Origin of the sequence: Xanthomonas sp. WHRI 6106, assembly GCF_040202405.1 — a bacterium.
Classification (GTDB): Bacteria; Pseudomonadota; Gammaproteobacteria; order Xanthomonadales; family Xanthomonadaceae; genus Xanthomonas; species Xanthomonas cannabis.
The window spans coordinates 137,970-193,608 of sequence record NZ_JBEGFC010000009.1; the positions used below are offsets into that span (position 1 = coordinate 137,970).

Annotated in this window: 53 protein-coding genes (2 of these 53 only partly in view); 29 read left to right on the plus strand and 24 right to left on the minus strand. The window is 66.9% G+C overall.

The window, feature by feature from the left end:
• From ABQZ09_RS14080 to ABQZ09_RS14105, 6 genes are all read left to right on the plus strand, one after another.
• Positions 1–475, plus strand: partial view of an NAD(P)H-hydrate dehydratase gene (locus tag ABQZ09_RS14080; protein ID WP_349777175.1) — the 3' end only. The gene continues 1,013 nt to the left of window position 1, outside the view; 475 of the gene's 1,488 nt are visible here — the last part of the coding sequence; its start codon lies off the left edge, out of view; it ends in the stop codon at positions 473–475.
• On the plus strand, positions 472–972 hold the full coding sequence (tsaE, locus tag ABQZ09_RS14085; RefSeq protein WP_349777176.1) for a tRNA (adenosine(37)-N6)-threonylcarbamoyltransferase complex ATPase subunit type 1 TsaE: 501 nt from the start codon (positions 472–474) through the stop codon (positions 970–972). Before ABQZ09_RS14080 ends, tsaE begins: the two co-directional genes overlap by 4 nt.
• Positions 973–1,042: 70 nt before the next feature.
• Positions 1,043–2,704 (plus strand): N-acetylmuramoyl-L-alanine amidase, encoded by a 1,662-nt coding sequence (locus ABQZ09_RS14090; RefSeq protein ID WP_349777177.1) that lies wholly within the window; start codon positions 1,043–1,045, stop codon positions 2,702–2,704.
• Positions 2,705–2,842: 138 nt separating this feature from the next.
• Entirely contained in the window at positions 2,843–4,702 is a 1,860-nt protein-coding gene (gene mutL / locus ABQZ09_RS14095; RefSeq protein WP_349777178.1) for a DNA mismatch repair endonuclease MutL, read from the plus strand.
• Positions 4,702–5,637 (plus strand): DUF1684 domain-containing protein, encoded by a 936-nt coding sequence (locus ABQZ09_RS14100; RefSeq protein WP_349777179.1) that lies wholly within the window; start codon positions 4,702–4,704, stop codon positions 5,635–5,637. The genes mutL and ABQZ09_RS14100 overlap by 1 nt, the downstream gene beginning before the upstream one ends.
• 33 nt (positions 5,638–5,670) lie before the next feature.
• Positions 5,671–6,618 carry a TraB/GumN family protein gene (locus tag ABQZ09_RS14105; RefSeq protein ID WP_503019145.1) on the plus strand — a complete coding sequence of 316 codons (948 nt, stop codon included), beginning with the start codon at positions 5,671–5,673 and terminating at the stop codon, positions 6,616–6,618.
• A 184-nt stretch (positions 6,619–6,802) separates the two neighbouring features.
• Here ABQZ09_RS14105 and phaR read toward each other — a convergent pair whose 3' ends face one another.
• The 3 genes from phaR to gluQRS all read right to left on the minus strand — a co-directional run bounded on the left by phaR (position 6,803) and on the right by gluQRS (position 9,251).
• Positions 6,803–7,378, minus strand: coding sequence for a polyhydroxyalkanoate synthesis repressor PhaR (gene phaR, locus ABQZ09_RS14110; RefSeq protein ID WP_039410688.1), 576 nt, complete (start codon positions 7,376–7,378; stop codon positions 6,803–6,805).
• A 159-nt stretch (positions 7,379–7,537) separates the two neighbouring features.
• Positions 7,538–8,278: a beta-ketoacyl-ACP reductase gene (locus ABQZ09_RS14115; protein WP_039410690.1), complete on the minus strand. Its 741-nt coding sequence runs from the start codon at positions 8,276–8,278 to the stop codon at positions 7,538–7,540.
• A gap of 73 nt (positions 8,279–8,351) precedes the next feature.
• Positions 8,352–9,251 (minus strand): tRNA glutamyl-Q(34) synthetase GluQRS, encoded by a 900-nt coding sequence (gene gluQRS, locus ABQZ09_RS14120; RefSeq protein ID WP_349777181.1) that lies wholly within the window; start codon positions 9,249–9,251, stop codon positions 8,352–8,354.
• 97 nt (positions 9,252–9,348) lie between these two features.
• On the opposite strand from gluQRS, the gene htpX reads away from it, so the two are divergent.
• A complete protein-coding gene (gene htpX, locus ABQZ09_RS14125; RefSeq protein ID WP_184554676.1) occupies positions 9,349–10,227 on the plus strand; it encodes a protease HtpX in 879 nt (292 codons plus the stop codon).
• Between the two features lie 220 nt (positions 10,228–10,447).
• On the opposite strand, the gene ABQZ09_RS14130 is transcribed toward htpX, so the two are convergent.
• The 4 genes from ABQZ09_RS14130 to ABQZ09_RS14145 all read right to left on the minus strand — a co-directional run bounded on the left by ABQZ09_RS14130 (position 10,448) and on the right by ABQZ09_RS14145 (position 15,013).
• Positions 10,448–12,517, minus strand: coding sequence for an EAL domain-containing protein (locus ABQZ09_RS14130; RefSeq protein WP_349777182.1), 2,070 nt, complete (start codon positions 12,515–12,517; stop codon positions 10,448–10,450).
• 227 nt (positions 12,518–12,744) lie between these two features.
• Complete coding sequence (locus tag ABQZ09_RS14135) at positions 12,745–13,926, minus strand: BaiN/RdsA family NAD(P)/FAD-dependent oxidoreductase (protein WP_228314630.1); 1,182 nt, start codon at positions 13,924–13,926, stop codon at positions 12,745–12,747.
• Positions 13,923–14,471: a YaeQ family protein gene (locus ABQZ09_RS14140; RefSeq protein ID WP_349777183.1), complete on the minus strand. Its 549-nt coding sequence runs from the start codon at positions 14,469–14,471 to the stop codon at positions 13,923–13,925. The genes ABQZ09_RS14135 and ABQZ09_RS14140 overlap by 4 nt, the downstream gene beginning before the upstream one ends.
• A gap of 56 nt (positions 14,472–14,527) precedes the next feature.
• Positions 14,528–15,013: a YaiI/YqxD family protein gene (locus tag ABQZ09_RS14145; protein ID WP_349777184.1), complete on the minus strand. Its 486-nt coding sequence runs from the start codon at positions 15,011–15,013 to the stop codon at positions 14,528–14,530.
• Positions 15,014–15,280: 267 nt separating this feature from the next.
• Here ABQZ09_RS14145 and ABQZ09_RS14150 point away from each other — a divergent pair, with 267 nt between their 5' ends.
• From ABQZ09_RS14150 to ABQZ09_RS14160, 3 genes are all read left to right on the plus strand, one after another.
• Complete coding sequence (locus ABQZ09_RS14150) at positions 15,281–15,490, plus strand: cold-shock protein (protein ID WP_006451993.1); 210 nt, start codon at positions 15,281–15,283, stop codon at positions 15,488–15,490.
• A 142-nt stretch (positions 15,491–15,632) separates the two neighbouring features.
• Positions 15,633–15,788, plus strand: coding sequence for a hypothetical protein (locus ABQZ09_RS14155; RefSeq protein WP_349777185.1), 156 nt, complete (start codon positions 15,633–15,635; stop codon positions 15,786–15,788).
• A gap of 74 nt (positions 15,789–15,862) precedes the next feature.
• Positions 15,863–16,561: a glutathione S-transferase gene (locus tag ABQZ09_RS14160; protein WP_349777186.1), complete on the plus strand. Its 699-nt coding sequence runs from the start codon at positions 15,863–15,865 to the stop codon at positions 16,559–16,561.
• A 100-nt stretch (positions 16,562–16,661) separates the two neighbouring features.
• On the opposite strand, the gene ABQZ09_RS14165 is transcribed toward ABQZ09_RS14160, so the two are convergent.
• Entirely contained in the window at positions 16,662–17,537 is an 876-nt protein-coding gene (locus ABQZ09_RS14165) for an alpha/beta hydrolase (RefSeq protein WP_349777187.1), read from the minus strand.
• A gap of 263 nt (positions 17,538–17,800) precedes the next feature.
• Here ABQZ09_RS14165 and ABQZ09_RS14170 point away from each other — a divergent pair, with 263 nt between their 5' ends.
• Positions 17,801–19,357, plus strand: coding sequence for a protein adenylyltransferase SelO (locus ABQZ09_RS14170; RefSeq protein ID WP_349777188.1), 1,557 nt, complete (start codon positions 17,801–17,803; stop codon positions 19,355–19,357).
• Positions 19,358–19,451: 94 nt separating this feature from the next.
• Positions 19,452–20,012, plus strand: a complete 561-nt coding sequence (locus ABQZ09_RS14175) for an adenine phosphoribosyltransferase (RefSeq protein WP_349777189.1) — start codon at positions 19,452–19,454, stop codon at positions 20,010–20,012.
• 298 nt (positions 20,013–20,310) lie between these two features.
• On the opposite strand, the gene dbpA is transcribed toward ABQZ09_RS14175, so the two are convergent.
• A complete protein-coding gene (gene dbpA / locus ABQZ09_RS14180) occupies positions 20,311–21,687 on the minus strand; it encodes an ATP-dependent RNA helicase DbpA (protein ID WP_039407655.1) in 1,377 nt (458 codons plus the stop codon).
• Between the two features lie 110 nt (positions 21,688–21,797).
• Between dbpA and ABQZ09_RS14185 the strand changes: the two genes are divergently transcribed.
• Positions 21,798–23,687 carry an ATP-binding cassette domain-containing protein gene (locus ABQZ09_RS14185; protein ID WP_349777190.1) on the plus strand — a complete coding sequence of 630 codons (1,890 nt, stop codon included), beginning with the start codon at positions 21,798–21,800 and terminating at the stop codon, positions 23,685–23,687.
• Between the two features lie 176 nt (positions 23,688–23,863).
• On the opposite strand, the gene ABQZ09_RS14190 is transcribed toward ABQZ09_RS14185, so the two are convergent.
• Together ABQZ09_RS14190 and ABQZ09_RS14195 are read right to left on the minus strand one after the other, a co-directional pair.
• The gene (locus tag ABQZ09_RS14190) at positions 23,864–24,289 is read right to left on the minus strand and encodes a barstar family protein (RefSeq protein ID WP_349777191.1); all 426 of its coding nucleotides are present in this window, start codon (positions 24,287–24,289) and stop codon (positions 23,864–23,866) included.
• A complete protein-coding gene (locus ABQZ09_RS14195; RefSeq protein WP_349777192.1) occupies positions 24,286–24,726 on the minus strand; it encodes a ribonuclease in 441 nt (146 codons plus the stop codon). The genes ABQZ09_RS14190 and ABQZ09_RS14195 overlap by 4 nt, the downstream gene beginning before the upstream one ends.
• Positions 24,727–24,986: 260 nt before the next feature.
• Here ABQZ09_RS14195 and ABQZ09_RS14200 point away from each other — a divergent pair, with 260 nt between their 5' ends.
• Complete coding sequence (locus ABQZ09_RS14200) at positions 24,987–25,598, plus strand: superoxide dismutase (protein ID WP_228314636.1); 612 nt, start codon at positions 24,987–24,989, stop codon at positions 25,596–25,598.
• Positions 25,599–26,096: 498 nt separating this feature from the next.
• On the opposite strand, the gene ABQZ09_RS14205 is transcribed toward ABQZ09_RS14200, so the two are convergent.
• Positions 26,097–26,930 carry an inositol monophosphatase family protein gene (locus tag ABQZ09_RS14205; RefSeq protein WP_005913068.1) on the minus strand — a complete coding sequence of 278 codons (834 nt, stop codon included), beginning with the start codon at positions 26,928–26,930 and terminating at the stop codon, positions 26,097–26,099.
• A 116-nt stretch (positions 26,931–27,046) separates the two neighbouring features.
• Between ABQZ09_RS14205 and ABQZ09_RS14210 the strand changes: the two genes are divergently transcribed.
• From ABQZ09_RS14210 to ABQZ09_RS14220, 3 genes are read left to right on the plus strand one after another with little or no spacing between them, the layout of a single operon-like run.
• Positions 27,047–27,811 (plus strand): RNA methyltransferase, encoded by a 765-nt coding sequence (locus ABQZ09_RS14210; RefSeq protein ID WP_184554642.1) that lies wholly within the window; start codon positions 27,047–27,049, stop codon positions 27,809–27,811.
• A 51-nt stretch (positions 27,812–27,862) separates the two neighbouring features.
• On the plus strand, positions 27,863–28,792 hold the full coding sequence (locus ABQZ09_RS14215; protein ID WP_349777193.1) for a phosphate/phosphite/phosphonate ABC transporter substrate-binding protein: 930 nt from the start codon (positions 27,863–27,865) through the stop codon (positions 28,790–28,792).
• A complete protein-coding gene (locus tag ABQZ09_RS14220; RefSeq protein ID WP_039564098.1) occupies positions 28,789–30,906 on the plus strand; it encodes a putative bifunctional diguanylate cyclase/phosphodiesterase in 2,118 nt (705 codons plus the stop codon). Before ABQZ09_RS14215 ends, ABQZ09_RS14220 begins: the two co-directional genes overlap by 4 nt.
• Positions 30,907–31,024: 118 nt before the next feature.
• Here ABQZ09_RS14220 and epmB read toward each other — a convergent pair whose 3' ends face one another.
• A complete protein-coding gene (gene epmB, locus ABQZ09_RS14225) occupies positions 31,025–32,053 on the minus strand; it encodes an EF-P beta-lysylation protein EpmB (protein ID WP_349777194.1) in 1,029 nt (342 codons plus the stop codon).
• Between the two features lie 101 nt (positions 32,054–32,154).
• On the opposite strand from epmB, the gene efp reads away from it, so the two are divergent.
• From efp to ABQZ09_RS14255, 6 genes are all read left to right on the plus strand, one after another.
• Positions 32,155–32,721 carry an elongation factor P gene (gene efp, locus ABQZ09_RS14230; RefSeq protein WP_039407624.1) on the plus strand — a complete coding sequence of 189 codons (567 nt, stop codon included), beginning with the start codon at positions 32,155–32,157 and terminating at the stop codon, positions 32,719–32,721.
• A 4-nt stretch (positions 32,722–32,725) separates the two neighbouring features.
• On the plus strand, positions 32,726–33,574 hold the full coding sequence (locus ABQZ09_RS14235) for a PA3715 family protein (protein WP_052210312.1): 849 nt from the start codon (positions 32,726–32,728) through the stop codon (positions 33,572–33,574).
• Between the two features lie 18 nt (positions 33,575–33,592).
• Positions 33,593–34,930 (plus strand): TRZ/ATZ family hydrolase, encoded by a 1,338-nt coding sequence (locus ABQZ09_RS14240; RefSeq protein ID WP_047697848.1) that lies wholly within the window; start codon positions 33,593–33,595, stop codon positions 34,928–34,930.
• Positions 34,931–34,959: 29 nt separating this feature from the next.
• Entirely contained in the window at positions 34,960–35,679 is a 720-nt protein-coding gene (gene ubiG, locus ABQZ09_RS14245; protein WP_039407691.1) for a bifunctional 2-polyprenyl-6-hydroxyphenol methylase/3-demethylubiquinol 3-O-methyltransferase UbiG, read from the plus strand.
• A gap of 116 nt (positions 35,680–35,795) precedes the next feature.
• On the plus strand, positions 35,796–36,461 hold the full coding sequence (locus ABQZ09_RS14250; RefSeq protein WP_349777195.1) for a phosphoglycolate phosphatase: 666 nt from the start codon (positions 35,796–35,798) through the stop codon (positions 36,459–36,461).
• 29 nt (positions 36,462–36,490) lie between these two features.
• Positions 36,491–37,180 (plus strand): isoprenoid biosynthesis enzyme family protein, encoded by a 690-nt coding sequence (locus ABQZ09_RS14255; RefSeq protein WP_349777196.1) that lies wholly within the window; start codon positions 36,491–36,493, stop codon positions 37,178–37,180.
• A gap of 66 nt (positions 37,181–37,246) precedes the next feature.
• Here ABQZ09_RS14255 and ABQZ09_RS14260 read toward each other — a convergent pair whose 3' ends face one another.
• Positions 37,247–38,914, minus strand: a complete 1,668-nt coding sequence (locus tag ABQZ09_RS14260) for a glycoside hydrolase family 28 protein (protein WP_349777197.1) — start codon at positions 38,912–38,914, stop codon at positions 37,247–37,249.
• Positions 38,915–39,288: 374 nt separating this feature from the next.
• Entirely contained in the window at positions 39,289–40,428 is a 1,140-nt protein-coding gene (locus ABQZ09_RS14265; RefSeq protein WP_349777218.1) for a putative acyl-CoA thioester hydrolase, read from the minus strand.
• Positions 40,429–40,828: 400 nt separating this feature from the next.
• On the opposite strand from ABQZ09_RS14265, the gene ABQZ09_RS14270 reads away from it, so the two are divergent.
• The 3 genes from ABQZ09_RS14270 to ABQZ09_RS14280 all read left to right on the plus strand — a co-directional run bounded on the left by ABQZ09_RS14270 (position 40,829) and on the right by ABQZ09_RS14280 (position 42,699).
• Positions 40,829–41,317, plus strand: coding sequence for a pyridoxamine 5'-phosphate oxidase family protein (locus tag ABQZ09_RS14270; protein ID WP_039407610.1), 489 nt, complete (start codon positions 40,829–40,831; stop codon positions 41,315–41,317).
• Between the two features lie 116 nt (positions 41,318–41,433).
• Positions 41,434–42,315: an MBL fold metallo-hydrolase gene (locus tag ABQZ09_RS14275; RefSeq protein ID WP_349777198.1), complete on the plus strand. Its 882-nt coding sequence runs from the start codon at positions 41,434–41,436 to the stop codon at positions 42,313–42,315.
• A 93-nt stretch (positions 42,316–42,408) separates the two neighbouring features.
• Positions 42,409–42,699: a hypothetical protein gene (locus tag ABQZ09_RS14280; protein WP_039407608.1), complete on the plus strand. Its 291-nt coding sequence runs from the start codon at positions 42,409–42,411 to the stop codon at positions 42,697–42,699.
• A gap of 52 nt (positions 42,700–42,751) precedes the next feature.
• Here ABQZ09_RS14280 and eutC read toward each other — a convergent pair whose 3' ends face one another.
• The 6 genes from eutC to yidD all read right to left on the minus strand — a co-directional run bounded on the left by eutC (position 42,752) and on the right by yidD (position 49,840).
• Positions 42,752–43,570, minus strand: coding sequence for an ethanolamine ammonia-lyase subunit EutC (eutC, locus tag ABQZ09_RS14285; protein WP_228314642.1), 819 nt, complete (start codon positions 43,568–43,570; stop codon positions 42,752–42,754).
• Positions 43,567–44,979: an ethanolamine ammonia-lyase subunit EutB gene (locus ABQZ09_RS14290; RefSeq protein ID WP_349777199.1), complete on the minus strand. Its 1,413-nt coding sequence runs from the start codon at positions 44,977–44,979 to the stop codon at positions 43,567–43,569. Before ABQZ09_RS14290 ends, eutC begins: the two co-directional genes overlap by 4 nt.
• Positions 44,976–46,340, minus strand: coding sequence for an ethanolamine permease (eat, locus tag ABQZ09_RS14295; protein WP_349777200.1), 1,365 nt, complete (start codon positions 46,338–46,340; stop codon positions 44,976–44,978). The genes ABQZ09_RS14290 and eat overlap by 4 nt, the downstream gene beginning before the upstream one ends.
• Before the next feature lie 1,018 nt (positions 46,341–47,358).
• Positions 47,359–48,201 (minus strand): M23 family metallopeptidase, encoded by an 843-nt coding sequence (locus tag ABQZ09_RS14300; RefSeq protein WP_184554606.1) that lies wholly within the window; start codon positions 48,199–48,201, stop codon positions 47,359–47,361.
• Positions 48,201–49,550, minus strand: coding sequence for a dihydroorotase (locus ABQZ09_RS14305; protein WP_039407595.1), 1,350 nt, complete (start codon positions 49,548–49,550; stop codon positions 48,201–48,203). Before ABQZ09_RS14305 ends, ABQZ09_RS14300 begins: the two co-directional genes overlap by 1 nt.
• Complete coding sequence (yidD, locus tag ABQZ09_RS14310) at positions 49,547–49,840, minus strand: membrane protein insertion efficiency factor YidD (RefSeq protein ID WP_039407592.1); 294 nt, start codon at positions 49,838–49,840, stop codon at positions 49,547–49,549. The genes ABQZ09_RS14305 and yidD overlap by 4 nt, the downstream gene beginning before the upstream one ends.
• A gap of 84 nt (positions 49,841–49,924) precedes the next feature.
• On the opposite strand from yidD, the gene dksA reads away from it, so the two are divergent.
• A complete protein-coding gene (gene dksA, locus ABQZ09_RS14315) occupies positions 49,925–50,947 on the plus strand; it encodes an RNA polymerase-binding protein DksA (RefSeq protein ID WP_349777201.1) in 1,023 nt (340 codons plus the stop codon).
• A gap of 77 nt (positions 50,948–51,024) precedes the next feature.
• The gene (locus tag ABQZ09_RS14320) at positions 51,025–51,408 is read left to right on the plus strand and encodes a S41 family peptidase (RefSeq protein WP_349777202.1); all 384 of its coding nucleotides are present in this window, start codon (positions 51,025–51,027) and stop codon (positions 51,406–51,408) included.
• Positions 51,409–51,529: 121 nt separating this feature from the next.
• Here ABQZ09_RS14320 and ABQZ09_RS14325 read toward each other — a convergent pair whose 3' ends face one another.
• The 3 genes from ABQZ09_RS14325 to cysS all read right to left on the minus strand — a co-directional run bounded on the left by ABQZ09_RS14325 (position 51,530) and on the right by cysS (position 55,086).
• On the minus strand, positions 51,530–52,780 hold the full coding sequence (locus ABQZ09_RS14325) for an MFS transporter (RefSeq protein ID WP_039407586.1): 1,251 nt from the start codon (positions 52,778–52,780) through the stop codon (positions 51,530–51,532).
• Entirely contained in the window at positions 52,777–53,214 is a 438-nt protein-coding gene (locus tag ABQZ09_RS14330) for a SufE family protein (protein ID WP_349777203.1), read from the minus strand. The genes ABQZ09_RS14325 and ABQZ09_RS14330 overlap by 4 nt, the downstream gene beginning before the upstream one ends.
• Before the next feature lie 456 nt (positions 53,215–53,670).
• The gene (gene cysS, locus ABQZ09_RS14335) at positions 53,671–55,086 is read right to left on the minus strand and encodes a cysteine--tRNA ligase (RefSeq protein WP_349777204.1); all 1,416 of its coding nucleotides are present in this window, start codon (positions 55,084–55,086) and stop codon (positions 53,671–53,673) included.
• A gap of 178 nt (positions 55,087–55,264) precedes the next feature.
• On the opposite strand from cysS, the gene ABQZ09_RS14340 reads away from it, so the two are divergent.
• Positions 55,265–55,639, plus strand: the 5' portion of a protein-coding gene (locus ABQZ09_RS14340; protein ID WP_039414234.1) for a hypothetical protein. Its footprint extends 120 nt past the window's final position; only the first 375 of its 495 coding nucleotides appear in the window; the start codon lies at positions 55,265–55,267; its stop codon lies off the right edge, out of view.

A 55,639-nucleotide genomic window follows, 5' to 3' on the forward strand; every position in this document is an offset into this window, starting at 1 on the left:
CAGCGCCGTCGTCATCGATGCCGATGGCCTGAACCTGTTGGCGTTGAATCCGGTGCCCACGCGCGGCCCGCGGTTGCTGACCCCGCATCCCGGCGAAGCCGGGAGATTGCTGGGGCTGTCCACCGCGCAGGTGCAGCGCGACCGCCTGACCGCCGCTGCCGCGTTGGCCCAGCGCTTCGACGCGGTGGTGGTACTCAAGGGCGCCGGCAGCGTGGTGGCGGCCCCGCACGCGGTGCCGCGCATCATCGACGCCGGCAACCCGGGCATGGCCGTCGGTGGCATGGGCGACCTGTTGACCGGCGTGATCGCCGCCTTGCTGGGGCAGGGCTGGGCGGCCCTGGATGCCGCCAGCCTGGGCGCCTTGCTGCATGCCTGCGCCGGCGACGCGGCGGCGCGCGACGGCGAACGCGGCCTGTTACCCACCGACCTGCTGCCGCAGCTGCGTCGCCTTGCCAATGCCGGAGCCACTGCATGACGCCTCTTGCTGCCTACCTGATCGATGCCGAGGCCACCGAGACGCTGGGCCGCGCCATGGCGGCAGTCCGGCCCGCCAACGCGATGGTCCAGCTGCATGGCGACCTGGGCGCGGGCAAGTCCACGCTGGCGCGCGCGCTGCTGCGGGCGCTCGGTGTCAGCGGGCCGATCCGCAGCCCGACCTATACCCTGATCGAACGCTATCCGCTGGGCCCCGGCGACGAAGCCTGGCACCTGGACCTGTACCGCATCGGGCAGGCCGGCGAGCTGGATTTCCTTGGCCTGGACGAAGGCAGCGCCAGCCTGTGGCTGGTGGAATGGCCGGAGCGGGGCGCAGGTGCCCTGCCGGCGGTGGACCTGGATGTGGAACTGGCTGTCGATGGCGATGGCCGACGTGTTCGTCTGTTGGGCCGCAGCCAGACCGGGCGCGACTGGCTGGCGCGCCTCGCCAATCAGGCCGAGTTGCAGGCGCTTTTTGTCAGCCCACAGGAAGAATGAACGCCAGGTTACGGATTATTAAGGGAAATCACCTTGCAATTCACTCGTTTGGGTGATTGAATCCAGCGCCATGACACCGGGGATCCGCCAGTTCTGTCGTGCCGCCCTGACCGCCAGCCTCAGCCTGGCGGTTTTTGCTGCGTGGGCCGGCGAAATCAAGGGCGTCGGCGTCAGCACCGGCGCCACTGGCACCCGTGCAGAGATCCAGTTGGCCGGCAGCGGCGGCTTCAAGACCTTGTCCCTGGCCAACCCCAATCGGTTGGTGGTGGACTTCCCGGATTCGGCCGCGGCGCGTGGGCTCAAGCTGCCCCCGGCCGCCGGCCTGGTGACCTCCGTGCGCACCGGGCAACCGGTGCCAGGCACGTTCCGGGTGGTTTTCGAGCTGTCCAGCGCGGTCACTGCGCTGAAACCGCAAATGCAAACGCTCGGCAGTGCCTCGACCCTGGTGATCGAATGGCCCGGCGATCCAGCACCTCCCTCCTCCGTTGCCAGCGCACCAGTACCTGCCGCGGCACCGCCGCCACGCGTCGTCGATGCACAGGCAGAAGCGGCGCGTGCCACCGCAGCGCTGGCCGCATCCGCGCAACGTGCATCTGCGACACCACCTCCGCCGCCGGCCCCGGTCGTGGTGCCTGCTTCGGCGATGCCGACCGTCACGCAGGCAGCAGTGCCGACCACGGTCGCCACCGGGGTGCCGACGCCGCGTCCCGGAACCGCTGCTGCGGCCGCGCCGACGACGGCCGGCAGCACCCAACCCAATCGCGTCGTTGCGGGCCCGGGCACGCCGGTGCCAGGTGCGCCCACAACGGCCGGTGCCTCCGCGGCCGCCATCCTCAATGGTGGCGGCGCGCCGATGGCTGCTGCGGGCGCAGGTCCAGCCGCGGCAATGCCGGGCGCGGCCACCAACGACGACCTGCCGCCGCGTCCGGTGCTGCCCAGTGAGGCATCGCGGGTCAAGATGGCGCCCGGCATGCGGCCGTTGATCGTCGCCATCGACCCCGGCCACGGTGGCCAGGATCCCGGCGCCATGGGCCCCACCGGCAAGCGCGAGAAAGACGTGACCCTGGCGGTCGGCCGCGAGCTGGCCCGCCAGATCAATGCCACGCCCGGCATGAAAGCGTACCTGACCCGTGACACCGATGTGTTCATCCCGCTGCCGATGCGCGCGCAGAAGGCACGCGCCGCCAAGGCGGACATCTTCATTTCGATCCACGCCGATGCGGCCGAAAACCGCAGCGCCACCGGATCGTCGGTGTACGTGTTGTCCACCAAGGGCGCCTCCTCGCAGCGCGCGCGCTGGCTGGCCGACAAGGAAAATGCCGCTGACCTGGTCGGTGGCGTGCGTCTGCAGCAGACCGAAAGCACGCTGGCCAACGTGTTGCTGGACCTGGCCCAGAGCGGGCACATGAAAGCCTCCGAAGATGCCGCCGGGCACGTGCTCGGTGGGCTCAAGCGCATCGGCAACAACCACAAGCCGCAGCTGGAGCGGGCCAATTTCGCGGTGCTGCGCACCTCGGATATGCCGGCCATGCTGGTGGAAACCGCGTTCATCTCCAATCCGGACGAAGAGCGTCGCCTGATCGACCCGGCCTACCAGCGCAAGATCGCCGCTGCGGTGCTGGACGGTATCGATACGTTCTTTACGCGCCAGCCGCCGCCGGGCACCTTGTTCGCCGCGCGCGCGCAGGCCGAAGCGGATGCCGTCGGCACCGTGGCCGGCGGCAGCCGCTGACCCGCTCGGCTATTATTCGGCCCTGAATCCCGAGATGTCGGTGCCTGTGCGCCGGCTGGTCGCCGTGCCGAGGTCTGTCTTGTCCGTGTCACCCCCGCTGTACTGCATGCCGCGCGTCGTGCGCCGGAGTGCGCGCTGATGGCGATCCGCCAGCTGCCCGAGATCCTGATCAACCAGATCGCTGCCGGCGAGGTCGTCGAGCGACCCGCCTCCGTGGTCAAGGAGCTGGTCGAAAACGCGCTAGACGCCGGCGCCACCCGGGTGGACATCGAGCTGGAAGAAGGCGGCGTGCGCCTGATCCGCATATGCGACAACGGTGGCGGCATCACGCCCGACGAGCTGCCGCTGGCAGTCTCGCGGCATGCCACCAGCAAGATCGCCTCGCTCGACGATCTGGAAACCGTGGCCACGCTCGGTTTTCGCGGCGAGGCCTTGCCCTCGATCGCCTCGGTCAGCCGCTTCACCCTGATCTCGCGTCGCGCCGATGCCGAGCACGGCTCGGCGCTGCAGATCGACGGCGGCCGGCTGGGCGAGGTGACCCCGCACGCACACGCGCCCGGCACCACGGTCGAGGTGCGCGAGCTGTTCTTCAACGTGCCGGCCCGCCGCAAGTTCCTGCGTGCCGAACGTACCGAGCTCGGGCACATCGAAGAATGGCTGCGCTCGTTGGCGCTGGCGCGCCCGGATGTGGAATTGCGCGTGTCGCACAATGGCAAGCCGTCGCGTCGCTACAAGCCGGGTGACTTGTATTCGGACGCACGCCTTGGCGAAACGCTGGGCGAGGATTTTGCGCGCCAGGCGCTGCGCGTGGATCACAGCGGCGCCGGCCTGCGCCTGCACGGCTGGGTGGCGCAACCGCATTACTCGCGTGCCAGCACCGACCAGCAATATCTCTACGTCAATGGCCGCTCGGTACGCGATCGCAGCGTGGCGCACGCGGTCAAGATGGCCTATGGCGATGTGCTGTTCCATGGCCGCCAGCCCGCCTACGTGCTGTTCCTGGAACTGGACCCGGCGCGGGTGGACGTCAACGTGCATCCGGCCAAGCACGAGGTGCGCTTCCGCGAAGCGCGGCTGATCCACGACTTCGTCTACCGCACGTTGCAGGATGCGTTGGCGCAGACGCGTGCCGGTACCACGCCCAACAGCATCGGCAGCGACGCTCCTGCGGCGGACGCCGTGGGTGCGATGGGAGCGGGTTTCAGTGGCGGCGCGAGCTACGGCGGCGGTGGCGGCGGCTCCGGACGCTATGCCAACTGGACGCCCTCGCAGACGCCGTTGGGCTTGCGCGTGGATGAGGCGCGCGCGGCCTACAGTGCGCTGTATGCGCCGCCGCCCGGCAGTGCGCAGCATGCTGCACAGCTGCCACAGCTCTCCGGCACCGGCCTGCCGGTCACCGCCGAAGACAGCGGGGTGCCGCCGCTTGGCTACGCCGTGGCGCAGTTGCACGGCATCTACATCCTGTCCGAAAACGCCGAAGGCCTGATCGTGGTGGATATGCACGCCGCGCACGAGCGCATCGGCTACGAACGGCTCAAGAACGCGCACGACAGCATCGGCCTGCATGCGCAGCCGCTGCTGGTGCCCATCACGCTGGCGGTGGGCGAGCGCGAGGCCGATACCGCCGAGCGAGAAGCCGATACCCTGGCCAGCCTGGGCTTTGAGATCACCCGTGCCGGCCCGCAATCGCTGCACGTACGCAGCATTCCCGCGTTGCTCGCCAACGCCGAGCCGGAGGCGCTGCTGCGCGATGTGCTCGGCGATCTGCGCGAACATGGGCAAAGCCGGCGCATCGCCAGTGCGCGCGACGAACTTCTCTCCACCATGGCCTGCCACGGCGCCGTGCGCGCCAACCGTCGCCTCACCGTGCCAGAAATGAACGCGTTGCTGCGCGATATGGAAGCCACCGAGCGCTCGGGCCAATGCAACCATGGCCGACCCACCTGGGCTCGGTTTACGCTGAGCGATATCGATCGTTGGTTTCTCAGGGGACGTTGATGGCAGTGCACGGGGGGAGGGGCTGGCTGCTCGGCATGCTGGTGGTCGCAACGCTGGCCGGCTGTGGGCGCGACAGCGCACCGCCGCAGGCGCCGGTGGCGCTGGACAAGACGTTTCTGGCCGATACCGCCGCCTGGCGCGAAGCGCGGCTGAAAGAGCTGCGCGCACCCGATGGCTGGACCAGCCTGGTCGGCCTGCACTGGCTCTCGCTGAAGGCGCACTACATCGGCAGCAGCGCAGACAGTGGGATCAAACTCGCGGTCGGCCCGCCGAAGATGGGCATGGTGTCTAGCGAGGGCGGTGTGGTGTGGTTCGTGCCCGAGCGCGGCGCGGCCCTCAGCGTGGACGGCAAGCCGCTGACCGGCAGGATCCGCTTCCAGTCCGATCGCGATGCGCGGCCGACGCTGATCCAGTTCGACGAGGGCAAGGGCGTGCTCGGCCTGATCCATCGCGGCGACCGCTATGCATTGCGCGTCAAGCATGCCCACGCGCCCTCGCGCACCCACTTCGCCGGGCTGGACTACTGGCCGGTGGATCCGGCATGGCGCATCGCCGCGCGCTACGTACCCAACGATGTCGGCAAGACCATCCCCATCGTGGACATCGTCGGCATCAGCAGCGAACAGCCCAATGCAGGGGCGATCGAGTTCGAGCGCGACGGCAAGACCTATCGGCTGGAAACGATCGGCGAGCCGGGGCGACCCCTGTTCGTGGTGTTCGCCGACCGCACCAGCGGCCACGGCAGCTATCCGGCCGGGCGTTTTCTGGACCTGGACGTGCCCGACGCCTCCGGACACGTAGTGGTCGACTTCAATCGCGCCTACAACCCGCCGTGTGCGTTTACCCCGTTCGCCACCTGCCCCTTGCCGCCACCGGAAAACCGGATCGACCTGGCGGTGTCGGCCGGCGAAAAGGCCTACAAGGTGCCGCACTGACGTGATGAGGGGGAATCGGTAATGGTCAACGCAATGAAAGTGCTGGCTGCCTGGGGCCGCAGCGCGATGCTCGGCCTGGCACTGTGGAGCGGGGCGGTTGCGCCGGTCTGCGCACGTGCGGCCAACAAGGTACCCGCCAATCCGCCGGTGCCGCTGCTATGGAAGGTCGATGGCAAGGGCGGCACGCTCTATCTGCTCGGCTCCTTCCATGTGCTCAAGCCCAGCGATTACCCGCTGTCGCCGGACGTGATGCAGGCATTTGCCAAGGCAGACCGGCTGGTCTTCGAGTTGCCGCCATCGGACGCGCAATCGCCGCAGCTGGCCAGCCGCATGTTGCAGGTGGCGCGCCGCAGCGACGGACGGACCCTGCAGGACGTGCTGGATGCCAGGACCTGGCAGGCGCTCGGCAGCTACGCACGCACGCACGGCATGTCGGTCGACGCATTGCAGCCGCTCAAGCCCTGGTTTGTCGCGCTCTCGATCAGCATGGCCGAGATGGCCCGCCAGGGCATGGACCCGAATGCCGGCCTGGACCATTACCTGATGCAGCAGGCGCAAGCCAGGGGCAAGCCGGCCGAAGGGCTGGAGCGCGCCGAAGAGCAGATCGCGTTGCTCGACGCGATGTCGCCAACCGAGCAGCATCAGTTGCTGGAAGAGTCGCTAGACGAAGCCGCGACCACCGATCAGCTGCGCCAGCTGCACGCGGCCTGGCGCAGGGGTGATGTGCAGACGCTGTCCACGCAGATGGCCGACGACTTGCGCCGCCAGTATCCGGCGCTGTATCAGGACATCAATGTCGAGCGCAATGCGCGCTGGGTGCCGCGGCTGGAAAAGCAGCTGGGCAAGGGTAGCGGCACCACGCTGGTGGTGGTCGGTGCGTTGCACCTGCTCGGTAACGACGGGGTCGTGGAGCGCCTGCGCGCGCGCGGCTATCGCGTGGAGCGGATCTGTTCGGCCTGCGCGCAACCGTCGGGCCGCTGACGGATCGTGTCCGGCGCAGACGCGCGCGGGCCCGATGGGTGCGACACCAAGCGTCAGTCAGTGGCGAACACTGCTGGAACACTCGGTGCGTCCAGGGTGCAGAAAGCTCGGACTAGCGGCCATGCCTGCCTGAGAATGGAGCAGCAGGTGGATTCGCTGCTGCTCCCGGATGCCACCGTGCGCGTCAACCGCGGTTGCGGGCCTTGCCGGTGGTGCCGGTATGGCTGCCGGAGGTGCCGTGCGTGCCGGTGCCCATTGGGCCGCTGCCCATGCTGCCGGCGCCGGGCGGGGTCGGCGGGGTGCCCGGGCCGCCCGGGCGGCCGAAGCCGGCGCCGAAGTTGCGCTGGAACTCCTGCCACAACTCCAGGTTGCGCTCGGTCAGCTGGTTCATCATCGCCCAGGGGGTCTGCCCGAGCAGGTTGCCCATCTGCTGGCGGAACTGCTGCTGCTGGTCCAGGAACACCTGCATGCTGCGCTCCAGGTAGTTGCCCATGAAGCCCTGCAGCGAATCCCCGTAGAAGCGGATGATCTGGCTCAGCAACTGGGTGGAAAGCATCGGCTCGCCGTCCTGTTCCTGGTCGGCAATGATCTGTAGCAGGACGGCACGACTCAAATCTTCGCCGCTCTTGGCATCGCGGACTTCGAACTCCTCGCCGTCGATGATCAACTGGCGCACATCTTCGATGGTGATGTAGCTGGAAATTTCCGTGTCGTAGAGACGGCGATTGGGATACTTCTTGATGATGCGAAGTCCGGCCATGGAACGTTCACTCACACTGATAGTGCGCGCAGGATGGCGCAGCGCAGCAGCGGTTGCAACAGCCAAACAGCCTTATTTGCTTAAGCGGACACATTAAAAATGTTGCGCAGCATGGTTTTTGAGGTAAATCCATGCTGCACCGCAAAGTTGCAGCAAACGTTACCAGCCCATGTGGTGGCCACCGTTGATGTCCAGATTGGACCCGGTGATCCAGGCAGCCTCTTCGGCGACCAGGAACGCTACTGCATAGGCGATCTCTTCCGGGCGCCCCAGCCGGCCGGTGGGGATATCGGCCACGATCTTGGCGCGCACTTCCTCCGGAACCGCCATCACCATGTCGGTGGCCACATAGCCGGGCGAGACCGTGTTGACGGTCACCCCGAAGGCGGCGTTCTCGCGCGCCAGCGAAATGGTGAAGCCATGCATGCCGGCCTTGGCCGCGGCGTAGTTGGCCTGGCCGTACTGGCCCTTGAGACCATTGATGGAGCTGATCTGGATCACCCGGCCCCAGCCCCGCTTGCGCATGCCTTCGATCACCGGGCGGGTGACGTTGAACACCGAATTGAGGTTGGTGTTGATGACGTCATGCCACTGTTCGGCGGTCATGCGGTGGAAGGTGGTATCGCGGGTGATGCCGGCGTTGTTGACCAGCACCTCGATGGGCCCCAGTGACGCTTCGACGTCTTCGACCAGCGCGCGTGCATGTTCGGACGAGGCGACGTCGCCGCGGAACAAGGCCACCGCGTAGCCCTGCGCCTGCATGCGTTGCTGCCAGTCGCGCGCCTTGTCCTCGTTACGGAAGTTGCTGGCGACCCGGTGACCCTGGTCGGCCAGGCGCTTGCAGATGGCGGTACCGATACCGCCGGTGCCGCCGGTGACCAATGCGACGCGAGATGTCATGACGACTCCAATGAGCAGGTGAGGCCGAGGCGATCGGGGCGCAGGTGCCCGGTGCCGGTGCTGGGTCGCAATTCTAGTCACGCGCGGGCTGCGATGCGCGCCCATCGGTGCCCAGGGTTGCGCTCTGCGGCAGTCGCTCCGGCGAAAAATGCTGCACGGCATGTCGCAGCACCGTGTCGACGCTGCCGTGCTGCGGCAGCGCGGCCGGCAGCTGGCCCAGCGCGCGCCAGGCCGCATGCAGCGCCGGCAGCGGGTCGGTGTCGTCCAGTGCGGGCGCGGCGTGCGATTTGGACAGCTTGCGGCCGTCGGCGTCCAGGATCAGCGGCAGATGCAGGTAGCGCGGTTGCGGCAGGCCCAGGGCGCGCTGCAGCAGGATCTGGCGTGGCGTGGAATCGAGCAGGTCGGCGCCGCGTACGACATCGGTCACGGCCTGCGCGGCGTCGTCCACCACCACGGCCAACTGGTAGGCCCAATAGCCATCGGCGCGGCGCAGCACCACATCGCCGACTTCGGCATAGACGTCCTGCACCACGCGGCCCTGCAGTCCGTCGTCGAAGCCGACCGGCGGCTGCGCCGGCACCCGCAGACGCACCGCGCGGCGCGCGCCCAGCGGGGCGACGCACGCATGGTGGAGACCGCCCATGGCGGCCAGATCGGCGCGGCTGCAGCTGCACTCGAAGGCCAGCCCGGCCTGCATCAGCGCACTCAGCGCAGCGGTGTAGTGTGCATCGCGCGCGGATTGCCGGATCACCGGCAGGTCCGACACCAGGCCGAAGGCGCTCAACGTGCGCAATTGCCGCTCGGACGCGCCCGGCTCGGCGCGCGGCGGGTCGATGTCCTCGATGCGCACGCACCACTGGCCGCCGGCATGGCGGGCAAGCAGCCAGCTGCCGAAGGCTGCCAGCAGGGAGCCGAAATGCAGCGGGCCGGTCGGGGAGGGCGCAAAACGGCCGCGATAGGGAAGTGGGCGCATGGGAGGCTGAATCGTCGGTCAGGAGCTTGCTTGATTTCAAGCCGCAGCGTCCGCAAATCCGCAGCAGTTCACCCCGCATGAGTGGAGCCATCGCGCCATGTTCAACCGCATTTTCCTGTTCCTGCTGACCAACTTTGCGGTGCTGATGCTCGCTGGCATCGTCATGTCGGTGCTGGGCGTCAATCCCGCGCAAATGAGTGGATTGTTGGTGATGGCTGCCGTCTTCGGTTTCGGTGGCTCGTTCATCTCGTTGCTGCTGTCCAAGTTCATGGCCAAGCGCAGTACTGGTGCGCAGGTGATCACCGAAGCGCGCACGCCCACCGAGCGCTGGTTGCTGGAGACGGTGCGGCGTCAGGCGCAGGCCGCCGGCATCGGCATGCCGGAAGTGGCGGTCTACGACGGACCGGAAATCAATGCCTTCGCCACCGGCGCCAACCGCAACAATGCCCTGGTGGCGGTGTCCACGGGACTGCTGCAGAACATGAGCCAGGATGAGGCCGAAGCGGTGCTGGGCCATGAGATCGCGCACGTCGCCAACGGCGACATGGTGACCATGGCGCTACTGCAGGGCGTGCTGAACACCTTCGTGATCGTGCTGGCACGCGTCGTCGGCGGCATCATCGACAGCGCGATGTCGGGCAACCGCGAGAGTGGCCGAGGCTTTGCGTACTACATCATCGTGTTCGCGCTGGAGATGGTTTTCGGCCTGTTCGCAACCATGATCGCGATGTGGTTCTCGCGGCGCCGCGAATTCCGCGCCGACGCCGGTGGTGCGCAGCTGGCCGGGCGCAGCAAGATGATCGCCGCGCTGGAGCGCCTGTCGCTCAACCACGGCCAGAACACCTTGCCCTCGCAGGTGCAGGCCTTCGGGATTTCCGGAGGCGTGGGCGATGGGCTGCGTCGCCTGTTCCTGAGCCACCCGCCGCTGACCGAGCGTATCGCCGCGCTGCGGGCGGCCAATGGCACGGCGATGTAAGAGCGGTACCAGGATCGCGGCGGGCGCTGAGCTATGTGGAAGGCGCTGCAGCCGGGACTGGCTCCGATAGATGGAGCGGTAGCGCCAATCTCCATGCCCACCGAACCGGTCCGCTGCATGGCCTGGCCAGCCAGCGACCCACTCGGGATCATTGCCAAAGACAACAAAAGGCCCGCGCATTGCGGGCCTCGTTGTGCTGCGTTGCCGGCTTTCGGTTGGCTCAGCCGAACTCGTAGTTCATCAGCGGCCCGGTCGGTGCCACGAAGTCGCCCTGCACGTAGTCCACGCCGGCACTGAAGAAGCTGCTCATCGATTGCGCATCGGCCACGAACTCGGCCACGGTCAGGATGCCGGCCGGCTGCGCCCGCGAGGTGATCTCGCGAATCTTTTCCTGGCTGTCGCGCGCCGAGGCGACGTCGCTGGTGATGCCGCGATCCAGCTTGAGGAAGGCCGGCTGGAAGTGGGCCAGTAGCTGGAACGAATCCAGGCCCGAGCCGAACTGCTCCAGCCCGACCTTGCAGCCCATGGCCGACACTGCCGCCAGAAACTGCTGGGCATTGCGCAGATGGGTGAACACCTTCGATTCAGGGGTCTGCAGCCACAGCCGTTCGCCGGGCACGCCATAGACCGCCAGCTGTTCGCGAATGATGTCGACCATCTGCGGGTCCGAGAACGAGTTCGGCCCGATCCGGACCAGCAAATGCGTCTTGTACCCGGCGCGTTGCCGTTCGCCCAGTTGCCGGATCGCACGCGCGACCACCCAGCGATCGATTTCGGTGATCAGGTCGTGCTCTTCGGCGATCGCCATGAAGGCGTTCGGCGACATCATCTCGCCATTGCGCTCCAGCCGCAGGAAGGCCTGGTACAGCTCCAGCGGCTCGCCCTGCAGGTTGAGCACCGGCTGGTAATGCAGCAGGAAGCCATCGCCCACCAGCGCCTCGCGCAGCTGCTCGACCCAGCGTTCGATGCGTTCTTCCTCGGCGCGGTCGGAGGCGGCCGGGTCGTAGATGCTTGCCGCATTTCCACCGAGCTCGGCCGTGGTGCGCACGGCCTCGGTGCCGCGATTGAGTACCTGGCCGATGCTGGCGATCTTTTCGCCGATCTGCACGCCGCCGATGCTGACCGTGACCGTGGCCGAGCGCGAGCCAACGCTGAAGACATGCTGCGCAAACGCATCGCGCACGGCTTCGGCAACGGCGTGGGTGCGGGCGTAGTTGCCGTCCATCAGCAGGGCAAAACTGTGCTCGCCGAAACGTGCGGCCACCACGCTGTCATCCACCACGCCGGCCACGTGCGCGGCCATGGCGGCGATCAAGGCGTCGGCCGAATCCAGGCCGATCTCCGGCAGGATGCGCGCGTAATGATCCGGCTCGATCAACAGGAAGCCGGACTGGCCTTCGCTGCGACCGGCCTGTGCCACGGCCTGTTCCAGCGCCACCATGAAGGTGGGGCGGTTGAGCAGGCCGGTGACCTGGTCGCGCTGGCGCAGGTCCTCGACCTCGCGTGCCAGTTCCGGATCGAACTCCTCGCGGCGCCGGAACACCACCTGGATGCACGGCTCGCCTTCATAGGTGGCGGTGGCGAATTCCATCGTCGCCGGGAAGGTGTCGCCTTCCAGCCGGCGTGCGTCCACCTTATACTGCGCCGGCGGCGGTTCGCCCTTGGCCATCGCCTTGAGCAACTGCTTGAAGTCGTCCACGTACTGCGCGGCGATCATGTCCAGCAGCGAGACGCCTTCGACATCCTCGAACGACTCGAAGCCGAACATTTCCAGATACGCCTCGTTGGCGCGGATATGCATGCCTTCGTGCACGTAGGCGATGGGGTCGCGCGAGGAGGCGATCAACGCATCGCAACGGCGCTCGGTTTCGCGCATCTGCGCCTCGATGCGGCGCAGCCCGCGGCGTGCCTGCAGGTCGTCCCACTCCGCGCGCACCAACGCCAGCAGGTGTTCGGGACGATGGCGCAGCGCAATCGCGCGCACGCCGTGCGAAGCGGCCTCGACCAGGGTGTTCTCTTCGATCCGATCGGCCAGCAGGATGATCGGGATGTCCTTGCCGCTGCCGGCGATCTGCGCCTGCAGCGCGCTCATGGGCACCTGTTGCGCCTGCCCCTGCAGCGCCAGATCGATCTGGCCCGACAGCATGCTGGCCAGTTCCTCCTGGGTTTGCGGTCGCGACGGGCGCACTGCAATGCCGCCATTGCGCAGCGCGGTGACGATGGTCTCGGCGCTCTCCACGCTGTCATCGACGATCATCAGGCGGAGGGTGAGATCTTTGCCTTTTTGCATGCGCGGCTCCCTGGAGACGGGCTTTAATACACGAAGGGGTCTGGCACGTCCATGTATGTGGAGCATGCCGCATCTAGTGTGAGACGTAGTGCACTGATTGCGCGGGCCAGTGTCCTTCCGAAGGGCCAGCGCACCGCACTCGGTGACTGATCGCTGCATTGCTCCGCAACGGCCTGCGTGTCACCGACCACCCGATCGGTCAGCACCGGCAAGACGTGCCGGTCGCCCTATGCGACGCTGCCGGCGGCATGGCCGGACGCCCATGCCCACTGGAAGTTGTAGCCGCCCAGCCAGCCGGTGACGTCCAGGACTTCGCCAACGAAGTACAGGCCGGGCACCAGTCGCGACTCCATCGTGCTGCTGGAGACCTGGTGGGTATCGACCCCGCCGAGCGTTACTTCAGCGGTCCGGTAGCCTTCGGTTCCGCTGGCGATCAGCGGGAAGGCGCCGAGCAGATCGGCAGCGCTCTGCAGCTGCGGCGGATCCAGCTGACGGACCGGCCTGTCCGGCAACCACACCTCGCACAGGCGCTGCGCAAACCGTTTCGGCAACACCTCTGCCAGCACGTTGCGCAGTTCGGTCGCGCCGCGCTGTTGCTTCTGCTCGCGCAGCCAGGCGCCTGCGTCGTGGCCTGGCAGCAGGTCCAGGCGCAGCTCGTCGCCCGGCTGCCAATAGGACGAGATCTGCAGGATCGCCGGCCCGCTCACGCCGCGATGGGTCAGCAGCATGAAGTTGCGGAAGCTGGCCCCGTTGCAATGCGCCTCCACCGGCAACGCCAGTCCGGACAGGTCGTGCAGGCGTTCCTGGTGCTTGCCGCTCAGGGTCAGCGGTACCAGCCCGGCCCGTGTCGGCAGCAGCGTGTGGCCGAACTGCTGGGCCAGCGCATAGCCGAATCCGCTGGCGCCCATGCTGGGGATCGACAGCCCGCCGGTGGCCACGATCAACGATTGCGCCTGCACGCGTCCCTGGCTGGTCTGCACCTCGAAGCCGTCGCTGCCGCGCTGGACCGTCAGCACCTCGCACTGGGTGCGGATCTGCACGCCGGCCGCCTCGCACTCGTCCAGCAGCATGCGCACGATCTGCTTGGAGGAGATGTCGCAGAACAACTGGCCCAGCTCTTTCTCGTGATAGGCAATGCCATGGCGTTCGACCATGTCCACGAAATCCGCCGGGCGGTAGCGCGCCAGCGCGGACTTGCAGAAGTGCCGATTGGCCGAAATGAAATTACCGGGCGTCGTACCGGTGTTGGTGAAATTGCAGCGCCCGCCGCCGGACATCAGGATCTTCTTGCCGACCTTGTTGGCATGGTCGATCACCAGCACCTGGCGGCCGCGCCGGCCGGCAGTGAAAGCGCTCATCAGCCCGGCAGCGCCGGCACCGATGACCAGCACGTCGCACCGCATGCTCATTCGGCCGGGGCTTGCCGCACCATCGGGGTCAGGGTGACGCTGCCGTGGTCGGCCAGCATCTGCACCTCGCCGTCCTGGATGATGACGTCAAAGCGCATGCCGCGCTGGATCAGTGCGCCCAGGGCCTCGGTGGCCTGCGCGTCGAGCTCGATCACGCGCAGGTTGCGATGCCGGCCCATGGCGTTGGCGTGTTTCTTCCACCAGGTTTCGGTGGCCTGGCCGCCGTAGCCGATCACCACCACCTCGCGCGAGCGGTTGCAGGCCTTGCGCACGCGGCTTTCGTCGGGCTGGCCGAGGTCGATCCACAGGTCCGGGTCGCCGGTGTAGTCGCGTCGCCACAGGTCCGGTTCGTCGTCGTTGCTGAGGCCGCGGCCGAATTCCAGCCGGTCGTCGGCAAACAGGGCAAATGCCAGCAAACGCACCATCAGGCGCTCGTCGGTTTCGGAAGGATGCTGGGCCAGGGTCAGCGAATGGTTGGCGTAGTAGCCGCGGTCCATGTCGCTGATCTGAAGTTCCGCCCTGCGGACGGTGGCGGTGAGGGCCATCAGGATGCCGATTGCAAAGGGCGCCCATGATACGCGCCCACCCCGGACGTGGCGCGTTACGCAGGGCTGCGCGATTGCGCGGCCAGCCAGCGATCCAGCTGCGCGGCAAACGCCTGCCGATCGCGCGCATGCAACGCCGGCGGCCCGCCGGTCGCAATGCCGGCGCCGCGCAGCTCGTCCATGAAGCCACGCACCGACAGGCGCTCCTTAATGGTGTTGCTGGTGAACGCCTCGCCGCGCAAGCCCACTGCCGTCGCGCCGGCTTCCAGTGCGCGTGCCGCCAACGGGATGTCCTGGGTGACCACCAGGTCGCCGGCAGCGACCCGCTCGGCGATGGCATCGTCGGCCGCATCCGGCCCGCCCGGAACCTGCAGGGCGCGGACCTGGGGCAGGGTGGGCGTGCTCAGGTAATGGTTGGCGACCAGGGTGACCGCGACGCCGGTGCGTGCGGCGGCGCGGAACAGGATGTCGCGGATCACCGCGGGGCAGGCATCGGCGTCGACCCAGATCTGCGCGCGGAGGGGGGCTTGGGGTGTCTTCATCGGTAGAGTGTGGATGGGGAAGTGCCTGACAGATGGTGGGATTTGGCCTGACTGCAAAAGATTTGACGCCAGGTGTCGCTTTTTGCCGAAAACACGAGTACTGTGCACGCACTGTGTTTGCAAGGGTCACCGTGAATCGTGGCCTGGTGCAGCCGGATCGTTACAGATCTCGCTTCATCGTTCCGCTTTACCAACGCCTGCAACTCAGTCTCAGCTCCGGCTTTTCGGACGCTGCGATTTATCCATCTATAGTTCAGGAGTTTGTAAATGTCAGATCGTCAGAGCGGTACCGTGAAGTGGTTCAACGATGCCAAGGGCTTCGGCTTCATCACCCCGGAAAGCGGCCCGGACCTGTTCGTGCACTTCCGTGCCATCCAGGGCACCGGCTTCAAGTCGCTGCAGGAAGGCCAGAAGGTCACCTTCGTCGCCGTGCAGGGCCAGAAGGGCATGCAGGCTGACCAGGTGCAGGCGGTCTAATCCGTCTACAACCGTAAGGTTGCCAAAAACGCCGGTCGCGCAAGCGACCGGCGTTTTTTTATTGGCCATGCGTCGGCCAGGCCGAACAGGTCCGTGCATCAAGTGGCGGCCTGTCCTCGTCCTGGGCAGCTGCCGGTGTCCTATGAGCAATCAGCACCAGGCGATGGGTGGCAGGCTGTCCTTGGTCGACTTCGTTATCCCTATCGACAAGTGGGCCGACGGCGTGCATCGCTGTCTGCACCCTGCGGCCTTTGCATCCATCCAGCTGGACGATACGCGCGCCAACCGCTGGCAGTGAACAGATCCACGGCTTTGCGCGCGGCAACGACGCGGCGCTGGTTACGATGGGGCTTTCCGCCTGCGGACGCCTTCATGATCACCGTTCACCATCTCAACAATTCCCGGTCGCAGCGTGTGCTGTGGTTGCTGGAAGAACTGGCGCTGCCGTACCAGATCGTGCGCCACGAGCGCGACCCCAAGACCATGCTGGCACCGGCGGCGCTGCGCGCGATCCACCCGCTGGGCAAATCGCCGGTGATCGTGGACGGCGAGCTGACCATCGCTGAATCCGGTGCGATCCTGGACTATCTGACCGAGCGCTACGACACCGAATGCGCGTTGTCGCCGCCGCCGCGGCCGATCGACTCACCCGAGCGGCAGCAGTTCCGTTACTGGATGCACTACGCCGAAGGCTCGGCCATGCCGCCGCTGCTGATGACGCTGATCTTCGGCCGGATTCGCAGCGCGCCGATGCCGTTCTTCGCCAAACCCGTCGCGCGTGCGATCGTGGACAAGGCGATGTCGGGCTTTGTCGTCCCGCAGGTCAAACTGCACATGGACTGGATGGAGCAGACGCTGCAGGCCAACGCCTGGTTCGCGGGGGAGCGCTTCACCGCTGCCGACATCCAGATGAGTTTCCCGGTGCAGGCCGCGGCGGCGCGTGGTGGCGGGCTGGAGCATTACCCGCGCCTGGCCGCGTTCCTGCAACGGATCGAAGCGCGCCCCGCGTATCAGGCAGCGCTCAAGAAGGGAGGCCCTTACGAGCTGATGGGCCGCAGCCGCAACGCCTGATGGTGGTGTGCCGGCGTGGCGATGAACGCGACGCCGGCGGTCTCAGCGAACGTGACCGTCGAGGTGCGCGGCCGTTCTTCCCCGGCAGGCTGCGTCCGACTCAGGGCGCCTTGCACTGCCGCAGGAAATGCAGGGTGTCGCGCAGCTCCGGCGAGCCGGTCAGCGGTTTGCGGAAGGCCAGTACCAGGCCCATATGACCGACGTGCGGATACTGCTTGACCTGCACGTCTTCGCCCTTGCGGCGCATGGCCGACGCCAGCGAGAGGCTGTTCTGTGGCTCGACGACGTGGTCGGCGTCGCCATGCAGCAGCAGCATGGGCGGCTCATCGCCGTCGACGAACAGGACCGGCTGCGACCTGGCCTGCTCGGTGGGGGAGGTGCCAAAGATCTCGACCAGTTCGGGGTCGGTCATGGGGAGGAAATCGTAGGGGCCGGCCAAACCGACGAAGCCGCACAGCTGTTGCGGCTGCACGCCTTGCGCCTGCAGCCAGCTGCGATCGGTGGCCAGCAGGCCCGCGATATGCGCACCGGCCGAATGCCCCATGACCGCCAGCCGCTTGGGGTCGCCGCCATAGTCATGCGCATGCTGCAGGCCCCACGCGGTGGCGCTGGCCGCATCCGTCATGAAGCCTTGCAGGCCTACCTGCGGGTACTTGCGGTAGTCGGCGACCATGGCCACCACGCCCTGACGCGCCAGGGCGCGGCCCATCCAGCGGTAGTTCGCGCGCTTGCCGCGTTTCCAGGTGCCGCCGTAGAAGAACACCACCACCGGTGCGTCGACCACGCCGCGCGGCTGATAGACGTCCAGCGCCAGGCCGTGTGCCGGATCGAAAACCTGATCGTGATGCTCGATGACGCCGGCACGGCTGGAGGCGGCGTTGATGCCGCCGAAGAACACACTGCTGCAGGCGGTCATCGTCAGCGAGCCGAGCAGTAACAGGGCGGGGCGGATCCAGCGGGAGGGGCGAACAGGCATGGGCGATGTCGATGATCAGTCAGGAGAGGGGGCAGGCGGGTGTCGCGGCATGCGTTGATGCTGCGACATGACGGTGGGGCGGCGCCGCGTATTGCCCCGGCAGGGCAACGGTGGAGGCGTATTAGCGGCAATCGGGCGTCGCTGGCATGTGCACGAAGAGCTCGCTTGGTATCGGAATGCGAAGTGAAGATACGGTGCGCGCCCGGCGTCGGATGCGGCGCGGCCCATGCCGAGTTCACCATCGGTGGCCTAGGCTTGGCGCCATGACACGATTGCACTTTGATAACCGCTTGCGCCAGCAGTTGCCTGGCGACCCGGAAGAGGGCGTACGCCGTCGCGAGGTGAGCGCGGCCTGGTCGCCAGTCCTGCCCACCCCGGTCGCCGCCCCGCGCCTGGTCGCCTATTCGCCGGACGTGGCGCAGCTGCTGGGAATGGACGGGGCCGAGCTCGCCAGTGCGCGCTTTGCTGAGGTCTTTGGTGGCAATGCGCTGTATCCGGGCATGCAGCCCTGGGCGGTCAACTACGGCGGGCACCAGTTCGGACACTGGGCCGGGCAGCTGGGCGATGGCCGGGCGATTTCGCTGGGCGAGGCGATCGGCGTGGACGGGGGGCGCTATGAACTGCAACTCAAGGGTGCCGGCCCGACCCCGTATTCGCGCGGTGCCGACGGCCGCGCCGTGCTGCGCTCGTCGATCCGCGAATTCCTGTGCAGCGAGGCCATGCACCACCTGGGGGTGCCGACCACGCGCGCACTGAGCCTGGTGACCACGGGCGATGCGGTGGTGCGCGACATGTTCTACGACGGCCGGCCGCAGCGCGAGCCGGGCGCGATTGTCTGCCGCGTGGCGCCATCGTTCATCCGCTTCGGCAATTTCGAATTGCCGAGTGCGCGGGGCGACATCGCGCTGTTGCGGCAGTGGGTGGAGTTCACCATCACCCGCGACTTTGCGCAGCTTTCCGGTACCGGCGAGGCCCTGTACGCCGACTGGTTTGCACAGGTCTGCGAACGCACGGCGGTGATGGTGGCGCACTGGATGCGGGTGGGGTTCGTGCATGGGGTGATGAATACCGACAACATGTCGATCCTGGGGTTGACCATCGATTACGGCCCGTATGGGTGGGTGGACGATTACGACCCGGACTGGACGCCCAACACCACCGACGCGCAGGGCCGGCGTTACCGCTTCGGCACCCAGCCGCAGGTGGCCTACTGGAATCTTGGCCGCCTGGCGCAGGCGCTGGCGCCACTGTTCGCCGACGCCGCGCCGCTGCAGCAGGGGCTGGACCGGTTCCGCGACACCTATCTGGCCTGCGATCGCACCGATACCGCCGCCAAGCTGGGCTTGGCGGAGTGTCGCGACGAAGACCTGCAACTGATCGATGCACTGCGCGCGCTGATGCGCGAGTCGGAAATGGACATGACCCTGACCTTCCGCGCGCTGATCGACTTTTCCGCCGAGCGACCGGATCCGGACCTGCTGCGTGACGCCTTCTACGACGAAGACAAGCGCCTGGCCGATGCGCCGCAGCTACACGCGTGGTTGCAGCGCTATGCCGCGCGCCTGAAGCAGGACACGCTGCCGCCCGAGCAACGGCGCACCCGCATGCGCTTGGCCAACCCGCGCTATGTGCTGCGCAACTATCTGGCGCAGCAGGCGATCGACAAGGCCGAGCAGGGCGATGCGTCCGGTGTGCAGGCACTGCTGGAGGTGATGCGGCGGCCGTATGACGACCAGCCGGGCCGCGAGGCGTTTGCCGCGCGACGCCCGGACTGGGCGCGCGACCGTGCCGGATGTTCGATGCTGTCGTGCAGTTCCTGACCGGCTCAGACGCACGTATGCCGTAAACGCAGCGTCAAGGCCGCGCGCAGCCTAGAATAGGCCGCACCCCACTGGCCACATTGCCGCCACCACCATGACAGATTGCAGCCGCTGCGCCGGCACCCATCCATCCGGGCCCAACCACTGGTCGGAGCGGATCCGCGATATCGCCGATTTCCCCAAGCCGGGCATCGTCTTCAAGGACATCACCCCGCTGCTGTCCGATGGCCCCGATTTTGCGTCGGCGCTGGACGAAATGGCACAGCCCTGGCGGACCACGCCGCTGGATGCGGTGCTGGGCATCGAGGCGCGCGGCTTCATCCTGGGTGCGGCGCTGGCGCGCGAACTGCGGACCGGCTTCGTACCGGTGCGCAAGCCGGGCAAGCTGCCTGGACGTACCTTGATCCAGGAATACGCGCTGGAGTACGGCACCGACCGTATCGAGATGCACGAGGACGCGCTGCCGCGCGGCGCGCGTGTGCTTATCGTCGACGATGTGCTGGCCACCGGCGGGACGTTGCGCGCGGCGCTCGGCCTGGCCGCACGGCTGGAGCTGGAAATCGTTGGCGCTGCGGTGTTGGTCGAGCTGACCGCGCTGCAGGGCCGCGCGAAGTGGGCCGATGACGTGCCGCTGCTGGCGACCTTGTCGTATTGAGCGCCGTTCGTCCGCGGTGTGCCGCTCCTGGACGCGCGCAGCTGCTGCTTGAACCACGTGCAGACCGCTGCGCTGGACGCGCAGGCCGAACACGCGTTCGCCTGCGGGTGGAAGAGCCGGAATGCGCCGCTCATGTGCGGCCTCTGCGTGTCCGATTGGTCCGCTGCGATGCGCCCATGGGCGCGCGCCTGTCGTCTTGAATGCATGAGGCAATGGCCGGCGGATGCACGTGTGTGTGCATTCGCGCGACGCCATCATTGCCATGCCCGCGGCCGGTATCGTACCGGGCGCTGTCTGCTCAGAGCTTGCTGACCCGGAAACGGCGTCCCTTGATCTTGCCCGCATGCAGGTGCGCCAGCGCCTTGGCGACCTGCGCGCGCGCAATCGCGACATAGGAGCGGGTGGGGTAGATCGCAATCTTGCCGATCGCCGCGCCCGACAGGCCGGCTTCACCGGTGAGCGCGCCCAGGATATCGCCGGCGCGCAGTTTGTCGGTCTTGCCGCCATCGATGCGCAATGTGGTCATCGCCGCCTGCGGCAACTGTGCCGGGCGCGCAGTGGCCAACGGCGCGCGAGACCATTTCAACGGCTGGCCCTGTTCGGTCTCCAGCGCCTGGGCGCGCGCCGCTTCACGCGGCGCCACCAGGCTCAGCGCCAGGCCGTGCTTGCCGGCACGCGCGGTACGGCCGATGCGATGCCGATAGGTTTCGGTGTCGGTAGGCAGCTCGTAGTTGACCACTGCCGACAGGTCTTCCACGTCCAGCCCGCGCGCGGCCACGTCGCTGGCCACCAGTACATTGCAGCTGCGGTTGACGAAGCGCACCAGCACTTCGTCGCGGTCGCGCTGTTCCATGTCGCCATGCAGTGCGAGCGCGGAGAAGCCGAACTCCTGCAGCGAGCCGGCCACCTCATCCACTTCCTTGCGGGTATTGCAGAACACCACGCTGGATTCGGGATTGAAGCGCAGCAACAGGCCGGCGACCGCCTTTTGCCGATAGGTCGGGTCGACTTCGAAGAATTGCTGGTCGATTTCCGGCGCGTTGTCGGCGCCTTCCACGGTGATTTCGACCGGGTCCTTCAGGATCTCGCGCGCCAGCGTGCGGATGCTGTCCGGGAAGGTGGCCGAAAACAGCAGGCTCTGGCGATGCTTGTCGCAGCGGCTGGCGATCTCGCGGATGGGTTCTTCAAATCCCATGTCAAGCATGCGGTCGGCTTCGTCCAGCACCAGCGTGCGCACGCCGCCCAGGTGCAGGGCGCGTTTACGAGCCAATTCCTGGATGCGTCCGGGCGTACCGACCACCACCTGCGGGTCGTGCGCTTCCAGCGAGGCCAGCTGCGGGCCGAGCGGCATGCCGCCGGTAAGCACCACCAGCTTCATGTTGGGGATGCCGGTGGCGAGCTTGCGCAGTTGCTTGCCGACCTGGTCGGCCAGCTCGCGGGTGGGGCAGAGCACCAGCGCCTGCGCGCGGGTCAGGGCAGGATCGAGCTTCTGCAGCAGGCCCAGCCCGAAGGCGGCGGTCTTGCCGCTGCCGGTCGGCGCCTGGGCAATGACGTCCAGCCCCTGCAGGATCGGCGGCAGGCTCTGCGCCTGGATGGGAGTAAGTACGGTGTAGCCAAGGGCGTCGATGCCGGGGGCCAGGGCCGGCGACAGCGGCAGCGCGGAAAATTCGTTCATGGCGCATTTTAGCCCGGGATTCGGAATTGGGGATTCGGGATTCGTCACTGCAACAGCCTGCGCTCTTGCCAATCCCGAATCCCCAATCCCCAATCCCGTACAATCGCGGCATGCCTTTAATCACTCTGCAAAGCGTCGACTACAGCGTCGGCGGCCCCTTGTTGCTGGAAAAAACCGACCTCACGATCGAGCCGGGCGAGCGTATCGCCCTGATCGGCCGCAACGGCGCCGGCAAATCGACCTTGATGAAACTGATCGCCGGCGAACTCAAGCCCGACGACGGCGAAGTGCGCGTGCAGCAGGGTGTACGCATCGCGCGGCTGGAGCAGGAGGTGCCGCAGGGCACCGGCGGCAGCGTGTTCGACGTGGTGGCCGACGGACTGGGCGAGCTGGGGCATTGGCTGGCCGAATTCCACCAGCTCAGCCATGCCGAGGTCTTCGACGCCGACGCCTTCGGCAAGGTGCAGGCCAAGATCGATGCAGCCGACGGCTGGGCGCTGGACCAGCGCGTCACCGAGACGCTGACCAAGCTGGAACTGGATGGCGATGCGGAGTTCGCGCGGCTGTCCGGCGGCATGAAGCGGCGCGTGCTGCTGGCGCGCTCGCTGGTGTCTTCGCCGGATGTGCTGCTGCTGGACGAGCCGACCAACCATCTGGATATCGAAGCCATCGATTGGCTGGAAACCTTCCTGAAGGGCTGGAGCGGCAGCGTGCTGTTCGTCACCCACGACCGCCGCTTCCTGCGAGCGCTGGCCACCCGCATCGTCGAAATCGATCGCGGCCAGGTCACCAGCTGGCCGGGTGACTGGGCCAATTACGAGCGGCGCCGCGAAGAGCGGCTCAACGCACAGGCGCAGGAAAATGCGCGCTTCGACAAGTTGCTGGCGCAGGAAGAGATCTGGATCCGCCAGGGCATCAAGGCGCGTCGCACCCGCGACGAAGGCCGTGTGCGACGCCTGGAATCGATGCGCAACGAGCGCGTGCAGCGCCGCGATCTCACCGGCAATGTGCGCATGGAAGTCTCGCAGGGCGAGTCGTCCGGCAAGAAGGTGATCGAGGCCAAGGAGGTCGGCTTCGCCTTCGGTGCGCGCACCATGGTCAAGGATTTTTCCACCATCATCCAGCGCGGCGACCGCATCGGCCTGATCGGCCCCAACGGCAGCGGCAAGACCACCTTGCTCAAGCTGTTGCTGGGCGATCTGCAGGCGCAGGAAGGCGAGATCCGCATCGGTACCAACCTGCAGATCGCCTATTTCGACCAATACCGCTCGACGCTGCGCGAAGACTGGAGCGCGATCGAGAACGTGGCCGAAGGCCGCGATTTCCTGGAAATCAACGGCAAGCGCAAGCATGTGCATGCCTATCTGCAGGATTTTTTGTTCACCCCCGAACGCGCACGCGCGCCGATCACGCGGCTGTCCGGCGGCGAGCGTAATCGCCTGCTGCTGGCGCGGCTGTTCGCACAGCCGTCCAACCTGCTGGTGATGGACGAACCGACCAACGATCTGGACGTGGAAACGCTCGAATTGCTGGAAGAATTGCTCGGCGACTACAGCGGCACCTTGCTGCTGGTCAGCCATGACCGCGACTTCCTCGACAACGTGGTGACCTCCACGCTGGTGATGGAAGGCGATGGCCTGATCGGCGATTACATCGGTGGCTACAGCGATTCGCTGCGGCAGCGGCGCACGCCGGCGACCAGTGCGATGGCGGTCGCCAAGGCGTCTGCTACCGCGGCGCCAGCCACGCCGGTTGCGGCGGCGCCGGTGGATGCCGCACCCAGGCGCAAGCTGGGCTACAAGGAAACGCGCGAGCTGGAGCAGTTGCCGGCCCTGATCGAGACGCTGGAGCAGAAGGTCGCCGCGCTGACCGAGGCGATGAACGATCCGGCTTTCTATCAGCGCGACAGTGCGGCGATGACCGCGCACACCGACGCACTGAGCCAGGCGCAGGCGCAGCTGGACGCGGCCTACGCGCGCTGGAGCGAGCTGGATAGTTGACCGGCGTGCCGGGGCGCATGACGTGCCGGTACTGACCCACGTGTTCGGGGATCGGCGTGGCGCGTCATGGGGCGCGTCATGGGCGACGAATGCGATCGGCCTGAGACGCCGCTGATCGGCCGTTGTGATGTCCCGTGATTCCGGGTGTCATCAGCGCGCGTGCCTGGGCGAGGCACTTACTCGCAGGCGCTGGCCGGAGCGACGAACGCCGTAAAGGTCAGTGCACGCGCCGCCCAGCGCGTGGCGGCTTCATCGAGGATATCCAGCAACGTATCGCGGTCGTTCGGTGCGGCATTTGCCAGCGCGTCCGCACCGTCGATCAACAGCGCATACCCGCGTGGCGACGGCAGCCATGCCAGGTCCTGCAAGGCATCGCTCAGCGCATCCCAGTTGCGGCCGAAGCTGGCGGGAAAATCCAGCTGGGTTGCCAGGCGCATCAGCAGCATGCGTTTGTCGCTGCAGGTGGCCAGGTCCACGCGCAGGATGCGCAGACCCGCATCGCGGGCCAGTGCGGCCATGGTGTCCAGGTCGTCGGTGTCGGCCTGATACACGCCCGACTGCTGCGGGTCGGACAGGTTCAGCGCGAAATCGCCTGCGCTCATGGTGCCTGCTCCGGCGTCGGGCCCTGGAACGCCTTGAAGCTCTGGTAATGGTCGTCGCTGTAGTACCAGGCCTGCGGTGGCACGCCTCCGGTGACGATGCGGCGCGCACCACGGTCGGCGCTGCCAGGCGTATCGACGGTGTACTCACGGTAATAGCCGCGCGGGCGCTCCGGCAGGCGATGTTCGCGGTTGCCGAACACCGCGCCATCCTGTGGATACGTAAATGGGCCGCCACGCTGGATCAGCACGATGGTGCCCATCGCTTCGGTGGGCAGGAAGGCGGGCAAGCGCGGCACCTGGCGTGCGACCGCTGCGGTGGCCATGGGGGCGCTGAGTTGCGGGGCAAACTGCGGCTTGGGCGTCTGCAGCGTGCGCATGCCCCACAAGCCGGCAACGAGCAGCACGATGGCGACGATCAGCAAAGCGGGTTTGCGCATGAGGATGATCCGTAAAGCGGGAATGTGTGCGTCAGAGCAAGTATGCCGCCGCGCGACTGTGTCGACTTTGAACGCGGCCGGGCACCCAAACGGTTCACGCGCAAGTAACCGGGGCATGGTGCAAGGTGTGCAGCGAACACCGCGCGGCATGCGATGGGATGAAGTTTCCCTGCCAGCACCCTTGGTAAGCGCCGCCGCCGTCCTTACCATCTACCCCGCAACGCCCGGCCTTCGCCGGGCGGCAAGTCCAGGAGACACGCATGGCTTACACCCTTCCGCAGTTGCCTTATGCCTACGACGCGCTGGAACCGAACATCGATGCGCAGACGATGGAAATCCATCACACCAAGCATCACCAGACCTACATCAACAACGTCAATGCGGCGCTGGAAGGGACCGAGTATGCGGACCTGCCGATCGACGAACTGGTGTCCAAGCTGAAGAGCCTGCCGGAAAACCTGCAGGGCCCGGTGCGCAACAACGGTGGCGGCCACGCCAACCACTCGCTGTTCTGGACCGTGCTCTCGCCCAACGGTGGCGGCGAGCCCAAGGGCGAGGTCGCCAAGGCGATCGACAAGGACATCGGTGGCTTCGAGAAGTTCAAGGAAGCCTTTACCAAGGCCGCTGTGAGCCGTTTCGGCTCGGGCTGGGCCTGGTTGAGCGTGACCCCGGACAAGAAGCTGGTGGTGGAAAGCACCGCCAACCAGGACAGTCCGTTGTTCGAGGGCAACACCCCGATCCTGGGCCTGGACGTGTGGGAACACGCGTATTACCTGAAGTACCAAAACCGTCGCCCGGAATACATCGGCGCGTTTTACGACGCAGTGAACTGGGAAGAAGTCGAGCGCCGCTACCACGCTGCGATCGCCTGAAATCCTGCATCAGCGCTAGGTTCTGCGTAGCGCTGTCACTGCGGCACCCAACGCACAAGGCCGGGAGCGATCCCGGCCTTGTGCGTTTTTTGCGGGCTGTCGTAGGAGCGACCCTGGTCGCGAGGGGCTTTGCCGGGAAAGCCCCGTCGCGCTCGGGCGCGCTCCTACGGTGTGTGGCGCTTATGGGCTTGGCGTCGAGCTGAAACACACAAGGCCGGGAGCGATCCCGGCCTTATTCGTTTTACTGCGCGCTGTTGTAGGAGCGACCCTGGTCGCGAGGAGCTTTGCCGGGAAAGCCCCGTCGCGCTCGGGCGCGCTCCTACGGTGTGTGGCGCCGATGGGCTTTGCATCACGCTGAAACGCACAAGGCCGGGAGCGATCCCGGCCTTCTTCGTTGTGCGGTCTACGTCGTAGGAGCGACCTTGGTCGCGATGGGCATTCCCGTGGAAAGCTCCATCGCGCGCAGGCGCGCTCCTACCGCAACCGAAGCGGCAGCGATCAGAACTTGGCGTCGAACTCGCGGGCGTAGCCGGTGTTGACGATGACCTTCTGCAGCGCGTCGCTGATCTTGATGTTGCCGGCCACGATCTGCTGGGTTTCCGGGCCCATGTTATCCATGCGCGGCGGGGTGGCGCCCTTGTAGTCGCAGACCCGGCCACCGGCTTCGCGCACCAGCAACACGCCGGCGGCGATGTCCCAGGCTTTGACGCCGGCTTCGAAATAGGCATCGGCACGGCCGCAGGCCACATAGGCCAGGTCCAGCGCCGCCGAGCCGGTGCGGCGCACATCTTCGGCCTGCACCAGCAACGCATCCACGCACTTGAGCTGCGCGCTGGCGCGTGCACGCTCGCGCGGCGGGAAGCCGGTGTGGACCATGGCGCCTTCCAGATCCTTGCGCTCGGCGATGCGGATGCGGCGGTCGTTGAGCACCGCGCCGGCGCCACGGCTGGCAGTGAACAGCTCATTGCGCAGCGGGTCGAAGATCACCGCATCGGTGGGTTCGCCATTTTCCACCAGCGCGATCGACACGCAGTAATGCGGAAAGCCGCGCAGGTAATTGCTGGTGCCGTCGAGCGGGTCGATTACCCAGGTGTAGCGGCCACTCTTGCCGCCCTGCACGCCGCCTTCCTCGCCGAACACGGCGTACTCGGGGTAGCCGCGCTTGAGTTCCTTGATGATGACCTTCTCGGCATCGGCATCGACTTCGCTGGCGTAGTCCATGCGGCCTTTCTGCACCACGTTGAGCGCATCGAGCTTGTTGATACCGCGCAACAGCACATTGCCGGCGAGGCGGGCGGCTTTGACCATGACGGTGACGGCGGGTTTCTGCATGGTTAAAGCTCCCGTGAAGGCAGAATGGACGATGACGAAGGTAAAAGAGCGGTCCGGCGCCAAAGCCGGCCGCGCAGTTTACCATCTACGACCGAATCGCTCCCCAATCTCCGTTCATGTCCGTCACTCAGCGCATCCGTTTTGTTCTTGTCGGTACCCAGCATCCAGGCAACATCGGCGCCGCCGCACGTGCGATGAAAACGATGGGTGTAACGCGCCTGGTGCTGGTGGCGCCGGAACGTGCGCTCGACGAAGACGCCTACCGGCGCTCGGCCGGTGCCGAAGACGTGCTCGGTGATGCGCCGATTTTCGCGACCCTGGGCGAGGCGGTGGCCGATTGCACCCTGGTCATCGGCTGTACTGCGCGTGCGCGTCGGGTGGCGCTGGAAGAACTGCTGCCCGACGAAGGCGCGCAGCGCGCCCTGGCCAAGGCGGGCGAGCCGGCCGAAGTGGCGTTCGTGTTCGGCCGCGAGCGTACCGGGCTGACCAACGACGAACTGCAGCTCTGCCATGCAGCCGTGCATATCCCGTCCGACCCGCAGTTCAGTTCGCTCAATCTGGCCGCGGCGGTGCAGGTGCTGGCCTACGAAGTGCGGTTGGCGCAGCTGGCGTCCGGCGAGGCCGAGCCGGTCGCTGCGGCCTCTGCCGGCCTGCGCGACGGTCCGGCCAGTCATGCGCAGCTGGAAGGCATGTTCGGCCAGCTGGGCGACACGCTGGACGAGATCGACTTCCACAAGGGGCGTGCGCCGGAGTCGGCGATGCGCAAGCTGCGACGATTGCTGCTGCGTGCGGAGATGACCGAGCAGGAGGTGCGCCTGATCCGCGGCATCCTGTCGGACGCGCAGCGCATGGCCATGTTGGCCAGGCGCGCCGGAAACTGACGTCTGTCACATCTTTGAAGATTCGGCTAGGCTGTCCGCGGCTCTAGGGGAGTGTCGGTTTTGCGCGGTCTACGATGGTGTCTGAGTGCCTGCTGGCTGATCGCCGGCGCAGGCTTGGCCGTAACCGCTGCAGCAGCGCCTTCCCCGGTCCTGGTGCTAGGGCGGATCAGCGATGATCCGGCCACGCATTACGACCAACTCAAGCCGCTGCTGGACTATGTGGTACCGCGCATGCGCGAGGTCGGCATCCGCCGCGGCGAGATCCTGATGGCACCGGACGCGCGGCAGATGTCTAGCTATCTGCGGCGCGGCCGGGTCGACTGGGTCAGCGAGACCACCGGTGCGGCCATGTTGCTGGAGCAGCGCGGCAGCGCGCATCCATTACTGATGACCGAGCGCGGCGGCGTGCGCGAGTTCCACACGGTGTTCTTCGTGCGCCGCGACAGCCCGATCCAGTCGCTCGGGCAACTGCGTGGGCACACCCTGGCCTTGCAGAACGCCTCGTCCACCAGTGGATATCTGGTGCCGATGCTGGAGCTGATGCGCAACGGGCTTGCCTGCGATGTGCTGCTGTCGCCGGACGATACCCAGGTGCTGGGCTCGGTCGGCTATCTGATGGTCGGCTCGAAATTGAACATCGCCGCGTTCGTGCATAAGCGGCTGGTCGATGCCGGGGCGTTCAGCAATCTCGATTGGGACGACGAGCGGCATCTGCCCCCGGTATTCCGGCGCGACTTCCGCATCGTCTACCGCAGTGCCCCGGTGCCGCGCGCGGTGGAGATGGTGCGCACCGGCATGGACCCGGCGGTGGAGCGCCGCCTGCGCATCGTGTTATTACAGGCCGCCTCCGACCCGAAGGCCGGGCCGGCGCTCAAGCGGTTCTTCGGCACCAGCGCATTTCATGCTGTGGATGGGCAGAGCCGCCGGCGTCTGGACGCATTGAGCGCGGGCCTGCAACACGTCAGGGACGAGATGGAATGAGTCAGGTGCGCTTCGGGTTGCAGGCACGTTTCCTGTTGGTCATGGCGCTGACCCTGCTGCTGGTCGGCGCGATCCTGGCCTCGCTGCTGCAGCGCCAGAGCGCCATGCAGCGCGAGGTGCGGGGCTTGAGCGCGCAGATCCTGCACGAGCTGTTCGATCGCAGCCTGCGCACCCGTGGCGAGACGCTGGCCACCGAGCTGGCCTCCGGCCTGGCCAACCCGCTGTATTACTCCGACCTGGGTGCCGTGGGCGCGCTGGTGCGCAATGCCGCGCGCCAGCAGGTGGTCAGCTACGTGCTGGTGTTCGACCGCCGCGGCCGGCTGGTGCATGACGGCACGCCCACCCTGCAGCGCTACGGCCAGACCATGACCGACCCGCTGGCGGCCAAGGCGGTCAATGCACGGGCGATGCTGCTGCAGTCCTCGCCCGAGGTGCTCGAGGTCACGGTACCGATCAAGATCGGCGATCAGCGCATCGGCGGGGTGCGCGTGGGCATGTCGCGCGAGCGTGTGCGCAGGATCGAGTCCGGCGCCAACCTGACCCTGGTCGAAAACCTCAATGCGATCGGCAAGCGCGATCTGGGTTGGCTGCTGGTGCTGCTGGCTGCGCTGGTGGGGTTGGGCGTGCTGCTGGCGATCTACGTGCAGCGCACGCTGGTGGCGCCGGTACGGCTGCTGGCGGCAGCGGCGCGGCAGATCGAGCGCGGCGACTATGCCGTGCAGCTGCCGCCGCACCCGCGCAACGACGAGATCGGCGAGCTGATCTCTGCGTTCGGCCGCATGAGCGAGAGCATTGCCCGCCACGATCGCGAGGTGCGCCACATGGCCTACACCGACGCGCTGACCGGGCTGACCAACCGGCTGGGTTTCCGCGAGGGGCTGGATCATCTGCTCAATACCGCGCGCAGCACCGACAGCAAGCTGGCCTTGCTGTTTGCCGATATCGATGACTTCAAGCGCGTCAACGACACCCTGGGCCACGAGGCCGGCGACGAAGCCTTGCTGCAGTTCGCCAGCCGCATCAGTCGCGCGGTCTGCGCGTTGGGGGGCGACGACGCGATTCTGGCGCGCTTTGGCGGCGACGAGTTCGTGATCCTGCTGCAGAGCGGCGATGTCAGCTTGCTGGCCGCGCAGCTGGCGGACCGCCTGGTGCACGAATTGAGCCGCCCGTTGAACGTGCAGGGGCGCGAAGTGTTCCTGGGCACCTCGATCGGCATCACGCTGTTCCCCGACGATGCCAACGATGCCACCGCGTTGCTCAAGAACGGCGACATTGCGATGTACCAGGCCAAGGTCGCCGGCAAGAACTGCCACCGGTTCTACAGCCGTGCCGCCGACCATGCGGTCGAACGCCGCGTGCATATGGAGCACGAGCTGCGCGGTGCGTGGGAGCGCGACGAACTGCGGCTGGTGTACCAGCCGATCTACCGCACCAGCGACCGCGTGCTGGTGGGCGTGGAGGTGCTGCTGCGCTGGCAGCACCCGGCGCTGGGCACGATCGCGCCGTCCACCTTCATCGACATCGCCGAGCAGAGCGGGTTGATCGAGGTGATCGGCCCCAAGGTCCTGCGTGCGGCCTGCCTGGAGGCGGCGCAGTGGCCGATGATGGGCGATGGCCTGTTCATTTCGGTCAACGTCTCGCCGCGGCAGTTGCGCAGCGGTGCGCTGATCGACACCGTGGCCGAGTGCCTGGCCGAGTCCGGGTTGCCGGCTGCCCGATTGCATCTGGAGCTCACCGAGACGGCGGTGATCGGCGACGAGATGATGGCGGCCAGCCTGCTCGACCAGTTGCACCGCACTGGCGTGAAAGTGTGGCTGGACGACTTCGGTACCGGTTTCTCCGGCCTGAGCCACCTGCGCCAGGTGCCGGTGGACGGGGTCAAGATCGACAAGAGTTTCATCGCCGACCTGCAGCGCGACCCGGACGATCTGGCGCTGACCACCGCGATCATCAACATGGCCCATTCGCTGGGGATCACCGTGGTCGCCGAAGGCATCGAGCAGGAAGCGCAGTTCAACCTGCTGCGCGAGCGCGGCTGCGACCTGGGGCAAGGCTACTGGTTCAGCCGCCCGCTGAGCCCGGCGGACCTGGTCAAGCTGATCGCGGCGGGGTGATCAGCGTAGGAGCGCACCCGGGCGCGACGGGGCTTTACCGGGCAATCGAGGCGTTATCAGGGAAGGCCTCGTCGCGCCCGGGTGCGCTCCTACGGGCCCTGTGTGGCGGCGACATTGGTTACAGCGGGCGCTTGCCGGTGTCGCCGGGGATTTCGCGGACCAGGCGCGGGACCAGGTAGCCGGACAGGCGCGTGGCCAGTGCTGCATGCAGGGCGCGTGCGCGGGTGTCGTCGACTTCGAAATGCGCCACGCCGGCCACGCGGTCGAGCTGGTGCAGGTAATACGGCAGCACACCGGCCGCAAAGCTGCGCTCGCTCAGGGCGGCCAGCGCGTCCACGCTGTCGTTGACGCCGCGCAGCAGCACGGCCTGATTGAGCACCTGCGCGCCAGCGCCGCGCAGGGCATGCACGGCAGCGTCCACCGCAGCGTCGAATTCGTTGGCGTGGTTGGCATGGATCACGAACGCCACCGGCCATGGCAGGCTGCGCAGCCAGGCCAGCAGCGCTGCGTCCACGCGTTCGGGCAGCACCACCGGCAGGCGGCTGTGGATGCGCAGGCGCTTGAGGTGCGGGATCGCGGTCAGGGCATCGGTCAGTTCGACCAGCTTGGGCGTGGCCAGCGACAGCGGGTCGCCACCGGAGAGCAGTACTTCGTCGATGCCCGGGTCGGCCGCAATCGCGGCCACGGCCGCGCGCCAGCCGTCGCGGGCGGCGGTTTCGTCTGCATACGGGAAGTGGCGACGGAAGCAGTAGCGGCAGTGCACCGCGCAACTGCCGGTGGCGATCAGCAAGGCGCGGCCGCGGTATTTCTGGATCACCCCGGCGGCGGTTTTTGCAGCCGCATCGCCGACCGCGTCCAGGCCGAAGCCGGGAACCGGCCGCATCTCCGCGTCCAGCGGCAGCACCTGGCGCAGCAACGGGTCGTTGAGGTCGCCAGGCCGCATCCGGGCCACGAACGCGTGCGGCACCCGCAGCGGGAACTGCGCCGCCGCGTCATCGCTGATGCCGGCGGCCTGCGCCTCCAGGCCCAGCAGCGCCAGCAGGGCGCGCGGGTCGCGCACGGCGTCGCGCCACTGCTGTTGCCAGCGCGGCGGCTGCAGGACGGGGAGCGGGGACGGCTGCAAGGCGAGGGGGGCTGCGGTTATCATGTGCGGTCACAAAACCAATGCCCGCCGGTGATGGCGGGCGCCCCATTCTAATCCGACCCGCCCCAGAGTGGCGGGTCGTGGTCTTATCGAGGAGCTGCACCATGGCCACTGTTGGCATGAACGATGTCAAGAACGGCATGAAGATCCTGGTCAATAACGAACCGGCGGTCATCACCGAGACCGAGTACGTCAAGCCGGGCAAGGGCCAGGCCTTCACCCGCATGAAGTACCGCTTCATCAAGTCCGGGCGCGTGGTCGAAATGACCATGAAGGCGACCGACGACGTGGAAGTGGCCGACGTGGTCGACACCGACATGCGCTACCTGTACAGCGATGGCGAGTACTGGCACTTCATGGACCCGGAATCCTTCGAGCAGGTGCAGGCGGACAAGGCAGGCATGGGCGGCGCCGAGAAGTGGCTCAAGGGCGAGGAAGACTGCATCGTGACGCTGTGGAACGGCGCGCCGATCTGGGTCCAGCCGCCGAACTTCGTCGAGCTCAAGATCACCGAGACCGACCCGGGCGTGCGTGGCGATACCTCCGGCGGCGGCGGCAAGCCGGCCACGCTGGAAACCGGTGCCGTGGTGCGCGTGCCGCTGTTCGTCAATCAGGACGAAGTGATCAAGGTCGACACCCGCTCGGGCGAATACTCCGCGCGCGTCAAGTAACCGCATGCGCGCCGGACACTGGCTGGAGCGAGCGCGACGCGGTGCCAGTGTCCCGTGGGTCGTGGGCGGCGTGCTGTGTGCCGCGCTGGCCGCCTGCCCGGCGCTTGCCCACGCAGCCGCCGCAACCTGCGATGCACGCAGCGTCGCAGCGGTGGCGCAGGCCGACGTATTCGACGGCGCCGTCGCTGCGGCGCCGGGCGATCGCGTGGTGGCGCAGACCTGCAAGCTCTGGCCCTACGATGCGACGATCCGGCTGGCGGCCATCGCGTTTGCCACCGATACCGCCGCGCCAGGCGAGCGTGAACTGCAATTGCGCGTTGCCCTGCTGGACGCCGCCAGCGGCAAGGTGCTGGCCGGCTATACGCAGGCCCTGGGCGAAGACGCCGCCTTCGAGCTCGACGCCGACAGCCTGCGTCTGGACACCGCGCGCTACGACGTGGCGCCCGGGACGCGCGCGATCGGCGTGGTCGTGCACAGCGTCGCGCGTGGGCCCAGTTGCCCGGATTTCCGCAGTGAGGATGCACTGACCCTGCTGGTCCGCGACGGGCGCACGCTGCGCCCGGTGCTGCAACGCGATCTGTCGCTCTGGCAGCGCGTCAAGGGCGAGCCCTGCAGTCCGGGGCAGGGCGGGGTGATTACCGAAAGTGCCGAGCTGTCCTTGGCGATGGCACCGCAGTCACATGCCGGCTATGCGGACATCGTCCTGACCGCAAACATCCGCACCCTTGAGAGCGTGGCCGGCGGCGACCCCGCTGCCGAACGCACGCGTCGCGCACGGCAGCTGCTGCGCTACGACGGCACACGCTATGTGGCGACCTCCGGCGGCGATGCCAGCTGGCCGTTCGGCAACTAACCTTCCATGGAACCGCTCATGACCAATGCTCCCCCAGAACCGTGCGACCTGCTGATCGAAGCCGGCTACGTGGTGCCGATCGAACCACACGCGGTGGTTCTCGAAGATCATGCCGTGGCCGTGCGCGGCGGCGTGATCGTGGCGATCCTGCCGACTGCGCAGGCACGCGCGCGCTTTGCGCCGGCCCAGACCGTGTCGCGCCCGGACGCGGCGCTGATGCCGGGCCTGGTCAACGCGCATACGCACAACCCGATGACGCTGCTGCGCGGCGTCGCCGACGACCTGCCGTTGATGGTGTGGCTGCAGCAGCACATCTGGCCGGTGGAAGCGGCGGTGATCGGGCCGGAGTTCGTCGCCGACGGCACCACGCTGGCGATCGCCGAGATGCTGCGCGGCGGCACCACCTGCGTCAATGAAAACTACTTCTTTGCCGATGTGCAGGCAGCGGTCTACAAGCAGCACGGGTTCCGCGCGCTGGTCGGTGCGGTGATCATCGATTTCCCCACCGCGTGGGCGTCGTCGGACGATGAGTATTTCGCGCGTGCCGGCGAGTTGCACGACCAGTGGCGCGACGATCCGTTGATCAGCACCGCGTTCGCGCCGCATGCGCCGTACACGGTGAACGATGCCAACTTCGAACGCGTGCGCATGCTGGCCGACCAGCTGGACATGCCGGTGCATCTGCATACCCATGAAACCGCGCAGGAAGTGGCCGACTCGATCACGCAGTACGGGCAGCGCCCGCTGGCGCGCCTGGATCGGCTTGGCCTGGTCAACGACCGCCTGATCGCCGTGCACATGACCCAGCTCACCGATGCCGAAATCCACCTGTGCGCCGAGCGCGGCGTCAGCGTGGTGCATTGCCCGGAATCCAACCTCAAGCTGGCCTCGGGGTTCTGCCCGGCCTGCGCGCTGCAGCGTGCAGGCGTGAACCTGGCCATCGGCACCGACGGCTGCGCCAGCAACAACGACCTGGATATGTTCAGCGAGAATCGCACCGCCGCCATCCTGGCCAAGGCGGTGGCCAACGATGCCACCGCCCTGGACGCGGCGACCACGCTGCGCGCGGCCACGCTGGGCGGTGCGCGTGCATTGGGCTTCGGCGACAGGATCGGCTCGATCGAAGTCGGCAAGCAGGCCGACCTGGTCTGCGTGGATCTTGCCGCACTGGAAACCCAGCCGCTGCATCATGTGTTGTCGCAGCTGATCTACGCGGCCGGCCGGCATCAGGTCACCGATGTGTGGATCGCCGGCAAGCCCAAGCTGGTGCAGCGCGAGCTGATCGACATGGATACTGCGGCCCTCGTCGCCAACGCGCGGCAATGGCGCGACCGCATCCGCACCGTCCGCGCCTGAGCGCGCGTCATCGCATCCCGGAGTTCCGCATGAATCCCACGACCCACTCCAGCTCCACCAACTTCCACCAGGCCGAACTGGACAAGTTTGCCGCACTGGCCAACCGCTGGTGGGACGCCGACGGCCCGCAGAAGCCGCTGCATGCGCTCAACCCGGTGCGTCTGCAGTACGTGTCCGCACGCCAGCAGCTGGCCGGCGCGCGCGTGCTCGATGTGGGGTGCGGCGGCGGCCTGCTCAGCGAGTCGATGGCACGCCTGGGCGCGCAGGTCACCGCGATCGATCTGGCGCCGGAGCTGGTCAAGGTGGCGCGCCTGCACAGCCTGGAATCGGGCGTGCAGGTGGACTATCGCGTGCAGTCGGTGGAAGACCTGGCGGCCGAACAGCCAGGCAGCTTCGATGCGGTGACCTGCATGGAAATGCTCGAACACGTGCCGGACCCGACCGCGATCATCCGCGCCTGCGCCAGCCTGCTCAAGCCGGGCGGCAAGCTGTTCCTGTCCACGCTCAACCGCACCCCGGCCGCGTTCGCGCTGGCGGTGGTGGGCGCCGAATACATCGCGCGGCTGCTGCCCAAGGGCACCCATCACTACAAGGATTTCATCAAGCCGGCAGAGCTGGCGGCCTGGTTGCGCAATGCCGAGCTGCAGCTGGACGACGTCAGCGGCATGCTCTACGAGCCGTGGCGCAACCGCGCGCGGTTGTCTTCGCGCACCGAGGTCAATTACCTGGCATATGCGGTAAAGCCGTGACGGGCAGGCAGGCAGTCGGGAATCGGGAGGCGGGAGTCGCAACGGCGGTTGGCAGGGATCTTGATGGATCCCGGCGCAGGTCCGGTTGCAGATCGCCGCGTGATGGCGGTGGTCCTGTGAGCCTTCCGCGCGCGGTGTTGTTCGATCTGGATGGCACCTTGCTCGATAGCGCGCCGGACATGCTGGCGACCGTCAACGCGATGCTGGCGGCGCGTGACCGTGCGCCGCTGGCGTTGGAGCAGTTGCGTCCGGTGGTGTCGAAAGGGGCGCGTGCCATGCTGGGCGTGGCGTTTGCCGAGCTCGATGCCAATGCACGCACGGCCCTGGTGCCGGAATTCCTGCAGCGTTATGAAGGCTTGATCGGCACGCAGTCGCAGCTATTCGATGGTATCGAGGTGCTGCTGTCGCAGCTGGACGATGCCGGCTGCAGCTGGGGCGTGGTGACCAACAAGCCCGAATACCTTGCGCGTCTGATCCTGCCGCAACTTGGGTGGCAGCAGCGCTGCGCCGTGTTGATCGGTGGCGACAGCCTGCCCGAGCGCAAGCCACATCCGTTGCCGCTGCTGGCGGCTGCCGAACGCATTGGTGTGGCGCCTGCGCAGTGCGTCTATGTTGGCGATGACGAGCGCGACATTGTTGCCGCGCGCGCGGCCGGCATGCCGTCGGTGGCGGTGTTGTGGGGCTATCGTTTGCATGGCGATGCGCCATCGCGCTGGCACGCCGATGTGCTGGTGGAGCATCCGCAGCAGTTGTGGGACCCGGCAACCTGGCCGCAGACCTGATCTTCTTTCGCTTTTTTTTCGGACCAGCCATGAGCCAATCCAGTGCTCTCGACAGTTTTCTCGACAAGTGGCGCACCCGCTGGCCGGAGTGGTCGGTTGCCGAGCCTTTCGTTCCCGAACCGCAGCGGCGCCTGAGCGCTGCCTGGTTTGCGTTGCTGCAGGAATGGGAGGACATCATGAACATCGCCGGCGACCCGTTGCCGGCCGATGCCAAGCTGGCCTGGTGGCAGCAGGAGCTGCGCGACTGGTCCAGCCAGCGCTCGCGTCACCCGTTGGGGCGCGTGCTGGAGCCGGTACGTGCGCCGTGGGCGCAACTGGCCAACACCTTGCCCGCGATGCAGGCCGCGCGTGTGCAGCCTGCATCGTTGCAGCAGGCACTGGAGCAGCTGCGTGACTTCGCCCAGGCAGTGGTTGCGGTGGAAGCGGTGCTGTTTGCGCGTGCACAGCCGGGCGATGCCACGGCGGTGGCAGTGCAATGGCTGGACGCACGCCAGCGCGTGGCCGGCGATAGCGCAGCGCCTGGCGGCGTGACCACGGTGGCATGGCGCACGCAGTTGCTGCGTGCGTGGCCGCGCAAGCCGGCCCTGGCGCGACCGCACCGGGTGTGGTCGCGGCTGGCACGGCTGCGCCTGCAGCGCGAACTGGCCGGCAAGGCGGCCTATCCGCCGCCGGTCCAGCAGCTGTGGCATAGCTGGCGGGCGGCCAGCGGCTCGGCGTGAAACGCCCGGTGGCTGCATCCTGCTGGAATGCAGCCACCGGGCTTCAGGGCGCACGCGTGGCCGCGATCAGATCGGCGAATCGGGCAGCACGGTGTGGTACGCAATGAAGGCGTTGCTGCAGTCCAGCGGCTTGCCCGGGCCGGGAGTGCCCTGCAGCTGCACATCGTCCTGCACCGAGGCCGTGAGCTGGTCATAGAAGCTCACCGGGCCGCCGTTGAAGCTGAAATGCACCGCACCCGGATTGCTGGCCGGTCCGCCGAAGTGGGGCTGCGCAAAGCTGACCTTGCCGCCATCGAGCACGACATTGTCCAGCGACAGGGTGATCGGCCGCGTGGTGCTGGCATCGCGATACCCATAAAAGCTCAGTTCGCCGGCGCCGAGGGTCGTTGAACCCAGCGAATGCACATTGCGCAGCGAAATGCCGCTGAACTGCGGGATCTTGCCGTGTACGGCCGCGTTGGCGTAGTTGGCATCGAACACCAGCGGACGCGCGACGCCGCGCATGCAGATGGTGTCGAAACTGATGTCGGAGACCTGCCCCCCACGTGAGGCGTCTGACTTGATGCGCAGGCCATTGGCCGAGTACGGGTCGCGCGCAACGTCGTTTGCGTTGAAGCCGTCGATGCTCAAGCCGCGCACGGCGATGTGGCGCATGCCGGCGTCGGTTTCGCTGCCCAGCGAAAAGCCATGCGTGAAATAGAACTGGTTGTAGGCGAACAGCATGTTCTCCGAGGCGATGACGCGCGTGGCCTTGGCCCCTGCCTTGATGGCCACGCCATCATCGCCGGTGCCGATGTACGAATAGGCCAGCAGCACGTTCGTCGACTGGCCGGGGTCGAATCCGTCGGTGTTCTTGGCGGTTTCGGGGGTAAAACAGGTCGCATGCGGATTGACGTCCGGCGTGCTGCCGGCCGGGCAGCGATACCCGGGGCGCGAATACACCAGGCTGGGCGCCAGGATCTTGATGCCCCATGCAGTCAGCCCCACCACGTTGTCGCTGATGAGGTGGAAGTTGGGCGAGTTTTCCAGGGTGATGTCGTACAGCGTCACGTCGGTGCTGTTGTCGATCTGCATCAGGCGCGGCACGTGCTGGCTCAAGCCCTTGGTGACGTTGAGATAGGCAAGATCCCACCAGCTGGCCTTGCCGGCATTGGGCCCGGCGGTGAGCGTGCTCCCGCCACGGCCGTCGATCTTGCCGGCGCCGACGATGGCGCTGTTGGCAGTGTCGGAAAAATGGATCAGCGGATTGCACGACTTGGCCTTGTCGGTGGTGGCGGTACCGCAGGTGCCCAGGCCGTTGTCATAGTCCTGCGGATTACGCGAGGCGAACACGGTGACGTTGCGGTCGATCCACAACGTGACGCCGCTCTTGATGGTGAGCGGGCCGGTCAACAGGCCCGACTCGCCGGCATCGCCGGGGACCAGATGCACCGCGCTGCCCGCCGGGCAATCGTCGATGGCGGCCTGCAGGCGCGCGGTATCGCGCTTGGAGCGCGCCGGATCCTGATCGAGCGCATCCAGTGAACCGGCAACCGGCACCAGGGCCGCCTTGAGCGTGCTGCAGATCCGTGTCGGCAGCGTCGGCTGCCGGATCACGCTCCAGCTGGTGGAGATGCTGTGCGCGCTATCGGCATCCGCCTGTGCATGCGGTGGTGCGGCGCCGGCCTGGAGGCTGATCAGGCCAATCAACGCCACGGTCAGTGGCGCGCGGGTGGGGAAGGTGGGGCTGGGCATTAGGCGTGCTCCGGGGAGGACAGGACGCGCCTGCCCGATCTGTGCACGGCAGCCATCTGCGGTCACGACAGTGGCATGGTTGCATGCGGTTGCACGGGCGGCGGTTTGCTGCCGCAGTGCCGATCGGTCAGGTGCGGGCGCCAGCGTGGCGCCTTGCCCCGCTGCCCGGCGTCGGCGGGGCGAACTCAGCACCGGTTTGCCGAAGCCAGCAACGCATTGCTGCAATTCCGTGGTGCGCCGCACTCAACGGCACGGCAGCAACAAGACCAGAGGGCCCGTTGGCCTGGCGCGTCGCGCGCCAGGCCAGTGCAGTGCCGGGTGTCATCGCGCCCTTGAAAGCGACGCGCGTCGTCCAGGACGCTGTTGCAGACAGCTCAGTCGGCGGCGCCTGCACCGCTGTTGCCGTACTCATAGAAACGGTTGGCCGAGTTGGCACAGCCGCTGCTGCAGAACGGACGGTTGGCCGTGGATGCATTCCACGGCGCCGCCTTGTGGATGTGGCTGCCCAGGGTGGAATCGCGCACCGTGACCTGGCCGTTGGGCGAGGTGCCGTTGACATACGTACTCAGGCCACTGACACCTTCGTCCCAGGCACGGCCCAGGTAGGTCTGGTTGTCGGGCGAGCCGGAAACCGCCACAAAACTGCTGTTGATCGCCAGAAAGCCGTAGCTGCTGCCGGGGCGCGTACTCGGTGCAAAGATGTAGCCGCCCCGGCTGGTTCCCAGGCGTGCACCGAGCGAACGGATGGTCGCCTTGTCGAACACGCCGATGCCCGAGCCGAAGATGAAATCGACATCGCCGTCGATCGTGCTGTTCTTGAAGTAGGCACGATTGACGTTGGCCGCGTTGGCGGCGCTGATCAGCAAGGTGTCCTGGTTGCCGGTGATCGACACGTCCTCGAAACTGGCCTTGTCGCCACGCACGGCCAGTGCGACGGCTGACTGATTGGTGTCGGCGTAGGTGCCTTCGACGTAGTTGTTGTCGATGCGCAGATGGCGCGCCTGGAAGTCGGCGGCGCGCACCGTCACCGTGGCGCTGTTGGACGTGCCGACCGTGGTCGCCGCCGCATTGCTGGCGCAGGCGTGGCTGGCGGTGCCCGCCGGCTTGGGCGTGGGGTTGGCGTTGTTGAAGCGAATGACGGTGTCGCCTGCGGACGCGCCCAGCCCGAACAGCGTCAACGGCGGCGCGTTGGCCGGCACGCAGACCAGTTCGGTGTAGGTGCCCGCCTTGATGCTGATGTAGCGGCGCGTGGTGCCACCGGCGGTCACCGCTGCATCGATCGCCGATTGCACGCTGCGGTAACTGGTGGAGCCGTCCGCGGCCACGGCGTAGTCGGCACTGAGCAGCGCAACGCCGGCGGTGGGATTCCAGTTGTCGGTGACCGGTGCGGTGATTGGCCCGGCCTTGGCCAGTGCCTGGGTGATCGTATAGGTACTGGCTTCGCTACGGGTGAGCTGCGGCCGCGTGGCGGTGCCGGTGAGTGCGGATGCATCGACGCTGACAAGCGTCAGCAACGCAGCGGCGATGCAGGTCGTGCGCAGGGACGGGACGGACATGGTGAGGTGCTCGCTTGGGAAGGGATGCGTGCATACCTGTGGAATGCCGGCAATTCGCGCGCAGTGGCCGCTACGTCGCAGCGGCCATCCACTCGAACTCACGCCAGTCGCCGCACGCAGGGCAGGGCGATGGTACTGCCGGGTTCGCTCGTGGATGACCGACGGCGCAGAGCAATGTACGAGATGTGCGGAGTGATCACGGTTTGCAACGGGACCAGATCCCAACACGCTCACCAGGCGATGCTGCGTGGGCCGGCACTGCCGGATGCATGGTGCAGCGCCGCGTCCTCACATGCCGTGGGCATGCATCCTTCCAGACTCAGCGGCCCGCGTGCAAACGCGTACGTCAGGAATCGAAATGGCAGATCCCAAAGAACTGCAGGACAAATTCTGGAAGGCCTTGAAGTCCGACCGCACCGTGATGCTGGGCCTGGATGGCGTCGAAGACGGCCACGCGCGTCCGATGACCGCGCAGATCGAAGGCGACAGCGGCGGCCCGATCTGGTTCTTCACCTCCAAGGACAATGCATTGATCGCCATGCTGGGGCAGGGCCGTCGCGTCATCGGCGCCTTCAGCAGCAAGGGGCATGACCTGTTCGCCAGCATCAGCGGTTCGCTGCGCGAGGACACCGATCCTGCCGTGGTCGAGCGCTTGTGGAACCCGCACGTGGCCGCATGGTACGAAGGCGGAAAGGACGACCCGAAATTGGCGCTGCTACGCCTGGATGCGGACCACGCACAGATCTGGCTCAACGGCTCCAGCCTGCTTGCCGGGATCAAGGTGCTGTTTGGCGTCGACCCGAAAAAGGATTACCAGGACAAGGTGGCGGACGTTCCGCTGCGCTGAGTTCCTAGCGCACGCGGCCGTCAAGGTCGCGTGTGCATGCGCACTCCGGTGGCACAAACGGTCACCGGGGTGCGACGCCGGCACTGCGACGCTGGTCCGCCAAGCGGAGCGCGCCGATGCGCGTGCATCACCTGAACTGCATTTCCACCTGTCCGCTGGGCGGACATCTGATGGACGCTCGCACGCCTGGTGTATTGAATCGCGGTCACCTGTGTTGCCACTGTCTGCTGGTGGAGACCAGCGCCGGGCTGGTGCTGATCGACACCGGCTTTGGGTTGCGCGATGTGGCCGAGCCACGCGCACGTCTGAGCGGTTTCTTTCTGGCCCTGGTCCGGCCGGAGCTCCGCGAGGAAATGACGGCGATTCGGCAGATTCAACGCCTGGGCCTGGACCCGCGCGATGTGCGGCACATCATCCTGACCCATCTGGATTTCGATCATGCCGGCGGGCTGGATGACTTCCCGCATGCGCGTGTGCATCTGATGGCGAGCGAGCGTGACGCGGCATTTGCGCAGCGCACCTGGATGGATCGGCAACGGTTCCGGCCGCAACAGTGGTCCACACGTGGCCAATGGCATGCCTATGACGCGCTTGCCGGCGAACGCTGGATGGGCCTGGACTGCGTGCGCGACCTGCACGGCCTGCCGCCGGAGATCCTGATGCTGCCGCTGCCGGGCCACACGCTGGGGCATGCGGCCATTGCCGTGCGCAGCGCCGAACGCTGGTTGCTGCTGGCAGGCGATGCGTATTTCTTCCATCGCGAGATGGATGCGCAGCAACCGTACTGCACGCCGGGGCTGCGCCTGTATCAGTGGATGCTGGAAAAGGATCGCGCCGCGCGGCTGGGCAATCAGCAACGTTTGCGTCGCCTGCGTCAGCACCACGGCGGGGAGGTCGAGCTGTTCTGCTCGCACGACATCACCGAGTTCGAGCGCGTCGCCGGGCAGCCGGCACGCCTGCCGGCAGGCGCCTTGCTGCACGCGCCGACGCCGCACTGATCTGCGCTTCACCGCCCCCAGACACGGCGCAACGCCATGATCGTCGTTCATGGCGTTGCGCAGCTGTCGCGATGCCTCAGACGGAGACGGACAATGCAGCAGATCGAAATCGGCCAGATGGTGTTCCTGCGCGACGGTGAAGTCGGCGTCGGCGCGGTGCGCGATATCCGCAACGACGGCGCCGAACTGGTGATCAATATCGAAAACGGTGGCGACTTCGTGTTGCCGGCCTCGGTGGTACGCGATGTGCACTCGGGCAAGGTGATGCTGGATGTGGAGCAACTTCCGGACGATGTACGTCAGGCGCTGCGCCACCCGCACGACAACGAACTGCAGACCAGCACCTATGCAGCCAGCAATCCGCAGGATGGCGCGCTGAAGTAGGCTCTGCGGTGGTGCGTGGTGCATGCAGGCGTGCGTCGGCGACCGATGCAGGTCAGTCAGGCAGCAGGAAGTTGCGGGGCGCCGCGTCCGTCGGTCCGTCGGAGAGCAGGGCCGGCTGCTCGGCCTCGTCCTTGAGCTGCACGCCGGAGAGCCTGCGCCGGAAGGCCTCGCGTAGCAGGTACGCCAGTTTGCGCGTCGCGTCGGCATAGCTCAGGCCTTCTGCACGAATATTGGAAATGCAGTTGCGCGCGGCATCGGTCAGGCCGACGCGCGGCGCGTAGGTGAGATAGAGTCCCAGGCTGTCGGGCGAGCTGAGCCCGGGACGTTCGCCGATCAACACGACGACCGCGCGCGCCTTGAGCAGTTCGCCCACTTCATCGCCCACCGCCACGCGCCCCTGTGCGACCAGCGCTACTGGCGCCACTGTCCAGCCTTGCTGCACTGCCAATGCGTCGATGTGTTCCACCATCGGCACGGCATGCCGGTGTACCGCGAGCGCAGACAGGCCGTCGGCGACCACCATCGCCACATCGTGGCCGCCGCCGTGCACGGCGGTCTGGCCACGTAGCTGGGTCGCCGCAGTGTCGGACAGGCAGCGGCCCAGGTCCGGGCGCTGCAGATAGGTATGGCGGTCTGCTGCCGCGCTCTGCAACAGGATGCTGTCGCTCCCTCGTCGCCGCAGCGCTGCCTGCAACGCAGCCGGGTCGAACGCCAGGTGTACCGCATCCCGCGCCTGCGCATGCGCCAGTTGGAACTCCAGGTGGGCAGCAGTTGGCAGGCTGGTGCCGACCCGCCCCAGCGCAATGCGCGCCGGGGTCAGTTGGCGTAACCGTGCCCATGCATCGCGCGGCGGTGTGGCCGGGTTGCTCACGATGGGGTACCGGAAGACAGCTGCGAGAGCGCACGACGAAACGGTGCCGGGACCTCGCTGCCCAGTTCAAACCGCCCATCGTCGTGCAACCGCAGGATGCCGTGTTGCTCCAGCCACTGCTCGAACTCGGGCGCGGCGCGCAGGCCAAGCGCCTGGCGCGCATACAGCGCATCGTGGAACGAGGTGGTCTGGTAGTTGAGCATCACATCGTCCGAGCCGGGGATACCCATGATGAAGTTGATGCCGGCCGCGCCGAGCAGGGTGAGCAACACGTCCATGTCGTCCTGATCGGCTTCGGCATGATTGGTGTAGCAGATGTCGCAGCCCATCGGCACGCCGAGCAATTTGCCGCAGAAATGATCCTCCAGCCCGGCGCGGATGATCTGCTTGCCGTCATACAGATACTCCGGGCCGATGAAGCCGACCACGGTGTTGACCAGCAGCGGCTTGAACTGCCGCGCCACCGCATACGCGCGCACCTCGCAGGTCTGTTGGTCCACGCCGTGGTGCGCGTTGGCCGACAAGGCACTGCCCTGGCCGGTCTCGAAATACATCACGTTGTCGCCGACGTTGCCCCGGCGCAGCGACAGGCCGGCCTCGTAGCCTTCCTGCAAGAGCGCCAGATTGATGCCGAAGCTGGCGTTGGCTGCTTCGGTGCCTGCGATGGACTGGAACACCAGATCCACCGGCACGCCGCGGTCGATGGCCTCGATGGTGGTGGTGACATGGGCCAGCACGCACGATTGGGTGGGAATCTGATAGCCGGTGATCACCGCATCGAGCATGCGCAGCAATGCGGTGGTTGCCGCCAGACTGTCGCTGGCCGGGTTGATGCCGATCACTGCATCGCCGTTGCCGTACAGCAGGCCGTCGAGCACGCTGGCGGCAATGCCGGTGGCATCGTCGGTGGGGTGGTTGGGCTGCAGCCGCGTCGACAGCCGGCCACGCAGGCCCAGGGTGTTGCGAAAGCGCGTGACCACACGTGTCTTCTGCGCCACCAGGATCAGGTCCTGCACCCGCATCAGCTTGGACACCGCCGCCACCATTTCCGGCGTCAGCCCCGGTGCCAGCGCCGCCAATGTGGCTTCGTCAGCCTGCGGGCTCAGCAACCAGTCGCGAAAGCCGCCGACGGTGAGATGAGCCACCGCGGCAAACGCCGTCGCATCGTGCTGGTCGACGATCAGCCGGGTGACTTCGTCGCTGTCATAGGGCACCACCGCTTCCTGCAGGAAATGGCGCAGCGGCAGATCTGCCAGTGCCATCTGCGCTGCCGCCCGTTGCAGCCCGGATTCTGCCGCCAGCCCGGCCAGCTGATCGCCCGAGCGGGCCGGCGTGGCCTTGGCCAGCAACTGCTTGAGATCGGCAAACCGGAAACGTTCGCCACCGGCAGTGAAGGCGAAGCCGCTCATGTGCTGCCGGCCGCAGTGGCGCCCTGGCGACGCAGGCTCAGCACGCAACAGGCTGCGCCGAGCAGCAGCAGGCCGACGAAGATCACCGCCACGATCGGGTTGAACCACACCATCGCCACCAGGCACACCACCGCCAGTGCCAGCGCGACCGCCGGCACCAGCGGATAGCCCGGAGCCCGGAAGCTGCGCTCCAGCCGCGGTTCGCGACGGCGCAGCGTGAACAGGCTGAGCATGCTCATGACATACATCACGATTGCACCGAACACCGACATGGTGATCATGGCCGCGGTCAGCGACATGCCCTGGATCTTGACGACGCCGTCGCTGCAGATGGCCGCAATGCCGATGACGCCGCCGGCCAGGATCGCGCGATGTGGCGTGCGGAAGCGCGACAGTTTCGCCAACCCGTGCGGCAGGAAGCCGGCGCGTGCCAGGGCGAAGAACTGCCGCGAATAGCCCAGGATGATGCCGTGGAAGCTGGCCACCAGGCCGAACAGGCCGATCCACACCAGCATGTGCAGCCAGGTGGAACTGTTGCCCACCACTGCCTTCATCGCCTGCGGCAGCGGATCGTTGATGTTGGACAGCTGACGCCAGTCGCCCACGCCGCCGGCAAACACCATCACGCCCAGCGCCAGCGCCACCAGGGTGAGGATGCCGGCGATGTAGGCGCGCGGAATGGTGCGCCTGGGGTCCTTGGCTTCCTCGGCCGCCATGGCGGCGCCTTCGATCGCCAGGAAGAACCAGATCGCAAACGGAATCGCCGCAAAGATGCCGGAGATGGCCGCCGGCCCGAACACGTCGCTGCCGGCCCAGCCATTGGCCGTAAAGCGCGCCACGCTGAAACCCGGCGCCACCACGCCCATGAAGACCAGCAGCTCGATCACTGCCAGCAAGGTCACGATCAGCTCGAAGGTGGCCGCAATCGCCACGCCGACGATGTTCAAGCTCATGAAGATCCCGTACGCGCCGATCGCCGCGACGCGCGGGTCGAGCGTGGGGAACTGCACGTTCAGGTACGCCCCGATGGCCATCGCAATGGCGGGCGGCGCAAACACGAATTCGATCAGGGTAGCCAGGCCCGCGAGCATCCCGCCATAGGTGCCGAACGCACGCAGGCTGTAGGCGAACGGGCCGCCTGCATTCGGGATGGCAGTGGTCAGTTCGGTGAAGCTGAAGATGAAGCAGGTGTACATCACCGCGACCAGCAACGTGGTGACCAGAAACCCCAATGTCCCTGCAGTCCCCCAGCCATAACTCCAGCCGAAATACTCGCCGGAGATCACCAGGCCCACCGCAATACCCCATAACTGCCAGGTGCCGAGGGTGGGCTTGAGTTGCTCGTTGCGCATGTCGCACATCTCCTGCGGTCGGGGAGGGGAGACCAGGCACGTCCGCCAGTGGCGCGGATGGACCGTCGCGAGCTGAGCTAGCGCTGCAGTCAGCCGACGCTCGGCGGCCTTCCGGTTATACCGCAAAGCCTGCAGGCGGACACATGCGCAGCGGGTAGGTCTGCCAAGCCAAGGTGGCGGGCAGCGGCGAGACGCGCGTGGATGAACATGCGTCTGCGGACGCGCTTTCCGCATTCAGGTCTGTGCTTGGGAGCGGGTTATGTACAGGAGCATCGTCTCTGCATCGCTGCCATGGGCGATTGCGGCAGCCAGTATTGCCGCTGCAGATGCGGCATTAGGCAAGGCTCGCTGCCGGCCGTTGCGCGGGGGCTTTGAGGAGGCGCGTACCGCAAGATACCTGACGCTGCCGCACCCTCATCCGGCGCTGCGCGCCACCTTCTCCCGGGGGAGAAGGCAAGTGCGGCCTTACGCCGGGCATGGCCTGAGACGCCTGATTGGTGGCACGCCGCATGCGCAGCAGCAGCGGGTCGATCTGCACGTCGAACCGCGCCGCAGCGTTCTCGACGCCATGCGACAGCAAGTGCGCCGCCGCGCGCCGGAGAGCGTGAAGCCCCGAGATAGCCCGCAAGTTATTTACCGCGTTCGAGCACCAGCAATGGATCGATCCGCACGTCGAACCGCGCCGCAGTGATCTTGACGCCGCGCGACAGCAGCCGCGCCGCCGCGCGCCGGAGAGCGTGACGCCCGCAGATAGCCCGCCAGTTATTTGCCGCGTTCGAGCACCAGCAATGGATCGATCCGCACGTCGAACCGCGCCGCAGCGATCTCGACGCCGCGCGAGAGCAACCGCGCCGCCGCGCGCCGGAGAGCGTGGCGCCTCGGATAGCCCGCAAGTTATTTACCGCGTTCGAGCACCAGCAACGGATCGATCCGCACGTCGAACCGCGCCGCAGTGATGTCGACGCCGCGCGAGAGCAACCGCGCCGCCGCGCGCCGGAGAGCGTGAAGCCCCCAGATAGCCCGCAAGTTATTTACCGCGTTCGAGCACCAGCAATGGATCGATCCGCACGTCGAACCAATTCATTCCCCAGTGCAGATGCGGCCCGGTCGCGCGCCCGGTCGCACCAACGGCCGCGATGACCTGGCCTTGCTCGACCCGATCGCCCACCTTCACGTCGATACGCGACAAATGCAGGAAATTCGAGCTCACGCCAAAGCCGTGATCCAGCAGCACCGTCCCGCCGGTGAGATACAGGTCCGGCGCCGTGAACGTCACCACGCCGGCCGCCGGTGCCTTCACCGGGGTGCCGGTGGGCACGGCAATGTCCATGCCCGAATGGCCGGCGCCTGGCTGTCCGTTGTACACGCGTGCATTGCCGAAGCGGCCACTGATGCGGCCTTGCACCGGCCAAATGAAGGGCTGCGCAAAATCCGTACGCGCATCGTCGCGATCGCGCGCCGCGGTCACCTGCGCCTGCTCACGCTTTATACGTTCGGCAATCGCCGCTGGTGGATTGACTGTCTTGGGCGACACGCCGTTGACGCGCTCGATCGGCCAGTCGCGCGGCGTCACTGCGATGCTCACGGTCTGCGTGCTGCCTCCGGGCGGGGTGATCTGCACCTGCAATGGCCCTGTGGCGTCGCGGCCGATACCGAACACCACGCTTCCGTAGCCGCTTACACGCAGGGTCCGGCCGGCGTACTGCACCTTGCTGCCCGCCGGCACCTTGCCGATCAGCAGCGCACCTTGCGAGGCGCTTTGCGGAAACACGACATCAGTCGCGGCGGTCGCGCTCTGCGCATCGGCAGTACCTGCCACCAGCGCGACCGGCGCCAGGATCAACCAGGCGCCCAACAGACTTGCGCGCATCAGCGGTCGAAGGTCAGGCGCTGGCCGGCGGCGCTACCGACCAGCTGCTCGCCATCCCACACCTGCTGGCCGTTGACCCAGGTCGCGGCGATGCGCGAGCGGAAGGTGGTGCCTTCGAACGGCGACCAGCCGCACTTGGACAACACCTGCTCACGCTTCACGGTGAACGGGGTGTTGTCGATCATCACCAGGTCAGCGAAATAGCCCTCGCGCAGGAAGCCGCGCTGTTCCACATCGAACAGCTGTGCCGGTGCATGCGCGAACTTCTGCACGATGCGGGTGATCGGCAGCTTGCCTTCGTGCACCAGCTCCAGTGCGGCGACCAGTGCGTACTGCACCAGCGGCAGGCCCGAGGGCGCCTGTGCGTACGGCTTCTGCTTCTCTTCCCAGGTGTGCGGGGCGTGGTCGGTGGCAAGCACGTCGATCACGTCTTCGGCCAGCGCCTGGATCAAGGCCAGACGGTCCTCGGGGTCCTTGATCGCCGGGTTGCACTTGATCAGGTTGCCCAGGCGCGCGTAGTCGCTGCGGTCGAAACGCAGGAAGTGGATGCAGGTCTCGGCGGTGATGCGCTTGCGCAGCTTGCCGTCGGCGTCCACCAGCGGGCCTGCTTCGAACAGCGACAGCTCATCGGCGGTGGAGATATGCAGCACGTGCAGGCGTGTGTTGTGCCTGCGCGCCAACGCCACCGCCAGCTGCGAGGACTTCAGGCAGGCTTCGCGCGAGCGGATGTCCGGGTGCATGTCCGGCGTCAGCGCGTCGCCGTACTTCTCCTTGTACTGCGCCATCGTCGCATCGATGGTCGGCGTGTCTTCGCAGTGGGTGATGATGGGGGTTGGCGCATCCCGGAAGATGGCGTCCAGGGTTTCGGGGTTATCGACCAGCATGTTGCCGGTGGAGGCGCCCATGAACACCTTGATGCCCGGCGCCGTCTTGGGGTCCAGCGACTGGATGTGGGCCAGATTGTCGTTGCTGGCGCCCATGTAGAAACCATAGTTGGCCCAGGCGCGCCCGGCCGCGGCGTCGTACTTGGCCTGCAGCGCGGCCGCATCCAGGGTAGGCGGGTTGGTATTAGGCATGTCCATGAAGCTGGTCAGGCCGCCGGCCACGGCCGCACCGGATTCGGTGGCGATGTCGCCCTTGTGGGTCAGGCCCGGCTCACGGAAATGCACCTGGTCGTCGATCATGCCCGGCAGCACCCAGCGCCCGGCCGCGTCCACCACGGTATCGCCGTCGGCGGGTGTGATGCTGCTGTCGATCCTGGCGATGCGACCGCCCTCGATCAGCAGGTCGGCATCGAACTCCTTGCCTTCGTTGACCAGGCGGGCATTGATGATGAGGGTTCGGCTCATGGATGAGGTCCTTTGCAGCGGCAGGAAGAAGATGGCGTGGCGGCGCCGGGCGCATCGGGCACCGGATCGAACCCGCCTGGATGGAAAGGGTGGCAGCGGCCCAGCCGGCGTGCAGCCAGCCAGCAACCGCGCAGCGGGCCGAAGCGGCCGATGGCAGTCATCGCATACTCCGAGCAGCTGGGCGCAAACCGGCAGCGCGGCCCGAGCAGGGGGCTGATGAACAGCTTGTAGAAGCGCAACAGCGCGATGAGCAGGCGTGAGATCACTTGCCAATCATATGCGAGTTGCATTAATAGGTGGTTGCCGGGGGTCTGCGGGGTACGCTATAAAGACCCGCTTTCCCGGGCCCCGGGGGAACCAAGGAAGAGCGTTTCGTGGCTGCTAAAAAACCTGCAAAAAAGGCCGTAGAGGCCGCCAAGAAGTCCGCCAAACCCGTTGCGAAGAAGGCAGCGGCGCCCGCCGCTGCAAAACCGGCCGCCAAGAAGGCGGCGCCGGCCCCCAAGCAACCGGTTGCCAAGAAGGCAGCTGCGACCAAGACCGCTGCCAAGCCGGCGCCGGTCTCCAAGCCCGCGACCAAGCCCGCGAAACCTGTCGCCAAGACGGCTGCCAAGCCGGCGGCCAGCAAGGCAGCTCCGGCTGCCGCCAAGCCGGCCGCAAAGCCGGCGGCGTCCAAGTCCGTACCGAAGCCGGCCACCAGGCCGGCTGCGGCCAAGTCAGTCCCGGTCAAGGCTGAAAAGCCCGCGCCCGCACCGGCCCTCAAGGCCGTCCCTGCGAAGCCGGCAAAGTCTGCGACCCCGTCACCTAAGAATCCCGTGCCCGTTTCGAAATCTTCCGCTAAAACGCCAACCAAAACCGAAGCCCCCGCCAAGCCCGCCGCGACCCGTCCGGTCGGCAAGGTTGCTGTGGCCGTGACCGCCAAGCCGTCCAGTCAGACGCCCAAGACCAAGTACAAGGTGGTCGACTACAAGACCGACGACGCCACCGGGCGCCCGATCCTCCCGCAGGGCTACAAGCCGTCTGCGGACGAGGAGTACATGAGCAAGCTGCAGCAGGAATACTTCCGTCAGCGCCTGCAGAGCTGGCGCAACGAGATGGTCGAGGAATCCAAGCAGACCATCGAAAACCTGCGCGAAGAAGTGCGCGACATCGGCGACGAAGCCGAGCGTGCCACGCGCGAGACCGAGAACTCGCTGGAACTGCGCGCGCGTGACCGCGCACGCAAGCTGATCTCCAAGATCGACAGCACCCTCAAGCGTCTGGAAGACGGCGACTACGGGTACTGCGTTGATACTGGCGAAGAAATCGGTCTGGACCGCCTGGAAGCGCGTCTCACCGCCGAGCGCACCATCGACGCCCAGGAGCGTTGGGAGCATCTGCAGAAGCAGCAGGGCGACTGATCCGGCGCCTCGACGCTCACGAAAGACCCCGCCAGCGCGGGGTTTTTTTATGGTCGCCGCGCGCGGTGTGCAGGCGTATGGTGAGCCGCAGCGGCAGGGCCGACATAGCTGCCACCCCGGTGCGCGGCGCGCAGGAGGCAAACATGCAGCGAGCAGCGATCTTGTTGGGCATCGCCTGCGCGCTGGCCTGCGCCGCGACGCGGGCAACACAAGCAGCGGCCAATCAGGCCGAGCAGCGTGCGCTACCGACGGCGGTGGCTGACGCCGCGCTCGAGGCACACTACATCGATCCGTCCATGGCGCAGCGCATGCGCAAGGCGCTGCGGCAGCACGCGGCGCGCGGCGACTACGCGGCGATCGGCGAGCCGGCTGCACTGGCACAACGGCTGACGGACGATCTGCATGCGGTCCCGCATGACGGACAGTCGTGGTATCACGCCGTCGCATCGGGCGCCGCGTAATGTTGACGACTCCCATGGCAGGGCATGCAGCGGGCGCGTGTGCCGGCGTGCGGCGCAAGGATGCTTCAACGCGACAGGCAGCAACCACCGCATCCGCGGCCGCTGCTGCCTGTGCATCCGGCTATTGCAGCTCGCGTAAGTCCAGCTTGCGTAGGCGCGGCGCCTTCCAGGCCGTGGTCGCCACCACGCCCAGGGTGACGCAGCCGCCGATCACCACCGCCGGCACCAGCCCGACCAGGCGCGCCATCACGCCGTCGTAGAACGCGCCCAGCTCGTTGGACGAGCCGATGAAGATGCCGTTGATCGACGACACCCGGCCGCGCATGGCATCGGGCGTGGCCAGCTGCAGGATGGTCTGCCGCACCACCACCGACACCCCGTCGCACATCCCGTACACCAGCAGGATCGCCGCCGACAGCCAGAAATGACGCGACAGCCCGAAGGCGATGGTGCACAGCCCGAACCCGGCCACCGAGAGCATCAGCACACGCCCGGCGTTGCGCTGCAACGGGTGGCGCGCCAGCCAGACGCCCACCACGATCGAGCCCAGTGCCGGGGCACCACGCAGGATGCCCAGGCCTTCCGGGCCGTAGTGCAGGATGTCGTGGATGAAGGCCGGCAGCATCGACACCGCGCCACCCAACAGGACCGAGAACATGTCCAGCGCCATCGCGCCCAGCATGATCTGGTTGGACAGCACGAACTGCGCGCCTTCGGCGATGCTGCGGAAGATCGGCGCGCGCGGGCCCTCGTTGACCGGCTCGCTCACGCGCAACAGCGCCAGTGCCAGGATCGCCACCATCGCCACGCTGGCAGCCACGCCATAGGCCAGCCCCTTGCCGCCCCAGCCGACCAGCACGCCGCCCAGCGCCGGGCCGATCACCATGCCGGCCTGGAAGGTGACGCTGCCGATGCTGGCGCCGCGTGCGAACGCTTCGCGCGGCAGTGCACGGGCGAACAGGGCGTTGTAGACCGGCGACAGGAACGAGCGCGCCGCGCCGGTCAGCGCAATGGCGGCATAGATCGGCCATACGCCTTGCACCGGCAACCAGCCTTGCGTGATCGCCAGCAGCAGGAGTGCAGTGGCGACCAGGCCCAGCACCGCCACCATGCCCAGCCGGCGACGCGGCAGGTGATCGACCAGGTAGCCGGCAAACGGGGCGATGCAGAAGAACGGCAGGATCTCCGCCAGGCCGATCAGGCCCAGCGAGAGCGGATTGCGGGTGATCTCGTAGATGTGCCAGCCGACCGTGACCGCCACGATCTGGTACGACAGCATCGCCGCCACCCGGTACAGCAGCACCAGGCCAAACCCTGGGTGGGCGAACAGCGTGCGCAACGAATCGGTGGGCGAGGGCGCGGGCGTGCTCACTGCTGCGCGCGCGCGGTGTCGCGGATGAAGGCCAGCATGGCGGCCACGCCGTTGCTGCGGGTCGGCGACAGGTGCTTGGCCAAACCAATGCCGGCGATGTAGTCCGGTTCGGTGGCCAGAATCTCCTGCGCGCTACGCCCGGAATACACGCGCAATGCCAGATAGATCAGCCCCGAAACGATGGCCGAATCGCTGACAGCATGGAAGTCCAGCCGCTCGGCATTGCCTTCGGGCACGATCCACACCATCGACTGGCAGCCGTGCAGTCGGTGTTCTTCGGTCTTCCACTGTTCGGGGAAGGTGGGCAGTTTGCGGCCCAGGTCGATCAGGTACTGGTAGCGCTCGGACCAGTCGCCGAAGAAGGAAAACTCATCGGCGATGGCCGTCTGTGCCTCGACGGCAGTGTGCTCGAGCGGAAAGGGGGAGTTGGTCATCAGGACATCCAGAAGCGTTGGTCAAAGCCCCTTTCGCGCTGGGGCGAGAAGGCGTGGTTTGCATGCCACCGGCGCGCGGGCCCTGGAGCAACCGCGCTGCCAGCGCGGGCCGGATCGCAGAGCAGGGCCGGAGTGAGGTGCGCGCCAAGCATGGCGTGTTGATGCATGTGGCTTCGCCCTTACCCTCATCCGGCGCTGCGCGCCACCTTCTCCCGGCGGGAGAAGGGACAGGCGTGTGCGTCGGAGAGATGGGGATGCACGTGCGGTTTCAAAATAAGTACGTCAGAGGAGTGCGCCGGGGAATAGGGCATTGCCATGAACTAGCCCCTCTCCCGCCGGGAGAGGGGTTGGGGTGAGGGTACATGCGCAGCCACATGCATCAAGGTCTCTCATGAGTTCGCGCGCACCCTCATCCGACGCTGCGCGCCACCTTCTTCCCGATGGGAGAAGGGAGGCTCATGCGCGCTTCCAGCGTACGCCCTGCGGGGTGTCTTCGAGCACGATGCCTTCGTCTGCCAGTTGCGTGCGAATGGCGTCGGCGCGGGCGAAATCCCTGGCTTTCTTCGCGGCGCTGCGTTCTTCCACCAGCGCGGTGATGCGTGCATCGTCGCCGGCGTCGGTGCCGCGCGAGAACCAGGCGGCCGGGTCCTGTTGCAACAGGCCCAGTGCCAATCCGGCGCCGAGCAGCTCGGCCTTGGCGCGTTGCAATGCTGCAAGCGTCTGCGGGCTCGGGGCGTTCGTCGGGTTGCCGGCCGGAGCGAGCTCGAGCAGCGCCCGGTTGGCTTCCTTCGCCAGCTTCGCCAACACTGCCAGCGCTAGTGGCGTGTTGAGATCGTCGTTGAGTGCGTCTTCGATCGGCTCGGGAATCGTTGGCTCCGCTTCAACCGCCTGCAGGCCCCGCAAGGTGCCGTACAAGCCGTCCAGCCGCTTGACCTGATCCTCGATCAACGCCTCCGACCAATCCAGCGGCTGCCGGTAATGCGCACTCAGCAGCGCAAGGCGCAATGCCTCCGGCGGATGCCTGGCGATCAGGTCGTGCACGGTTTCGATATTGCCCAGCGACTTGCTCATCTTGGCGCCGCTGAAATTGAGCATGCCGTTGTGCAGCCAGAAGCGTGCGAAGGTGGCGCCGCCGTGCGCGCACTCGCTCTGCGCAATCTCGTTTTCGTGGTGCGGGAACTGCAGGTCCACGCCGCCGGCGTGGATGTCGATGGTCGGGCCCAGGTGCGCGGCGGCCATCGCCGAGCATTCGATATGCCAGCCGGGGCGGCCACGGCCCCAGGGCGAATCCCAGCCGGGCAGGTCGTCGCTGGACGGCTTCCACAGCACGAAGTCGCCGGGGTCGCGCTTGTAGGGCGCCACGTCCACGCGCGCGCCGGCCAGCATTTCGTCCGGGTCGCGGCGCGACAGCCTGCCATAGCCCTCAAAGCTGGCGACCGCAAACAGGACGTGGCCTTCGGCGGCGTAGGCATGCTCCCTGGCGATCAACTGCTCGATCATCGCCACGATCTGCGGGATGTGTGCGGTGGCCTCCGGTTCGATGTCCGGTGGCACCACGCCGAGCGCGGCCATGTCCTGCCGGTAGATCGCGGCAAAGCGGTCGGTGATGGTCGAGATCGGCACGCCCTGCGCCTGCGCGGCGGCGTTGATCTTGTCGTCCACGTCGGTGATGTTGCGTGCGTAGCGCAGCGCGCCATAGCGGCGCCGCAGCAGTGCGGCCAGGACATCGAACACCACAGGGCCGCGGGCGTTGCCGATGTGCGCGTAGTTGTAGACGGTGGGACCGCACACATACAGGGTGGGGCTGGACGGATCGAGCGGCACGAACGGCTCGACCCGCCGCGTCAGGTTGTTATGCAGGCGCAGGCTCATCGGCATCTGAAAAAAGGGTAACCGCGCGATTCTAGCCCGTTGCGGCAGGATGGCGAACCGGCACTGTGACACCGGTAACCGGATGGGCTGCGTTCAGCCCCGGAGATCGCAAGCTCCATACACTTACGTATTGCCCGGCTGCGCTTTCCTGGTACTGATGCGACCTTCTCCGTTCTTCATGCTGCTGTGTGTCCTGGCCTGGCAGGCAACCTCGGTGCACGCGGCAGAGCCGGACCCCAAGAACCGGGTCGTGGTGATCGAGAACGTGAAGCTGGATTACGCGCAGGTGCTCAACGTGGAGCCGGTCTACCAGACCTTGCGCGCCACCCGCATTGAAGAACAGTGCGAGTCCGAGCAGGCGGCCCAGCCGGCGGCCACGTCGGCCGAGGACGAGGGGCGCATCAACCGCATGGTCGATTCGGTCAAGGAAATGTTCTCGCGGCGTCCCGAGCCGGCGGCGCCTGCAGCGGTGCCGCCGACCAGTACGCGCCGCAATTGCAAGGTGGTGGAAGTGCCGCGCGAGTTCCGGCGCCCGATTGCCTTCGACGTGGAT

Bases quoted from the DNA above. Each gene is read 5' to 3' on its own strand.
- ABQZ09_RS14235 (WP_052210312.1), top strand. From the start codon at position 32,726: ATGCGCGCCGGACACTGGCTGGAGCGAGCGCGACGCGGTGCCAGTGTC.
- ABQZ09_RS14140 (WP_349777183.1), bottom strand. From the start codon at position 14,471: ATGGCCCTCACCGCCACCGTCCGCAGGGCGGAACTTCAGATCAGCGAC.
- mutL (WP_349777178.1), top strand. From the start codon at position 2,843: ATGGCGATCCGCCAGCTGCCCGAGATCCTGATCAACCAGATCGCTGCC.
- ubiG (WP_039407691.1), top strand. From the start codon at position 34,960: ATGAATCCCACGACCCACTCCAGCTCCACCAACTTCCACCAGGCCGAA.
- ABQZ09_RS14220 (WP_039564098.1), top strand. From the start codon at position 28,789: ATGAGTCAGGTGCGCTTCGGGTTGCAGGCACGTTTCCTGTTGGTCATG.
- ABQZ09_RS14240 (WP_047697848.1), top strand. From the start codon at position 33,593: ATGACCAATGCTCCCCCAGAACCGTGCGACCTGCTGATCGAAGCCGGC.
- ABQZ09_RS14270 (WP_039407610.1), top strand. From the start codon at position 40,829: ATGGCAGATCCCAAAGAACTGCAGGACAAATTCTGGAAGGCCTTGAAG.
- ABQZ09_RS14165 (WP_349777187.1), bottom strand. From the start codon at position 17,537: ATGCCTGTTCGCCCCTCCCGCTGGATCCGCCCCGCCCTGTTACTGCTC.
- ABQZ09_RS14300 (WP_184554606.1), bottom strand. From the start codon at position 48,201: ATGCGCGCAAGTCTGTTGGGCGCCTGGTTGATCCTGGCGCCGGTCGCG.
- ABQZ09_RS14155 (WP_349777185.1), top strand. From the start codon at position 15,633: ATGAGCAATCAGCACCAGGCGATGGGTGGCAGGCTGTCCTTGGTCGAC.
- tsaE (WP_349777176.1), top strand. From the start codon at position 472: ATGACGCCTCTTGCTGCCTACCTGATCGATGCCGAGGCCACCGAGACG.
- ABQZ09_RS14200 (WP_228314636.1), top strand. From the start codon at position 24,987: ATGGCTTACACCCTTCCGCAGTTGCCTTATGCCTACGACGCGCTGGAA.
- ABQZ09_RS14145 (WP_349777184.1), bottom strand. From the start codon at position 15,013: ATGAAGACACCCCAAGCCCCCCTCCGCGCGCAGATCTGGGTCGACGCC.
- ABQZ09_RS14185 (WP_349777190.1), top strand. From the start codon at position 21,798: ATGCCTTTAATCACTCTGCAAAGCGTCGACTACAGCGTCGGCGGCCCC.
- ABQZ09_RS14115 (WP_039410690.1), bottom strand. From the start codon at position 8,278: ATGACATCTCGCGTCGCATTGGTCACCGGCGGCACCGGCGGTATCGGT.
- dbpA (WP_039407655.1), bottom strand. From the start codon at position 21,687: ATGAACGAATTTTCCGCGCTGCCGCTGTCGCCGGCCCTGGCCCCCGGC.
- ABQZ09_RS14170 (WP_349777188.1), top strand. From the start codon at position 17,801: ATGACACGATTGCACTTTGATAACCGCTTGCGCCAGCAGTTGCCTGGC.
- ABQZ09_RS14305 (WP_039407595.1), bottom strand. From the start codon at position 49,550: ATGAGCCGAACCCTCATCATCAATGCCCGCCTGGTCAACGAAGGCAAG.
- ABQZ09_RS14255 (WP_349777196.1), top strand. From the start codon at position 36,491: ATGAGCCAATCCAGTGCTCTCGACAGTTTTCTCGACAAGTGGCGCACC.
- ABQZ09_RS14175 (WP_349777189.1), top strand. From the start codon at position 19,452: ATGACAGATTGCAGCCGCTGCGCCGGCACCCATCCATCCGGGCCCAAC.
- ABQZ09_RS14280 (WP_039407608.1), top strand. From the start codon at position 42,409: ATGCAGCAGATCGAAATCGGCCAGATGGTGTTCCTGCGCGACGGTGAA.
- ABQZ09_RS14195 (WP_349777192.1), bottom strand. From the start codon at position 24,726: ATGCGCAAACCCGCTTTGCTGATCGTCGCCATCGTGCTGCTCGTTGCC.
- ABQZ09_RS14190 (WP_349777191.1), bottom strand. From the start codon at position 24,289: ATGAGCGCAGGCGATTTCGCGCTGAACCTGTCCGACCCGCAGCAGTCG.
- cysS (WP_349777204.1), bottom strand. From the start codon at position 55,086: ATGAGCCTGCGCCTGCATAACAACCTGACGCGGCGGGTCGAGCCGTTC.
- htpX (WP_184554676.1), top strand. From the start codon at position 9,349: ATGTTCAACCGCATTTTCCTGTTCCTGCTGACCAACTTTGCGGTGCTG.
- ABQZ09_RS14210 (WP_184554642.1), top strand. From the start codon at position 27,047: ATGTCCGTCACTCAGCGCATCCGTTTTGTTCTTGTCGGTACCCAGCAT.
- eat (WP_349777200.1), bottom strand. From the start codon at position 46,340: ATGTGCGACATGCGCAACGAGCAACTCAAGCCCACCCTCGGCACCTGG.
- ABQZ09_RS14205 (WP_005913068.1), bottom strand. From the start codon at position 26,930: ATGCAGAAACCCGCCGTCACCGTCATGGTCAAAGCCGCCCGCCTCGCC.
- ABQZ09_RS14160 (WP_349777186.1), top strand. From the start codon at position 15,863: ATGATCACCGTTCACCATCTCAACAATTCCCGGTCGCAGCGTGTGCTG.
- ABQZ09_RS14260 (WP_349777197.1), bottom strand. From the start codon at position 38,914: ATGCCCAGCCCCACCTTCCCCACCCGCGCGCCACTGACCGTGGCGTTG.
- epmB (WP_349777194.1), bottom strand. From the start codon at position 32,053: ATGATAACCGCAGCCCCCCTCGCCTTGCAGCCGTCCCCGCTCCCCGTC.
- ABQZ09_RS14090 (WP_349777177.1), top strand. From the start codon at position 1,043: ATGACACCGGGGATCCGCCAGTTCTGTCGTGCCGCCCTGACCGCCAGC.
- ABQZ09_RS14150 (WP_006451993.1), top strand. From the start codon at position 15,281: ATGTCAGATCGTCAGAGCGGTACCGTGAAGTGGTTCAACGATGCCAAG.
- phaR (WP_039410688.1), bottom strand. From the start codon at position 7,378: ATGGCCGGACTTCGCATCATCAAGAAGTATCCCAATCGCCGTCTCTAC.
- ABQZ09_RS14100 (WP_349777179.1), top strand. From the start codon at position 4,702: ATGGCAGTGCACGGGGGGAGGGGCTGGCTGCTCGGCATGCTGGTGGTC.
- ABQZ09_RS14105 (WP_503019145.1), top strand. From the start codon at position 5,671: ATGAAAGTGCTGGCTGCCTGGGGCCGCAGCGCGATGCTCGGCCTGGCA.
- ABQZ09_RS14290 (WP_349777199.1), bottom strand. From the start codon at position 44,979: ATGAGCGGCTTCGCCTTCACTGCCGGTGGCGAACGTTTCCGGTTTGCC.
- yidD (WP_039407592.1), bottom strand. From the start codon at position 49,840: ATGCAACTCGCATATGATTGGCAAGTGATCTCACGCCTGCTCATCGCG.
- ABQZ09_RS14135 (WP_228314630.1), bottom strand. From the start codon at position 13,926: ATGAGCATGCGGTGCGACGTGCTGGTCATCGGTGCCGGCGCTGCCGGG.
- efp (WP_039407624.1), top strand. From the start codon at position 32,155: ATGGCCACTGTTGGCATGAACGATGTCAAGAACGGCATGAAGATCCTG.
- ABQZ09_RS14320 (WP_349777202.1), top strand. From the start codon at position 51,025: ATGGTGAGCCGCAGCGGCAGGGCCGACATAGCTGCCACCCCGGTGCGC.
- ABQZ09_RS14130 (WP_349777182.1), bottom strand. From the start codon at position 12,517: ATGCAAAAAGGCAAAGATCTCACCCTCCGCCTGATGATCGTCGATGAC.
- gluQRS (WP_349777181.1), bottom strand. From the start codon at position 9,251: ATGCGCCCACTTCCCTATCGCGGCCGTTTTGCGCCCTCCCCGACCGGC.
- ABQZ09_RS14275 (WP_349777198.1), top strand. From the start codon at position 41,434: ATGCGCGTGCATCACCTGAACTGCATTTCCACCTGTCCGCTGGGCGGA.
- ABQZ09_RS14330 (WP_349777203.1), bottom strand. From the start codon at position 53,214: ATGACCAACTCCCCCTTTCCGCTCGAGCACACTGCCGTCGAGGCACAG.